General features: G+C 68.9%; 41 protein-coding genes and 7 pseudogenes. 32 read left to right on the plus strand and 16 right to left on the minus strand.

Annotated elements, in window-relative coordinates:
* Positions 1 to 412 precede the first annotated feature (412 nt).
* The 3 genes from ACIHCL_RS33045 (at position 413) to ACIHCL_RS33055 (ending at position 2,918) form a co-directional block, all read left to right on the plus strand.
* On the plus strand, positions 413 to 1,474 hold the full coding sequence (locus tag ACIHCL_RS33045) for a GNAT family N-acetyltransferase (protein WP_399867833.1): 1,062 nt from the start codon (positions 413 to 415) through the stop codon (positions 1,472 to 1,474).
* An 81-nt stretch (positions 1,475 to 1,555) separates the two neighbouring features.
* Positions 1,556 to 2,269 carry a GNAT family N-acetyltransferase gene (locus tag ACIHCL_RS33050; RefSeq protein ID WP_399867834.1) on the plus strand — a complete coding sequence of 238 codons (714 nt, stop codon included), beginning with the start codon at positions 1,556 to 1,558 and terminating at the stop codon, positions 2,267 to 2,269.
* A 190-nt stretch (positions 2,270 to 2,459) separates the two neighbouring features.
* A complete protein-coding gene (locus ACIHCL_RS33055) occupies positions 2,460 to 2,918 on the plus strand; it encodes a GNAT family N-acetyltransferase (protein ID WP_399867836.1) in 459 nt (152 codons plus the stop codon).
* Here the strand turns inward: ACIHCL_RS33055 and ACIHCL_RS33060 are convergent.
* Positions 2,903 to 3,072 (minus strand): annotated as a pseudogene (locus ACIHCL_RS33060) (IS5/IS1182 family transposase); the annotation flags it as partial. The gene ACIHCL_RS33055 and the pseudogene ACIHCL_RS33060 sit on opposite strands and share 16 nt — an antisense overlap.
* Before the next feature lie 159 nt (positions 3,073 to 3,231).
* On the opposite strand from ACIHCL_RS33060, the gene ACIHCL_RS33065 reads away from it, so the two are divergent.
* Positions 3,232 to 3,810, plus strand: a complete 579-nt coding sequence (locus tag ACIHCL_RS33065) for a TetR/AcrR family transcriptional regulator (protein WP_399867838.1) — start codon at positions 3,232 to 3,234, stop codon at positions 3,808 to 3,810.
* A gap of 144 nt (positions 3,811 to 3,954) precedes the next feature.
* On the opposite strand, the gene ACIHCL_RS33070 is transcribed toward ACIHCL_RS33065, so the two are convergent.
* Positions 3,955 to 4,563: a TetR/AcrR family transcriptional regulator gene (locus ACIHCL_RS33070; protein ID WP_399867839.1), complete on the minus strand. Its 609-nt coding sequence runs from the start codon at positions 4,561 to 4,563 to the stop codon at positions 3,955 to 3,957.
* Positions 4,564 to 4,935: 372 nt separating this feature from the next.
* Here ACIHCL_RS33070 and ACIHCL_RS33075 point away from each other — a divergent pair, with 372 nt between their 5' ends.
* From ACIHCL_RS33075 to ACIHCL_RS33130, 12 genes are all read left to right on the plus strand, one after another.
* Positions 4,936 to 5,946 (plus strand): agmatine/peptidylarginine deiminase, encoded by a 1,011-nt coding sequence (locus ACIHCL_RS33075; RefSeq protein WP_399867841.1) that lies wholly within the window; start codon positions 4,936 to 4,938, stop codon positions 5,944 to 5,946.
* Positions 5,947 to 6,026: 80 nt separating this feature from the next.
* Positions 6,027 to 7,694, plus strand: a complete 1,668-nt coding sequence (locus tag ACIHCL_RS33080; protein ID WP_399867842.1) for an ABC transporter substrate-binding protein — start codon at positions 6,027 to 6,029, stop codon at positions 7,692 to 7,694.
* Positions 7,691 to 8,650 (plus strand): ABC transporter permease, encoded by a 960-nt coding sequence (locus tag ACIHCL_RS33085; RefSeq protein WP_399867843.1) that lies wholly within the window; start codon positions 7,691 to 7,693, stop codon positions 8,648 to 8,650. The genes ACIHCL_RS33080 and ACIHCL_RS33085 overlap by 4 nt, the downstream gene beginning before the upstream one ends.
* Complete coding sequence (locus ACIHCL_RS33090) at positions 8,647 to 9,504, plus strand: ABC transporter permease (protein ID WP_399867845.1); 858 nt, start codon at positions 8,647 to 8,649, stop codon at positions 9,502 to 9,504. Before ACIHCL_RS33085 ends, ACIHCL_RS33090 begins: the two co-directional genes overlap by 4 nt.
* Positions 9,501 to 10,475: an ABC transporter ATP-binding protein gene (locus tag ACIHCL_RS33095; protein ID WP_399867846.1), complete on the plus strand. Its 975-nt coding sequence runs from the start codon at positions 9,501 to 9,503 to the stop codon at positions 10,473 to 10,475. The genes ACIHCL_RS33090 and ACIHCL_RS33095 overlap by 4 nt, the downstream gene beginning before the upstream one ends.
* Positions 10,468 to 11,328: an ABC transporter ATP-binding protein gene (locus tag ACIHCL_RS33100; protein WP_399867848.1), complete on the plus strand. Its 861-nt coding sequence runs from the start codon at positions 10,468 to 10,470 to the stop codon at positions 11,326 to 11,328. The genes ACIHCL_RS33095 and ACIHCL_RS33100 overlap by 8 nt, the downstream gene beginning before the upstream one ends.
* A gap of 541 nt (positions 11,329 to 11,869) precedes the next feature.
* Positions 11,870 to 13,603 (plus strand): amidase, encoded by a 1,734-nt coding sequence (locus tag ACIHCL_RS33105; protein ID WP_399867850.1) that lies wholly within the window; start codon positions 11,870 to 11,872, stop codon positions 13,601 to 13,603.
* Positions 13,604 to 13,776: 173 nt separating this feature from the next.
* On the plus strand, positions 13,777 to 14,190 hold the full coding sequence (locus tag ACIHCL_RS33110) for a hypothetical protein (RefSeq protein ID WP_399867852.1): 414 nt from the start codon (positions 13,777 to 13,779) through the stop codon (positions 14,188 to 14,190).
* Positions 14,191 to 14,587: 397 nt separating this feature from the next.
* Entirely contained in the window at positions 14,588 to 15,316 is a 729-nt protein-coding gene (locus tag ACIHCL_RS33115; protein WP_399867854.1) for a transporter substrate-binding domain-containing protein, read from the plus strand.
* Between the two features lie 13 nt (positions 15,317 to 15,329).
* Positions 15,330 to 16,055 (plus strand): amino acid ABC transporter permease, encoded by a 726-nt coding sequence (locus ACIHCL_RS33120; protein ID WP_399867856.1) that lies wholly within the window; start codon positions 15,330 to 15,332, stop codon positions 16,053 to 16,055.
* Positions 15,995 to 16,867 carry an amino acid ABC transporter ATP-binding protein gene (locus ACIHCL_RS33125; protein WP_399867858.1) on the plus strand — a complete coding sequence of 291 codons (873 nt, stop codon included), beginning with the start codon at positions 15,995 to 15,997 and terminating at the stop codon, positions 16,865 to 16,867. The genes ACIHCL_RS33120 and ACIHCL_RS33125 overlap by 61 nt, the downstream gene beginning before the upstream one ends.
* Before the next feature lie 16 nt (positions 16,868 to 16,883).
* On the plus strand, positions 16,884 to 18,548 hold the full coding sequence (locus ACIHCL_RS33130) for a thiamine pyrophosphate-binding protein (RefSeq protein ID WP_399867860.1): 1,665 nt from the start codon (positions 16,884 to 16,886) through the stop codon (positions 18,546 to 18,548).
* Positions 18,549 to 18,742: 194 nt separating this feature from the next.
* Here ACIHCL_RS33130 and ACIHCL_RS33135 read toward each other — a convergent pair.
* A pseudogene (locus ACIHCL_RS33135) lies at positions 18,743 to 19,217 on the minus strand (integrase core domain-containing protein); the annotation flags it as partial.
* Complete coding sequence (locus tag ACIHCL_RS33140) at positions 19,214 to 20,440, minus strand: helix-turn-helix domain-containing protein (protein ID WP_399867861.1); 1,227 nt, start codon at positions 20,438 to 20,440, stop codon at positions 19,214 to 19,216. The gene ACIHCL_RS33140 and the pseudogene ACIHCL_RS33135, both read right to left, overlap by 4 nt.
* A 92-nt stretch (positions 20,441 to 20,532) precedes the next feature.
* Between ACIHCL_RS33140 and ACIHCL_RS33145 the strand changes: the two genes are divergently transcribed.
* The 3 genes and pseudogenes from ACIHCL_RS33145 to ACIHCL_RS33155 form a co-directional block, all read left to right on the plus strand.
* Complete coding sequence (locus tag ACIHCL_RS33145) at positions 20,533 to 21,525, plus strand: arginine deiminase family protein (protein WP_399867862.1); 993 nt, start codon at positions 20,533 to 20,535, stop codon at positions 21,523 to 21,525.
* Between the two features lie 68 nt (positions 21,526 to 21,593).
* Positions 21,594 to 22,847 carry a M20 family metallo-hydrolase gene (locus ACIHCL_RS33150; RefSeq protein ID WP_399867863.1) on the plus strand — a complete coding sequence of 418 codons (1,254 nt, stop codon included), beginning with the start codon at positions 21,594 to 21,596 and terminating at the stop codon, positions 22,845 to 22,847.
* Between the two features lie 366 nt (positions 22,848 to 23,213).
* Positions 23,214 to 23,678 (plus strand): annotated as a pseudogene (locus ACIHCL_RS33155) (IS3 family transposase); the annotation flags it as partial.
* A gap of 378 nt (positions 23,679 to 24,056) precedes the next feature.
* Here ACIHCL_RS33155 and ACIHCL_RS33160 read toward each other — a convergent pair.
* The 3 genes and pseudogenes from ACIHCL_RS33160 to ACIHCL_RS33170 form a co-directional block, all read right to left on the minus strand.
* Positions 24,057 to 24,989, minus strand: a complete 933-nt coding sequence (locus tag ACIHCL_RS33160) for a transposase (RefSeq protein WP_399867864.1) — start codon at positions 24,987 to 24,989, stop codon at positions 24,057 to 24,059.
* Positions 24,986 to 25,354: a winged helix-turn-helix domain-containing protein gene (locus ACIHCL_RS33165; protein ID WP_399867866.1), complete on the minus strand. Its 369-nt coding sequence runs from the start codon at positions 25,352 to 25,354 to the stop codon at positions 24,986 to 24,988. Before ACIHCL_RS33165 ends, ACIHCL_RS33160 begins: the two co-directional genes overlap by 4 nt.
* A pseudogene (locus ACIHCL_RS33170) lies at positions 25,320 to 25,589 on the minus strand (helix-turn-helix domain-containing protein); the annotation flags it as partial. The pseudogene ACIHCL_RS33170 and the gene ACIHCL_RS33165, both read right to left, overlap by 35 nt.
* A gap of 382 nt (positions 25,590 to 25,971) precedes the next feature.
* Here ACIHCL_RS33170 and ACIHCL_RS33175 point away from each other — a divergent pair.
* A complete protein-coding gene (locus tag ACIHCL_RS33175; protein WP_399867868.1) occupies positions 25,972 to 26,217 on the plus strand; it encodes a hypothetical protein in 246 nt (81 codons plus the stop codon).
* Between the two features lie 910 nt (positions 26,218 to 27,127).
* Here the strand turns inward: ACIHCL_RS33175 and ACIHCL_RS33180 are convergent.
* Positions 27,128 to 27,460 carry an NUDIX domain-containing protein gene (locus ACIHCL_RS33180; protein ID WP_399867889.1) on the minus strand — a complete coding sequence of 111 codons (333 nt, stop codon included), beginning with the start codon at positions 27,458 to 27,460 and terminating at the stop codon, positions 27,128 to 27,130.
* Between ACIHCL_RS33180 and ACIHCL_RS33185 the strand changes: the two genes are divergently transcribed.
* Positions 27,341 to 27,700, plus strand: a complete 360-nt coding sequence (locus ACIHCL_RS33185) for a hypothetical protein (RefSeq protein WP_399867895.1) — start codon at positions 27,341 to 27,343, stop codon at positions 27,698 to 27,700. The two genes, ACIHCL_RS33180 and ACIHCL_RS33185, sit on opposite strands and share 120 nt — an antisense overlap.
* 560 nt (positions 27,701 to 28,260) lie before the next feature.
* Here ACIHCL_RS33185 and ACIHCL_RS33190 read toward each other — a convergent pair.
* Positions 28,261 to 35,187, minus strand: a complete 6,927-nt coding sequence (locus tag ACIHCL_RS33190) for a hypothetical protein (protein WP_399867870.1) — start codon at positions 35,185 to 35,187, stop codon at positions 28,261 to 28,263.
* A 697-nt stretch (positions 35,188 to 35,884) separates the two neighbouring features.
* On the opposite strand from ACIHCL_RS33190, the gene ACIHCL_RS33195 reads away from it, so the two are divergent.
* Positions 35,885 to 37,282 carry a hypothetical protein gene (locus ACIHCL_RS33195; RefSeq protein WP_399867872.1) on the plus strand — a complete coding sequence of 466 codons (1,398 nt, stop codon included), beginning with the start codon at positions 35,885 to 35,887 and terminating at the stop codon, positions 37,280 to 37,282.
* Between the two features lie 477 nt (positions 37,283 to 37,759).
* On the opposite strand, the gene ACIHCL_RS33200 is transcribed toward ACIHCL_RS33195, so the two are convergent.
* The 4 genes from ACIHCL_RS33200 to ACIHCL_RS33215 all read right to left on the minus strand — a co-directional run bounded on the left by ACIHCL_RS33200 (position 37,760) and on the right by ACIHCL_RS33215 (position 41,338).
* Positions 37,760 to 38,326 carry a hypothetical protein gene (locus ACIHCL_RS33200; protein WP_399867873.1) on the minus strand — a complete coding sequence of 189 codons (567 nt, stop codon included), beginning with the start codon at positions 38,324 to 38,326 and terminating at the stop codon, positions 37,760 to 37,762.
* 626 nt (positions 38,327 to 38,952) lie between these two features.
* Entirely contained in the window at positions 38,953 to 39,666 is a 714-nt protein-coding gene (locus tag ACIHCL_RS33205; RefSeq protein ID WP_399867875.1) for a VOC family protein, read from the minus strand.
* 112 nt (positions 39,667 to 39,778) lie between these two features.
* Positions 39,779 to 40,498 carry a transposase gene (locus ACIHCL_RS33210; protein WP_399867877.1) on the minus strand — a complete coding sequence of 240 codons (720 nt, stop codon included), beginning with the start codon at positions 40,496 to 40,498 and terminating at the stop codon, positions 39,779 to 39,781.
* 126 nt (positions 40,499 to 40,624) lie between these two features.
* Complete coding sequence (locus tag ACIHCL_RS33215) at positions 40,625 to 41,338, minus strand: hypothetical protein (RefSeq protein WP_399867891.1); 714 nt, start codon at positions 41,336 to 41,338, stop codon at positions 40,625 to 40,627.
* Between the two features lie 221 nt (positions 41,339 to 41,559).
* On the opposite strand from ACIHCL_RS33215, the gene ACIHCL_RS33220 reads away from it, so the two are divergent.
* The 3 genes and pseudogenes from ACIHCL_RS33220 to mobF all read left to right on the plus strand — a co-directional run.
* On the plus strand, positions 41,560 to 44,073 hold the full coding sequence (locus ACIHCL_RS33220; RefSeq protein ID WP_399867879.1) for an SdrD B-like domain-containing protein: 2,514 nt from the start codon (positions 41,560 to 41,562) through the stop codon (positions 44,071 to 44,073).
* A 494-nt stretch (positions 44,074 to 44,567) separates the two neighbouring features.
* Positions 44,568 to 45,104, plus strand: coding sequence for a class I SAM-dependent methyltransferase (locus ACIHCL_RS33225; protein ID WP_399867893.1), 537 nt, complete (start codon positions 44,568 to 44,570; stop codon positions 45,102 to 45,104).
* Positions 45,046 to 45,585, plus strand: a pseudogene (gene mobF, locus ACIHCL_RS33230) (MobF family relaxase); the annotation flags it as partial. The gene ACIHCL_RS33225 and the pseudogene mobF, both read left to right, overlap by 59 nt.
* On the opposite strand, the gene ACIHCL_RS33235 reads toward mobF, so the two are convergent.
* Positions 45,549 to 45,782: a hypothetical protein gene (locus ACIHCL_RS33235; protein WP_399867896.1), complete on the minus strand. Its 234-nt coding sequence runs from the start codon at positions 45,780 to 45,782 to the stop codon at positions 45,549 to 45,551. The pseudogene mobF and the gene ACIHCL_RS33235 overlap by 37 nt on opposite strands.
* 182 nt (positions 45,783 to 45,964) lie before the next feature.
* Here ACIHCL_RS33235 and ACIHCL_RS33240 point away from each other — a divergent pair, with 182 nt between their 5' ends.
* The 3 genes from ACIHCL_RS33240 to ACIHCL_RS33250 all read left to right on the plus strand — a co-directional run bounded on the left by ACIHCL_RS33240 (position 45,965) and on the right by ACIHCL_RS33250 (position 47,862).
* On the plus strand, positions 45,965 to 46,384 hold the full coding sequence (locus ACIHCL_RS33240) for a hypothetical protein (protein ID WP_399867898.1): 420 nt from the start codon (positions 45,965 to 45,967) through the stop codon (positions 46,382 to 46,384).
* Positions 46,385 to 46,488: 104 nt separating this feature from the next.
* Positions 46,489 to 47,073 carry a hypothetical protein gene (locus tag ACIHCL_RS33245; RefSeq protein ID WP_399867881.1) on the plus strand — a complete coding sequence of 195 codons (585 nt, stop codon included), beginning with the start codon at positions 46,489 to 46,491 and terminating at the stop codon, positions 47,071 to 47,073.
* 57 nt (positions 47,074 to 47,130) lie between these two features.
* Positions 47,131 to 47,862: a hypothetical protein gene (locus ACIHCL_RS33250; RefSeq protein WP_399867882.1), complete on the plus strand. Its 732-nt coding sequence runs from the start codon at positions 47,131 to 47,133 to the stop codon at positions 47,860 to 47,862.
* Positions 47,863 to 48,268: 406 nt separating this feature from the next.
* Here ACIHCL_RS33250 and ACIHCL_RS33255 read toward each other — a convergent pair.
* Positions 48,269 to 48,970: pseudogene (locus ACIHCL_RS33255) on the minus strand (Tn3 family transposase); the annotation flags it as partial.
* Positions 48,971 to 49,268: 298 nt separating this feature from the next.
* On the opposite strand from ACIHCL_RS33255, the gene ACIHCL_RS33260 reads away from it, so the two are divergent.
* The 4 genes and pseudogenes from ACIHCL_RS33260 to ACIHCL_RS33275 all read left to right on the plus strand — a co-directional run bounded on the left by ACIHCL_RS33260 (position 49,269) and on the right by ACIHCL_RS33275 (position 54,027).
* Positions 49,269 to 49,619: a hypothetical protein gene (locus tag ACIHCL_RS33260; RefSeq protein ID WP_399867883.1), complete on the plus strand. Its 351-nt coding sequence runs from the start codon at positions 49,269 to 49,271 to the stop codon at positions 49,617 to 49,619.
* A gap of 11 nt (positions 49,620 to 49,630) precedes the next feature.
* Complete coding sequence (locus ACIHCL_RS33265) at positions 49,631 to 53,221, plus strand: NACHT domain-containing protein (protein WP_399867884.1); 3,591 nt, start codon at positions 49,631 to 49,633, stop codon at positions 53,219 to 53,221.
* 55 nt (positions 53,222 to 53,276) lie between these two features.
* A pseudogene (locus ACIHCL_RS33270) lies at positions 53,277 to 53,402 on the plus strand (IS5/IS1182 family transposase); the annotation flags it as partial.
* A 112-nt stretch (positions 53,403 to 53,514) separates the two neighbouring features.
* Positions 53,515 to 54,027, plus strand: coding sequence for a hypothetical protein (locus ACIHCL_RS33275; protein ID WP_399867886.1), 513 nt, complete (start codon positions 53,515 to 53,517; stop codon positions 54,025 to 54,027).
* A gap of 432 nt (positions 54,028 to 54,459) precedes the next feature.
* Here the strand turns inward: ACIHCL_RS33275 and ACIHCL_RS33280 are convergent, their stop codons facing one another.
* Positions 54,460 to 55,200 carry an HNH endonuclease family protein gene (locus tag ACIHCL_RS33280; protein WP_399867888.1) on the minus strand — a complete coding sequence of 247 codons (741 nt, stop codon included), beginning with the start codon at positions 55,198 to 55,200 and terminating at the stop codon, positions 54,460 to 54,462.
* Positions 55,201 to 55,537 lie beyond the last annotated feature (337 nt).

A 55,537-nucleotide genomic window follows, 5' to 3' on the forward strand; every position in this document is an offset into this window, starting at 1 on the left:
CGTCGTCTACGCGGGCGGTCGGCCCGCGGGCTCGTGGGTCGGTGCGGCGCCCAAGCACGTCCTGGAGAAAAAGCTCACCTCGATCCTGCGGGCCGGCGGATGAGCGCCGAGACCGAGCCGGAAGCGGCCACCGCTCGCAGAACCGCGCGATGGCCGTGAGCCGATGACCGCACACCGGGTCCACAGCACCGCTCCCAGTGTGCTGGATTAATCAGTTCTTCTAGTGATTTTCGGTCGATACGATCGTTGTCGCTGACGCGCGGGGGCCGAACAGCCCGAGCGTCTTCGGGACGAAGACGCAGACCGCACGATGCGGCTCTTCGTGGAACGCGGGTCCGCACGCCTGTTTTCCTGTTGGCCCGCCGCCACAGTATTTCCCCAGTACACAGCCGACGCCGAGAGAGGATCCTCCGTGAGCAGGACGGCACACCACAGTCCTGGACTCCGCCCATTGCGTGACCGGGTGACCGCGCCGTCGTCCATCGCGCTGCCCACCATCGGTGACGGACTTGTCTGGAGACCTGTCACCGCCGACGACATCGGGCTGATTCTCGACCTGAGGCATGCCGCGGGAAGGATCGACCACCCGCACTCGCTGGTCATGAGAGACGAGCTGGAAGAGGAGTTTGCAAGCGCGGCGTTCACCCCCGGGAACGACGCGGTGATCGCTGTCGATTCCGCCGGGCGGGCCGTCGCCTACGGCTCGGCCGTGGCCCCGGCGAGCCAGGAGACGATCGTCTGGGTGGAACTCGACGGAACCGTGATCCCGGACCGCCGTGGCGAAGGCATCGGCAGGGCGCTGCTGGCATGGCAGGAGGCCCGCGCACTCCAGCATCTCGCGGCCTGCGACGCCGCCCTGCCCGGATGGCTCGCCTCGAGCGCCCACGACCATGCCACCCCTGCGATCCGGCTCCTGGAGACACACGGCTACGAACGAGCCCGGTGGTGGATGGAGCTGGAACGCGACCTCGCCGCACCGGTCGCCGAGCCGCCGCCTCTCTCCGGAGTGCGGTTCGTGCCCTATGCCGAGGCATGGCAGGAACGAGCCAGGTCCGCGTTGAACGACGCGTTCCGCGACCACTGGGGCACTCAGCCGGTCACCGCCGCCGAATGGGCCGCAGGCGACCGCCTGAGCGCGTTCCGCCCGGATCTGTCCGTACTCGCCGTCACCCCCGGAACACACGAGGGCGAGCGCGTCGTCGGTTTCGTCTTCGTCGACGTGGCCCAGGAAGAATGGCCGCTGCGGGGCGGCCCGTTCGGATATGTGACGGCTGTCGGCGTACGGCGGGAGGCGCGAGGAAACGGGCTGGCCCGTGCGATGCTGGCCCACGTGCTGGGGGCCTTGCGGGCCGACGGCCTGAACCACGCCGTGCTCGATGTCGATGCCGAGAACCCCACCGGCGCCCTCGGCCTGTATCAGAGCCTTGGTTTCACCGTCACCGACCGCTCGGTCAGCCTCGTCAAGCGCTTCTGAACCCCGGGCGCGTCCGGCCGTACGACCATTCACGGCATCGCCCAGCTACCACCCGACCACGACGAGCAGAAAGCCCTGGACATGTTCCCTTCCGCCATCACCGACTTCTGGCTGAGCCCGTCCCCGACAAGCCGACTCCTCTACGGCGACGACGATTTCAGCGTCACCGCCGATGCCGCCCTGGAGGAGGATGAACGACTCACCATTCTCACGACGACTGACGGAAAGACACGCGTACTGCTCACGCCGGCCATCGCTGTGACCATGGCACTGGAAGAAGGACGGCCGGTCGACGAGGCGGGCTTCCGGCGACGCCTGGAGGAGTCCGGCATCTCGCTGCACGGAGCCGACAACCTGTTCTACTTCACCGAGAAGGACCGGGAAACACTGCTCGGCGAACCGGACGCCCCCTCGATCCGCGCGCTCACCGAGGCCGATGCGCGGGCGTTCGAGCAGTTCGAGGAAGCCGCGTCGGAACAGGACCTCGACGACGCATCGGTCGAACTGGATCACTGGGCCGTATACGGCGCCTTCGACGACGGACGGCTGGTGTGCGTGGCGAGCATGTACCCGTGGAACGATGCTCCGCTGGCCGACCTCGGCGTCCTGACCCTCCCGTCCTACCGCGGTAAGGGGCACGCCCGGCGTCTCGTACGGGCGATCTCCCGGCACGCCCTCGCACGGAAACACGAACCTCAGTACCGCTGCCAGCTCGACAACCATGCCTCAGTGGCAGCGGCCGGATCAGCCGGCCTGACGCGATTCGGCACATGGGACGTCGTCTCGCCGGATTGAAACTCTCCACGACGCCGGAGGGAGCGTTGGTCGGGGTGCGGGGCGGCAATGTGAGCCGGGATGTCGAAGGTTGGTCGAGAGCGGGGGTGGCTGAGTTTCGGGGTGCGGGACGCAGCTTGGCCTGGTGGGCATCGGCCCAAGCCGAGCGGACGGATGAATGTCGCCGTCATGTGCTGCCACGATGTATTCCATGAGCATCCAGAACTCCAGCAGCTTTCTGGTGCGTGCTGCGGGTACTTCGGACTGGGCCGCACTCGCCGGCATTGACTCGATCGTGGCAGCCGGCGACTCCGCGCGACGCACGAACATCCGACGATGGTGCGAGCAGAGCTCAGTTGTCATGGCTGAAGACTCGTCCGGTCCTCTGGGTTACAGCGTGCTGGAGTACACCTTCTTCGAGCAGGGCTTCGTCACCATGCTGATGGTCGCGCCCGGCACCCGCCGACGAGGTGTCGGGGCACGTCTGCTCGACGCTGTCGAGGCAAGCTGTACCAGCCCGAAGTTGTTCACCTCGACGAACGTCTCCAACCAGCCCATGCAGCGCTTGCTGCAACGCGCTGGCTGGAGCCCGATCGGTCTGCTCCATGGCCTGGACGAGGGGGATCCCGAACTGTTCTTCCTCTGCCCGCAGAGGTTGACTCGGCGGTAGCCGGACAGCCACGGCATGGTGCGCTCGATGGCCATCGGCGGTGCCCCGAGCGTGCACTGGAGCCGATGCCTTTGCGTGCGATGCACACGCCGATCCGCTTCCGTCGAAGCCATCTGGGCAGGTCCGCCCGGTCGTGGGCTTTGTCCGCATGGAGGCACCGGACTGGCCCGGCAGCGGGCGTCGTCGGTTACGAGCCGATCGGCCGGGTAATCCGGAGCTCGGCAAACCATAGGGGAGCCCGGCCCACGCTCACCCGGGGCCCTGCTCAACTGGAGTTTCAGTCAGTGCTCGGCCCCGTATAAGCTGCGGGCTTATGGCCGACCGTAGAACGATGATCCTGGAAGCCGCAGCTCGGGTGATCGCGCGGCGGGGTGTCCGCGGTCTGAGGGTCGAGGAGCTCGCGGAGGAAGCCGACGTCTCCACAGCCCTGATCTACTACCACTTCAAGCACCGCACGGGGATACTCCGGGCCACGCTCGAGTTCATCAACGATCGAGCCGAGCGGTATACCCGTCAGCGCGATCCCGGCGCCCCAGCCGTGGACGCGCGCGGCGAACTGGAGCAGACGCTGCTGCTCGAACTGCAGGACACGCCGGAGGTCCGTGAGAACAGCACGGCCTGGGGCGAGCTGCGTGCCAGTGCGGTCTTCGAGCCGGAGCTGCGTGAAGATCTGGCGCGAGCCACGTTGATGTGGGTGCAGGAAGTCGCGGAGCTGCTGGGGAAGGTGCATCCCATGGCCGGAGCAGCCGCGCTGGCTCAGGCGGCAGAGCGCCTTACCGCGCTCCTGGAAGGCTTGAGCGTCCGATGGCTCAGCGGGAGCTTGCCACTCGTGCATGCCCGCCACCTGATGGCCGAGGCCATCGACGCGGAGTTGGCTCGCCTGGCCGGGTGACATCCGAAAGGTGCGGGGCGCGATCGTGCGCCCCAGGTACCTGACCACAGGAAACGGAGACGCGGGGGTAGGCAGACGGTCGCTGTGTCTTGACTGATATCCCAGTCAGGTTTTGCTCTGCGGCAGGAGCGGTGCACGGTCAGGTCAGAGGGTGCCACCGCTGGCTGTGCCGGAGCCGCGGGTGGCGTCCGCGAGTTCGACGGCTATCGCCTCCTTGAGCAGCCGCCGGGCGTGGTCGAGAGGGAGCGAGCCGCTCAGCCAGCGCACGCTCAGCCCCTCCAGTAGGGACGTCAGGCGCTCGGCGGCGGCCGCGTTGGCCGATGCGGTGTTCTGCGGGCGGGCGCGGGCGATGAGTTCAGCCGTCTCGTTGACCCAGGCGAGTGAGGCGCGGGCGAGGTCCTCTCGTAGGTCCGGGCGGAAGACCGCGCTGGCGCGCAACTCTCCCCAGGCGGTGCTGTTCTCGCGCACTTCCGGGGTGTCCTGCAGTTCGAGCAGAAGTGCGTGCTCCAGGTCGGTGCGCGGATCGAGTGGCTGGACGGCGGGATCCCGCACGGCGGTGTATCGGTCCGCGCGCTCGTTGATGAACTCCAGGGTGCGGCGCAGGAGTTCAGCGCGGTCGGTGAAGTGGTAGTAGATCAAGGCGGTCGACACGCCGGCCTCTTCGGCCAGTTCGCCGATGCGCAACCCGCGTACTCCGCGTCGCGCGATCAGCCGTGCTGCTGCTCTCAGGATCTGTGTTCGACGGTCTGGCACGAGCGTAGAGGCTATAACGTCCGGGGAAAAAACTGATCGAAATTTCAGGAACCCCCGGAGTGCGGCGCTGGGCTGGGGGATTTCGGGGTGGAGCTGCAGCCATCCAGGTTGACCGGCGGTGTATCAGAGGGTGCTCATATCGCTCTAAATCCCCACATTTCAGAGGGAATTTATCCGCCCGAGGGGGATTGACTGAATTTTCAGGTGGATGGAAGATGCGGGGCACGGCTTCCCGGATCCCGGGGGCAGCTCCGGGGAGGGGCTGTCAGTCATGGACGGCCCCGCTCCTGACGGGCTCGTCCCGGACCTGTCCTCCGTGATGGGTCCGATCGCCGAACGACTAGCTACGCAGATGCACCAGAGGAGATCCCTATGTCCTTCCGAATGCCGGCCGAGTGGACCGAGCACGAGCGCTGCCTGATGGCCTGGCCGACACGCCCGGACCTGTGGGGGGAGGTGCTGGACGAGGTCCGGTGCGAGTACGCGGCCGTCGCCCGTGCGATCGCCGAGTTCGAGCCGGTCACCATGGTCGCCTGCCCTGGGCAGGGAGATCAGGCCCGCGCACTGTGCGGGGACAGCGTCGAAGTGGTGGAGCTGCCCATCGACGACTCGTGGTTCCGCGACTCCGGACCGATCTTCGTTCTTGGCCGGGACGGCGAACGCGCCGGCGTCGACTTCCGCTTCAACGCCTGGGGCGGAAAGCACCATCCGTGGGATGCCGACGACAAGATCTCGGCCTTGCTGCTGGAGCGGTTCGACGTCCCGCGTATCGGCTCCTCGATGATCCTCGAAGGCGGCGCAATCACGGTGGACGGCGAGGGCACACTCATCACCACCGAACAGTGCCTGCTCCACCCCAACCGCAACCCGGGAATGACTCGGCAGCAGATCGAGGACGAACTCAAGTCCCGTCTCGGCGTGACCACCGTGATCTGGCTTCCCTACGGCGGCCTGGAAGACACCGAGACCGACGGGCACGTCGACGGAGTCTGCGCGTTCGTCGCACCCGGCAAGGTGCTGGTCCAGCTCCCCAGCAACCCGGACCACCCCGACTTCGCGCGGATGCGGGCCAACCGCGCCGTGCTCGAGGCCTCGGTCGATGCCCGGGGGCGCACGCTGGAGATCATCGACCTGCCGCAGAGCGCCTTCGTGGAGGTCGACGGTGAGCGAACCGAGGTCGGCTACCTCAACTTCTACGTCGCCAACGGCGGGGTCGTCGTGCCCGTCGCCGACATCCCGCAGGACGATGGTGCGCTGGCCGTGATCGCCTCGGCGTTCCCGGGCCGCAAGGTCGTCGGCGTGCGCAGCCGCGTCGTCGCCTACGGCGGTGGCGGTGTCCACTGCATCACGCAGCAGGTGCCTGCAGCAGGCACCCTCGCCTGAGACTCGGCGCCGTAGCCCCGCCCAGCCCGCCACAGCCGAGAGCGTCCCCTCGCCCGCCAAGCCAGTGAAGAGAGAGCGCCATGCCAGAACTGCTGCCCAGATCACACATCCGCAGAGCAGGCCGGCGCACCGCCGCCGCGCTCGCCGGCGCCGTCTCCCTCGCCCTGGTGGTGTCCTGTTCCGGGCCGCCCGACACCGGCCAGTCGGGGCACGGGAACGAGAACACGACGTTCCGGCTGTCGGCGGGCACGCCGACAGCGAAGGGCGGCATCGCCTCCTTCACCTGGGGCCTGTACGCCGAACCGCCGACCCTGGACTACATCTACTCGTTCGACTACAACCAGAACCTGATCCTCTCGAACGTCTGCGAGAGCCTGATGCGGTGGACGCCGCAGCTCAAGGAGGAGCCAGGGCTCGCGGAGAGGCTCGAGACTCCGAACCCGACCACCTTCGTCTTCGACCTGCGGCCCGACGTCCGTTTCCACGACGGCGGTGTGATGACGGCGGACGACGTCGTCCACAGCCTCAAGCGGCACCTGGACCCGAGCCTCGGCTCCTACTGGATCCAGACGTTCCAGAACGTCGCTTCCATTGGTAAGACCGGGCCCTTGCAGGTCACCGTCAAGCTCAAGCGGCCCGACTCGCAGTTCCCGCAGTACATGGCCACCGCCGCCGGCGCCGTGGCCAGCACCAAGAGGATCAAGGCAGCCGGCCAGGACTACGGCACCACGGGCAGCCTGGACTGCACCGGCCCCTACCGGCTCGGCACCTGGACCAAGGGCCAGTCCGTCACACTCGACCGCTTCGACGACTACTGGGGCGCGAAGGCCAAATCCGGCAAGGTCGTCTTCAACATCCTCACCGACCCCTCCGCACAGACCAACGCCCTGCTCAGCGGCGAGGTCGACGGCAGCTACCTCATCCCCACCGAGAGCTACGCCCGTCTGAGGAACAGCGGGCAGGGCACTCTCTTCTTCGGCGAGGGCCTGACGACGATCAACGTCAACGTCACCAACATGAAAGGCCCCCTCGGCGACGTCCGGGTGCGCCGCGCGCTGTCGATGGCGCTGGACCGCAAAGGCTTCGTGAAGGCCGCCCTCGCCGGGGCCGCGAACATCTCCACCTCCCTCACCCCGCACGCCGCCTGGGACGCCGCCGAACCCCAGGTCAAGAAGGCCGCCTTCGACGACCTCCCCTCCGCGACGCGGGACCTCGACAAGGCCAGAGCCCTGATCAAGGACGCCGGAGCCACCGGCAGCACGGTCACCATCGCCACCAGCCCCATCGGCCAGGACGTCTCCCTGCTCGCCACCGCGGTGCAGGCGGCCGGCACCGAGATCGGCCTGAACGTGCGGCTGAAGACCATCGCGCCGAACGCCTACACCGCGCTGTTCTCCGACCCCGAGGCACGGGCCGGCCTGGACATGTTCCCCGAGACTTACTACCTCTCCGTCACCGACCCGTTGGACCTCCTGTCCAGCTTCGAGACCGGCGCGTTCGAGAACCACGCCGACTACAGCAACCCGGACTACGACAAGCTTGTGCAGCAGGCCGTCAACACCTACGAACCAGCCCGGCGGCTCGCGATCGAGGCCGAGATCCAGAAGATCGCGGCGGACGACGTGCTGTGGATCCCCGTCGCGGAGTGGCCGACCAGCGTCTTCCTCAACAAACGCATCACGGGCGCCCCGACCACCATCTCCTACCTCTACTACCCCTGGGCCGCCGATGTCGGGGCCGCGCAATGAGGTTCGCGCGCTTCGCCGCCAGGCGCCTGACGGAGATGGCCCTCACGCTCCTGGGCGCTTCACTCGTGATCTTCGGGGCGATGTACCTCGCTCCGGGCAACCCCGCGAGCTTCCTGCTCTCCGGACGCTCCGCATCCCCGGAAGCGATCAAGGCGATCAACGAGCAGTATCACCTGGACGACCCCTTCGCGGTGCAGTACCTGCACTGGCTCGGCCAAATTCTGCAGGGCGACTTCGGCCGTTCCGTCGAGTACCGCACCAGCGTCTCGAGTCTGCTGGCCGCCCGGCTGCCCGCCACGCTGCTCCTGGTCGCGATGGCGCTCGTACTGGTCGTGGTGGTGGGCCTGGCGCTCGGCTGGATCGGCTCGGTCCGCGGCGGCCGGACGGACTCTGCGATCCTGGTCGCCACCACCTTCGCCGTCGGAATCCCGTCGTTCGTGGCCGCCGTCCTCCTGCAAGGATTGTTCGCGGTCAAACTGCACTGGTTCCCCAGCAGCGGAACCGGCAGCGGCATTTGGCAGATGATCTGGCATCTGACCCTGCCCGCCGTCGCTCTGGCTCTCTACCTGATCGGCATGCTCGCCCGCGTCACCCGTAGCACCATGCTCGAAGCCCTCGGCCACGAGCACGTCACCGTCGCCCGCAGCCGAGGCGTGACAGAACGCAAACTGGTCTGGCGTCACGTCTTCCGCAACTCGCTCGGCACCGTGCTCACCATGAGCGGGCTGATCGTCTCCACCCTGCTGATCTGCACCGTGCTGGTCGAATCCGCCTTCAGCGTCAACGGCATCGGACAGCTGCTCGACCTGGCCGCGACCACCAAGGACTTTCCCGTGGTCCAGGCCGTCTCCCTGATCATCGTGGGGCTCTTCATGACCGTGAACCTCGTCGTCGACCTTCTCCACCCGCTGGTCGACCCACGGGTCGTCCTCGGCGAGCGGGGACCATCCTCATGACCACCGCCACACTGGCGCGCCGTCCGGTGCTGTCCCGGCTCCGCACCACCCGCGCTCCGCTCTACCGGCTCTGCCTCGGCTTCGTCGGACTGCTCGTGCTGCTGGCGATCGCCGCGCCCTGGATCGCCCCGCACGCCCCCAACGCCGTCGAACTCGGCGACGCGCTGGCCGGGCCCTCCGCCGCGCATCCGCTCGGCGTGGACGCCTCCGGACGGGACACCCTGTCCCGCCTTCTGGTCGGCGCCCGCACCTCACTGCTCGGCCCGCTCGGCGTCGTCTTCTTCTCCACCGTGATCGGCGTTGCGGTGGGAATCAGCGCAGGCTGGCGCGGCGGCTGGCTCGACTCCGTACTCTCCCGCACCACCGAACTCGTCTTCGCCTTCCCTGGCCTGCTGCTGGCCATCCTCATCACCGCAGTCAACGGTCCCGGCCTGGCCGCACCAGTCCTCGCCCTCGGGGTCGCCTACGTGCCCTACGTCAGCAGGCTCACCCGCTCCCTCGTCCTGGCGGAGCGCCAACGCCCCTACATCGAGGCCTACTACGTCCAGGGCCACTCAGGCACGCAGACCTGCCTGCGGCACGTTCTCCCCAACATCGCGCCCGTCGTACTCGCCCAGTCCACTGTCAACTTCGGATACGCACTGATCGACCTGGCCGGCCTCTCCTTCCTCGGCCTCGGCGTCCCACCGCTCACACCCGACTGGGGCCGCATGGTCTTCGACGGCGAGACCGCCATCCAGTCCGGCTACCCCCTGTCCGCGATCCTGCCCTGCGTGGCGATCGTGCTGACCGTCGTCGCCTTCAACGTCGTCGGCGAACGCTGGGCCGACCAGGTCGCAAGGAGGAACCGGTGAACACCCTCGACATCCGGGGCCTGCGCCTGCGCCTGCCCAACACTGCGCGACCAGTCCTCGACGGCATCGACCTGACCGTCGCCCGCAAGGAGACCGTCGCCCTGGTCGGCGAGTCGGGCTCCGGCAAAACCCTCACCTCCCGCAGCGTGCTGCGACTGCTGCCGCCAGGAGCCGCCACCGAGGGCAGCATCCTCGTCGACGGCCAGGACACCCTGGCCATGCCCCCCGCCGAACTCCGGCGGCTGCGCACCCACACCGCAGCGATGATCTTCCAGGACCCGCGGGCCGCCATCAACCCGCTGCGCCGCATCGGCGACTTCCTCACCGAGAGCCTCCGCCTGAACGCCGGCACCCCGGCGGCCGAGGCCACCGCACGGGCCGCACGGATGCTGGAATCCGTCGGCCTCAGCCACACGGTGCTCGGCCAGTACCCGGGCCGGCTCTCCGGCGGGATGCTCCAACGCGTCATGATCGCCGCCGCGCTGATGGGAGACCCAGCCCTGGTCCTGGCCGACGAGCCCACCACCGCCCTCGACGTGACCACCCAGGCCGAGGTGGTCGGTCTCCTCGACGACCTGCGCGAGCAATTCGGCACCGGACTCCTCTTCGTCACCCACGACCTGGGACTGGCCGCCGCCATCAGCGACCGCGTCTACGTCATGTACGCGGGCCGGATCGCCGAGACAGGCCCGGCCGAGTCGCTGTTCCGGCGACCTCACCACCCCTACACAACCGCTCTGCTCAGCTCCACCCCACGCCTGGATGCCCCACGCGGCCGACTCACCGCCATCGACGGCCAACCCCCGAGCCTGCAGCAGAAACTGACAGGCTGCCCATTCGCACCCCGATGCCGATTCACCACCGCGGTCTGCACCGAACGGGCCCCCGCGCTGCACCCCATTGCCGACCCATCCCGCCAGGTGGCCTGCCACCACAGCGACCAGCTCGAAAAGATGACCGCCGATGCGTAGAACCGTCCGACCGGCCAACGCCGCCCTGCGCTGCGGCACCTCCAGTCCATCGGGCAGCGCGACCGTCCTGGAGGTCACCGGCCTGCGTCGCTGCTTCGGCAACGTGCAGGCCGTGGACGACGTCTCCTTCATCGTCCGCCAAGGCGGATCGCTGGGCATCGTGGGGGAGTCCGGCTCCGGCAAGACCACCACCGCACGCATCGTCGCGGGTCTTGAACGCAGCGACGCCGGACACGTCCTGGTCCACGGCCGTGACCGCGCCGACCGCCGTGAGCGCCGACGCGACGCCCGGCTTGCCCGAGCCCGCGAGGTGCAGATGGTTTTCCAGGACCCCTTCCTCTCCCTTGACCCACGCATCACCGTCGGGAAGGTTCTGCGCGAGACCCTGCGTCTCCACTTCCCCGGCACCGACCACACCTCCCGGATCGCGGAACTACTCGCCCAGGTCGGCCTCGGAACGCGCGAGGAAAGCGCCCTGCCGCGCCAACTCTCCGGTGGCCAGCGTCAACGCGCCGCTATCGCCCGCGCCTTGGCCGTAGAACCTGCGGCCCTGGTCCTCGACGAGGCCGTCGCGGCACTCGACGTCTCCGTCCAGGCCCAGATCCTCAATCTGCTCGCCGACATCCGCGAACGGACCGGCATTGCCTACCTGTTCATCACCCACGACCTCGGCGTCGTCCGCTGCGTCACCGACGACGTCCTCGTCATGCGCCACGGCCGCATTGTCGAGTCGGGCCGCACCGAGCAGGTTCTCGCCGACCCCCGACACCCATATACCCGCCTGCTGATGGACTCGGTTCCCCGGCCAGGCTGGGACCCGAGGCGTATCTCCGCGGCACGCCGAGCACTTTGAAGCGCTCGCCGGCCCCGGCGGACCGAGGGCCAGTGCCGCTGAGCGGGACCTGCCATCGTGCAGACCGGCGTGGTCGTTCTTCGGACGGCCGGTGCCGAGCCCGGTGGGTGAGCGTCCGCAGCTGCACTGAGCACCGCAGCCATGCTGCCCGTTCCTCCACCAGGCCTCTCCGATGCCCAGACAGCGCGTCGTTCATCGTCACGAGGTGGTGGCATCGGGCCCGCGTAGCCGCCGCCATGGAGAACCCGGGCGCCATCCGCAGGCTACAGGCACGCAGTGGGCCAACGATGTCATCCCCGCCGGCCGACCCGGGCGGGTGGAGGCCGTCAGCGGCGCCAATGCGGCCGGCTCCGCGGTCACGGGCGTTCCTGCCCTGCCCGCGCCGGCCACCGCGAACGTCACCAGCGGCACCCTCACGCCTGCACTCGTTCCCCTACCCGCGGGCGCGCATCGACGCGCTCGTCAGGAGCCGGGACATCCCCGCGCCGTCGTCAGCGGCCGGGCCACCCCAACCCCTTCCGCCCCCTACGGAGGCCAACACATGAACACCCCCGAACGCTTCGACGTGGTCGAGGCATCGATCGCCCAGCTCCGGGCAGCACTGGAGGAGCAGCGCACCACCGCCGTCGAGCTGGTGCGCGCCTGCCAGGAGCGCATCGCAGCCTACGACGCGCCGGGCACGCCCACAGCCCTGAACGCCGTAGTGGTCCACAACCCCGGGGCACTGACGGAGGCGGAGGCATCCGATGCGCGCCGCGCGGCCGGGCAGACGCTCGGTCCACTGGACGGGATCCCCTACACCGCCAAGAACAGCTACCTGGTGCGCGGGCTCACCGTCGCGGCCGGATCCCCGGCGTTCGCGCAGCTGGTGGCGCAGCGCGACGCGTTCACCATCGAGCGCCTGCGTGCCGCCGGCGCCGTCTGCCTGGGGCTGACGAACATGCCACCCATGGCCAACGGCGGAATGCAGCGCGGTCTCTACGGGCGTGCGGAGAGCCCCTACAACGCCGACTACCTCACGGCCCCCTTCGGCTCCGGCTCCTCCAACGGCTCGGGCACCGCAACTGCTGCGAGCTTCGGCGCGTTCGGCCTGGGCGAGGAAACCTGGTCCAGCGGGCGCGGCCCGGCCTCCAACAACGCCCTCTGTGCCTACACCCCCTCGCGCGGCGTCATCTCGGTGCGCGGGAACTGGCCGCTCGTGCCCACCATGGACGTGGTGGTACCCCACACCCGCACCATGGCCGACCTTCTTGAGGTCCTCGACGTCGTCGTGGCCGACGACACCGAGATACGCGGGGACTTTTGGCGTACCCAGCCTTGGGTGGACATCCCGAAGGCCGGCGACGTGCGCCCCGAGTCCTACCTGGGGCTGGCGCCGTCCGGCCCCGATGAGGCGCGGGCGACCCTGCGTGGCGTCACGCTGGGTGTGCCGCGCATGTACATCAACGCCGACCCCCAGGCAGGTACGGGCAAGGGGCCCGGGATCGGCGGCGCCATGGGACGCCGCATTCACACACGCGCATCCGTGATCGACCTGTGGGCCGCGGCCCGCGCTGACCTGGAGGCCGCCGGTGCCACCGTGATCGAGGTCGACTTCCCGACGGTGACCAACTACGAGGGCGACCGCCCCGGAGCCCCCACCATCGCCGACCGAGGCCTGGTACCTCCCGAGTACCTGCACACCGAGCTCGTGGAGCTCTCCGCCTGGGCGTGGGAGGACTTCGTCGCAGCCAACGGTGACCCGGGCCTGAGCACCATCGCCGGTGTGGACGGCAGCCAGATCTTCCCGGAGCCCGAGGGCGCACTGCCCGACCGCTACGACGGCATGGAAGAACACATCTCGCACTACCCGCAGTCGGTGCGCGAAATGGCCGGGGCCCCGTTCACACAGCTTCCGTTCGTGGCGGAGGGGCTCAAGGGGTTGGAGCTCACGCGCCGCGTAGACCTGGAGGAATGGATGGAACGGGTGGGCCTGGACGCGGTCGTGTTCCCGGCGGTGGCCGACGTCGGTGCCGCCGACATGGACATCAACCCGGACACCGCGGCGCACGGCTGGGCCAACGGCGTGTGGGTGGCCAACGGCAACCTGGCGCCCCGCCACCTGGGGATCCCCACGGTGACCGTGCCCATGGGCACCATGGCAGACACGGAGATGCCCGTCGGGCTCACCTTCGCCGGGCCCGCCTACTCCGACACCTCCTTGCTGCACTTGGCAGCAGCCTTCGAAGCTACCGGGAAGCGGCGTACCGAGCCCCTGCGCACTCCGCGGCTGTAGGACGTCCCGGCGCCGCCCGGCCGGGACAACGCCCTGGCCGGGCTGTGGTGGGCGGACCCGGCGGCGTCTGAGATTCCGACGGGGCAGGCACCTGAGAACTTGCAGGCGGCGAGGAAACCGCCCTCCGTACGGCACGGATATCCGACCGTAGGGCGGTCGCGGTCCTCCGCATCGTGTCCGCAGTGCCGCCGGTGGCCGGCTTTGGCGCGGCAGCCGAGCCTGGTTTCGCCCCGCATGGGCTGCGGATCGCTCGCCAAGGCCGCAGGCGGGCGGCCGGTAGCCCTCTGGGGTCACAAGGCCCACAATGTCGTGAACTATCTGCTGAATTCGGCGCAGCCGGGAGCGGCAAGGCGATACAGGAGATCTGCGATGCCGAGGACTGCACCCACGCTGAGAAGGCGATCGATGCGGCCGCCCGTGCCTACGGCGCCAGGACCGGCGTGGAGATCACCGCCTTTTGGCGCTGTATCAAGCAGGGCTGGAACGCGCCCTGCCTGCCCGGAGCACATCGACAGAACCGGGTGGTCCTGCAGGTACTGGTCTCGGCAGCGTTCGACCACGCCGACGACGGCTGCCAGGCCATCTGAGACGGCATCGTCAGGCCCTGGTTCGACTCGATCCACAACTCTTGACAACGGCTCGTTCCGAGGTTCACAAGCCGCTCCCGGGGTTCGGTATCCCTACCAGCAGGATCAGCACGCCGCTCGCATGGTCACCATCCGAATGTGCACGTGCACACTCCCGGTCGCTCATTGCACTGCCCTCCCCCCATTGAGGTAGATGCTCACAGCTTTGTACTTTAAAGCGCCCGGCTGCAGCACAGTACCCGGGCGCAGGAATTCTCGAGCAAAGGAAGAAGCGATGCAAAGACGCAGCGTGAGGGCAAGTATATGTCTGGGAGCGGTATTGCCGGTCCTGCTCGTGGCAGGGTGCACAGCGCAAAGCTCCACCACCGAGACGGGTAATTCGAAAGGGCCTGAGGGCTTGGCAACCCCGGGTACGCTCACCGCATGCATCGATTCCGCATATCCACCGCTCGAGTACTACAAAAATGGTGTTGACGGCGAGATCGTCGGTATCGACGCAGACGGGATCCGAGCGCTCGGAAAACTCTGGGACGTAAACGTTAAGCTGGAGAACCAGGCATTCGAAGGTTTGGTTCCCGCGCTTCAAACAGGTCGCTGTGATCTGCTCTGGTCAGGGCTCTACATGAATGAAGAGCGCGAGCAAACACTCGACGGAGTCGCCTACATGGTCACCGGCCCGGCGCTCGCGGTCCGTCCTGCGAACGAGGGCAAGTACACGGAGAAACTCGACTTGTGCGGTGGCCACTTCGGCGTTCAGAGCGGCGGCGCGATCGCCGGCATGCTCAAGAAGCTCAGCGACAACTGCACGGCCAAGGACAAGGCTCCGGTCAAGGTGTCGCAGTATCCGCAGCCGAACGACATCATCGCGTCGGTGGTCAACGGCAAGCTCGACGGCATCGTCGAGACCGACATCGCCCTGCAGCTGATGGTGGAGAAGACCAAGGGTCTTGCGTATATCGAGGGGATCTTCCCCGCGGAGACCAAGTTCGGCGTTTTCACCAACAAGGGGTCGAAGCTGTCGCAGCCCGTCTCCGAGGGTGTGAAGAAGCTCATCGAGAACGGCGAGATGGGCAAGATCCTCGAGAACTACAAGATCCCGGCGTCGCGTCTCGCGACCTCGGACTGAGCGGGTGACACCGATGGATTTCGATTTCGAAGTCTTCTGGCAGCAGCTGCTCTCACCAACCTTCGCGTTCGGCGCCCTGCTCGCCCTCTCCGTCGCGACCGTCGCACTCGTGCTCTCGCTCGCCCTCGGCTACCTGCTGGCGCTGGGGCGGGCGAGCAAGTACACCGCGGCCCGCGGCGTGAGCGCCGTCTACATCTGGCTGTTCCGGGCACTGCCTGCACTGCTGGTGCTCGTGGTGGTGTGGAACGCGCTGCCTCAGCTGATCCCGGCGCTGCGCCAGGACTGGTACAGCCCGTTCTGGGCAGCAGTGCTCGGGCTCACCCTGGTCGAGGCCGCCTACATGGCCGAGATCGTACGCGCCGCGCTGCTCTCGGTGGACGAGGGGCAGCCGCTCGCCGGCCGGGCGCTCGGGATGAAGCCGGTGCAGGTCACCACAAAGATCGTGTTCCCTCAGGCATTCCGTGTGGCCCTGCCGCCGCTGTCGAACGAGTTCATCGGCCTGATCAAGTTCACCTCGCTCGCGAGCGTGATCTCGTTGCGCGAGCTGATGACGCTGGCCTCGGCCGGTGTTGCCAACACCTTCCGCTACACCGAGTTCTACAGCGTGGCCGCGGTCTACTACCTGGTGATTGTCTCGCTGCTGATGATGCTGCAGCGGTGGCTGGAGAAGAAGGTGGCATGGACGAACGTCGACCGGAAGCGGTCGTCGTTCTTGCGGATGGGGAGTGGATCCAAATGAACGACGGCTTGGTCACTCGCAGCGCGCTGCTGCCTGACGGCAGCAACTATGCCGGGCCAGCGCTGTTCGTGCGCGGCCTGCACAAGAGCTACGGCGGCAACGAAGTGCTGCGCGGGGTCGACTTCTCGGTGCGTAAGGGCGAGGTGAAGGCCGTGCTCGGTCCCTCGGGCTCGGGCAAGTCGACCATGCTACGCCTGATGGCGCTGCTCGAACCGGCGGATCGGGGTGAGATCCTGCTGCACGGCGAGCGGATCGGCGCGATCCAGCACGCCAACCGGTTGAAGTACCACCCCGAACGCAAACTCGCGGTCGAACGCCGCGAGATTGGCATGGTGTTCCAGAAGTTCAACCTCTTCCCGCACCTGACCGCCCTCGACAACGTGAAGCTCGCGATGACGACGGTGCAGAAGGTCGCGAAGCGCGAGGCCGAGGAAACCGCGGCCGAAATGCTGAAGCGGGTCGGCCTCGCCGATCGCACGGGGCACTACCCCTCGCAGCTCTCGGGCGGCCAGCAGCAGCGCGTCGCGATCGCACGTGCGCTCGTGCTCGAACCCTCGGTGCTGCTCTTCGACGAGCCCACCTCGGCGCTCGACCCCGAGCTCGTCGGCGAGGTCCTCGAGGTGATGGAGCAGCTGGCTGAGAACGGCATGACCATGATCGTGGTCACCCACGAGGTCCGCTTCGCCCGGCGGGTGGCCGACGAGGTCACACTCTTCGACAGCGGCGTGATCGTCGAGGCCGCGCCACCGGAGGAGTTCTTCGAGAACCCCCAGCACGAACGGACCCGGAAGTTCCTTAGCCATGTCACATAAGTTCACTGCCGCCCGCGTGCCCGAGGCCGAGGCCGAACGGGCGCGCGGGGCCGGCGTAGACCCCGACAACACCGGTCTGGCCGTCCTGAGCCTGATCCGGGCCTACGGCGTCGACACGGTGTTCGGGATCCCGGGCACCCACAACGTGGAGTTCTACCGCCACCTGCGACGACTGGGCATGCGCGCCGTGACCACGCGCCACGAACAAGGCGCCGGCTACGCCGCCGACGGCTGGTCGCAACGCACCCGCCTGCCCGGCGTGGTGATCACCACCTCGGGCCCCGGACTACTGAACGCCCTCTCAGCCGCAGGCACGGCCTACTGCGAGTCGCGGCCGCTGATCATCCTCGCCCCAGGCGTGCCGCTCGGACAGGAGTTCGCCGACATCGGCACGTTGCACGAGACAAAGGATCAACTCGGCGCCGCCTCGGCGATCGTGGAGTGGGGCCGGCGGGTGAGGAGCGCCGAAGAAGCCGTGGCGGCCGTGCACGACGCCTTCAAGCTCTTCCGCACCTCGCGGCCGCGCCCGGTCTACATCGAGGTGCCCCTCGACGTCCTCGAGGGGCCGGCCGACATCGATCTTGCGAGCCTCACGCCGCGACCACTTCCCCCGTCCGCAATCGCGGGGCCGGCGGAGGTACACGCGGCAGCGTCGGCCCTGCGCACGGCCCGACAGCCGGTCATCCTCGCCGGCGGCGGCTCGGTGGGCGCAGGCGACGAGCTCCAGACGCTCGCCGAGTACCTGGGCGTGCCTGTGGTGACCACGCTCAACGGCAAGGGCGTGCTGCCCGAGAGCCATGCGCTCTCCCTCGGATCGGGGCTGCGCCTCGACGCGGTGCGCCGCGTGGTGAACGGCTCCGATGCGCTGCTCGTCGTCGGCTCGAAGCTCGGCGAGACCGAACTCTGGGACGGGGAACTCGCCCCGCAGGGCACCGTGATCCGCGTCGACATCCTCGCCTCGCAGGCACACAAGAACCTCGCTGCAACGCACGCGCTGATCGGCGACGCGAGCGCCGTGCTCGCACAGCTCTCCGCCGTACTCGGTGCGGAGCCCGGCGGTCCGGCATCGGGCGCCACCCCCTGGTGCGATCTCGCCGAAGTACGCGAGGCGACCGCTCGCGATGCAGCCGAGTTTGCCGAGCTCGAGGATCGCGTGGCCGGGCGCATCGCCTCCACGCTGCCGCCCGATGCCGTCGTCACGGGCGACTCCTCGCAGATCACCTACTACGGGATGGCGAGCCGCGTGCGGCCCGACGAGCCCGGAGCTTTCATGTACATGGCGACCTACGCCACGCTCGGCTACGGCCTGCCCGCAGCCATCGGCGCGAAGATCGCCTCACCGGAGCGGCCGGTGGTCGGAGTGATCGGCGACGGCGCACTCATGTTCTCGATCCAGGAGCTCCAGACCGCCGTCGAACAGCGTCTCGACCTCACGATCGTGTGCATTGACAACGGCGGCTACGGCGAGATCGAGCAGAACCAGGCGGACCGCGGCATCGACCCGATCGGCGTGCGGTTGGCCCAGCCGAACTGGCCGGCCCTCGTCGAGGCCTTCGGCGGCCACGGCTACGCGGTCAGCGATCCGGATACCCTTGAGGCTGTGATCGCCACAGCGCTGGCTGCGTCCGGCGTGACGCTGGTGCACGTCGACCTTGGCATGTTCGAGACCGCGTCGGACTAGGCCGATTATTCAAACTGTCATCTGCTGTGCGCTGTCTGGCACTTCTCCGAACTTTCGGCTTCGCTGGAGCAGGGGAGGCCCCATGGTTCGCGGCGTTGTGCGAGTCGTCCTCATACGTCCAGTACGAGGACGCTCCTCCGCCTTGCGATCGCACGCACCAGACACCGCACAGCCCGACCTCCGGCCGAACGGTGTCAGTTTGGAGGCACGACCCAGGTGTATTGCTGTGTGCGGTTGGGAACGCGGCTGGCGGGCGGTCTCTCTGCGAGCGAGGTGTTTGTGTCCGCAGTGGTGATTGCAGGTGTGCAGCCATAGCGGGAACGCTTCGCGTCGTTCGGCTTCTGAAGCGGTAGGGGCGAGCGTAGGCCCTTTCGTCGAGCAGGGTGCGGTTGAGCCGTTCGACCTCGCCGTTGGTCTGGGGCCGGTGGGGCCGGGTTCGTTCGTGAGCGCTCCCGGCCGCTGCCAAGGCGTTGCGCCAGGCATGGGACTTGTAGAAGGCCCCGGACCGGATCTTGCTGACTGCTCGGAGGCCCAGTGCTCTGTGGCCGCCGGCGTCGGGGTGTTGCCGAGTTTCTTGATGTCCACGCGGACGAGTTCGCCGGGCCTGCCGCGTTCGTAGCGGCGTATGACACGGCCGGTGGCCCGGTCGAGATGGTTCAGCCGAGCTAAGGGGTCTGCCCGCGCTCGGTGGCGTGCCCGGCCTGCGCCTCGGCACGCAGTGCGCACACGGCGAGTTCCACGCGCGTCGTGTGCCGGGCATCGGTGACGTCGAAGCCGGTCAGCTCGGCGAAGCGGGTGAGGTGGTTGGTGATCGTGTTGCGGTGGTAGAAGAGCCGATCGGCGGTCTGCTGGATTCCAGCGGTCTCGAGGTACACCTCGACCGTGCGGATCAGCCGCTCCCGCTCGACGGCGTCGATCGCCCACAGCCCGCTCAGCACCTCGCGGATCAGATCCGGCATGAATTCCCCGATCCTGGCCACGGCTAGTCGCGGCCACAGCTCGGCGGTCCCGAGGCAGCTCTGCGGCGTGCCCACCGCATCGAGCCCGGCGAGGCCCAGCTGCACGGCGTGCGGCACCCCGCGCAGGCCCTCGACCGGGCCGATCCGAATGCCGCGGACACCCTCCGCCTCGGGCAACTCGCGCTTGGGGCCCATCTGGCAGAGCAGGATCTCGAACTCGCCGAAGTCGTGCAGGTAACCCTGACCCCCGGCCGCGCGCAGGCGGTCGCGGTACGCGCCGAGGCCGCTCTCAGGGCGCACTCCCACGTAGACCGTGCACTCGCGATCGGCCTGGATGCGCAGCAACTGGCTCGTACGCGCCACGAGGTCGGATCGGGCACCGCCGCTCTGCAGCAGCCGGTCGAACCAGCGCCGCTGCTCGACCTCGAGCTCCCGGGCGCTTTCGGTGATCCGCTGCTGGTAGGCCAGCAGCACCCGCTCGGAGTAGCTCTCGACCGCGTCCCACACCTCGGTGCCGCCGAGCAGCAGAGCCGAGGCCTCGCCGTCGTCGTCGAGCCGTTGCACGAGCGATGACCAGATGACGCGGAAGTCGAGGCGCACGGCCTTGAGCAGGTCACCGAGCGGCACTCCTTGGTCGGCACGGCTGCGGCCCAGCTCGAGCGCGAGCTGCTCGAGCGCCTCGCGGGCGCCGGGCTCGCGGGTGATGGTCTGCAGCAGCAGGCCGATGCTGAGCTCCGCCATTTCGCGCAGTGACTCCTCGGGGACCGCCCCGTCGGAGTAGGGCGGAATCTCGCGGATCTGCGCCAAGAAGTCGCCGACGAGCGTATCGATCTCGTTGCCCGCTCGCAGGGCCGCGTGCTGGATCACGGCGTGTGGATCGGGGAGCGCGGCGTCGCTCGTGCGGCGTCTGTGCATGTGCCCAATGTAGGGCATGGATCGCGTGGCCTGGCCCCCCTGGCGTCGCTCGCCGCAGAAGCCATAGCTTGCGGATCACGGCGAAGAAACCGGCACAGAAGGAGACCGACATGGAGTACCCGATCGAGGCATCCGAGAGCTTCCACGGGCTGCTCGGCCCCGAGGCCGAGCCCGCTTTCCTCGCGCCCGAGGAGCTGACCGCGAGCTGGGGGCGGAAGTGGGGAGCGGCAGATGAGTTCAGCACCCTGCGCAGCGTTCTGATGCGCAGCCCCGGCGATGGCCTGCGCGGACTGACGTCCGAACGCTGGTCCGAGAAGCACGGTGCGCTCGTCGACCTCCCGGGCCAGCGCTACTGGATCGATCGCACAGCGCCGGACGTCGACCTCTTCAAGGAACAGCACGCCGGCTTCGTCCAGACGCTTCGGGACCACGGCGTCGAGGTGGTACTCGCGCCGACCTTCGAGCAGGGCTTCACCAAGTCGATCTACACCCGCGACCCGCTGATCACGCTGCCCGGGGGCGCCATCATCCTGCGCCTCGCACCGCGGATGCGGCGCGGCGAGGAGCAAAGCATCACTGCGACCGTCGCGGGCGCCGGGATGCCGATCCTCGGCACGATGACCGGCACCGGTCTCGCCGAGGGCGGCAGCTTCGTGAAGCTGCGCCGAGATCTCGCGGCCTTCGGCACCTCGGTGCGCTGCAACGTCGAGGGCCATCGTCAGTTGCACGGCATGCTCGCCGAGCAGGGCGTCGAGCTGATCGAGGTGCCGTTGCCCGGCTACTGGATCCACCTCGACGGTTCGCTGCTGATGCTCGACGAGGATCTCGCGCTGATCATGGCCGGCGAACTGCCCTACACCTTCATCGAGCAGCTGCACGCACTCGGCATCGAGACGGTGGAGGTGCACCCGGAGGAGGACTGGGCGGTCAACTCCTTCGTGATCGGGCCGCGCAAGGTCATCATGTCCGACGACCACGTGCGCACCGCCGAGTACCTCAACTCGAAGTACGGCGTCGAGCCGATCCTGATCCCCTACTCCGAGATCCGCAAGAACGGCGGCAGCCTGCACTGCTCGACCATGGAGCTGCAGCGCGACTGGTAACGCGCCTGCCCGACTCCCCGTGTTCAACCGCCGATCACACCCAGCCTTCGAGGAAGGACCCAACCCGCATGCAGACACCAGAAGACGCCTTTCTCTCCGACTGGAGCATCCACTCGCGCTTCGGCGCGGTAGAGGACACCGGCGGCGTCGACCGGCAGGCGGCGAGCGAGCCCGACGGTGAACAGCGCAAGTGGTTTGCCCAGCTGCTCGAGTCGCACGGGTTCGAAGTGCAACACGACGCGATCGGCAACCAGTTCGGGCTGCTCGAGCTCGTGCCGGGGGCGCCGTACGTGCTCACCGGTTCACACATGGATTCGCAGCCGACGGCAGGCCGTTTCGACGGTGCCTACGGGGTGATGGCCTCGGCGCACGCCTGCTTCCGCGTCGCCGAGGAGCTGCGGGCCGACCCCTCGCGGGCGCGGTACAACCTCGCTGTCGTGAACTGGTTCAACGAGGAGGGCTCGCGTTTCAAGCCCTCGATGATGGGCAGCTCGGTGTTCACCGGCAAGCTGGCGCTCACGGAGGCGCTCGCGACTGTCGACTGCGGGGGTGTCTCGGTGGCGGGCGCGCTGGATGCCATCGGCGAGCGCGGCGATTTCAGCGGTCTCGACGTGGCCTCCTATGCCGAGATCCATGTGCAGCAGGGGCGCAGCATGGAGGAGGAGGGCGTGACCATCGGCCTGGTGGGCGCGACCTGGGCGGCGCACAAGTTCGAGTTCCGGGTCACCGGCGAGCAGGCGCACAGCGGCGCGACGCTGATGGCGGATCGCCGAGACGCGCTGCTCGGCGCGGCCAGGTTGGTCGTTGCCGCGCGCGAGCTGGTCGACCGCTTCGAACCAGGCATGCTGCACACCGCCTGCGGCGAGCTGAACGTCTACCCGAACTCGCCCGTCGTCGTCGCCAGCGAGGTGCAGCTGCTGCTCGACCTGCGCTCGCCCAGTGCCGAAGTGATTCGTGAGGCGCACACCTCGCTGATGGACACGATCGAGCGGATGCGCCACGAAGACCGCGTCGAGGTCGAGGTCATCGCCGAGCACAGCTGGGACCAGAACCCCTACCCCGAGGCGGGCGTCGAGCTGGCACGCGAGATTGCGGAGGACCTGGGGCTCACCCACGCCCGTGTGCTCACGGTCGCCGGTCACGACTCGACGAACATGAAGGACGAGGTGCCCACGGTGATGCTCTTCGTGCCGAGCGTCGACGGCGTCTCACACAACCTCGCCGAGTTCACGCGCGACGAGGATCTGCTCGCCGGCCTCGCCCACCTCACCGGAGTGGTGCGCTGCCTCGCTGCCGGGGCGCTTGTACAGACCGATGAGTAGTACTGCGCCATCCGCAAACATGTCGACGACGCTGTTCAGAGATGCATGCTGCCCTCTCGTGGACAGCAAGAGGCAGCGGCGCCCGCCGACAAGACCAGGCCGGCTGCCCTTGCCGGGAGCCGCGCCAATCCTCGAACAACATGGCGAGTTCTCCCCACTGGAAGCATGAAGTTCCCGGCGAGGCGGCACCAGGACGAGGGCCCAGCGGGCGGCCCAAGACCAGTAGACCCCGCAAGGTCGAACCCTGTGCGAGTCTACGACCTTCGCAGCGGGTACATGTAACGGTATGGCACGGTATCGGACCCGGTCGCCGACTGTCGTGGACCGGGCACGGCAGGTCGTGGAGAGCTACGACGGCGGCGTCACACTGCGCAGGTGATGTACCGGCTGGTCTCCGAGGGTGTGCTGCCGCACTTCACAGCTTCGGACCCGGACCAGCTGTGGGTCGCGGATATGACCTACGTCCGCACCTGGTCGGGCTGGGCGTACGTGGCGTTCGTCCTGGACGTGTACTCACGAATGATCGTCGGCTGGCAGGTCGCCGACCATATACGGACCGAACTCCCGCTGGATGCACTGGAGATGACACTGTGGAGACGGAGGATCAAGAAAGACTCCGGCCTCATCCATCATTCGGATCGCGGCAGTCAATATGTGTCCATCCGTTACACCGAGCGGCTGGCAGATGTCGGTGCTTCCGCCTCGGTCGGCTCTGTCGCGGACTCGTATGACAATGCCATGGCCGAGGCCCTCAACGGCAGCTTCAAGGCCGAGCTGATCGAAATGCAGGGCCCCTGGCGAGACTTCGAGCAGGTCGAACGGGCGATCTTGCCTGCCCCATGTGCCCCTGGAAGGGAAGCAGTGCGCCAATCACCGTGCACCGCCCGTCGGCCTCTAGTGGTCGGCGGGTGAGCGTGCACCGGGGGCACGTGACGTCGTCGGCGTGCAGGGTGTCGACGAGTATCCGGCCGAGGGCCAGGGCGGAGGAGTCCGCGCGCGGTTCCTTGTTCTGGTTGTCCAGAGAGGTGACCGGGAGGATGACGCGTTCGGCGACGTCCAGAAGTAGCCCGGCCCGGATGTAGGCGAACGCGGCGCAGATGTTGTCCGGGGGCATCGCGGCCCGGACAGAATGACGGACACGCACCGCCTGGCACGGTACCGAGGCGGCGCGTGTCCCTCACAACAGGGCAAACATGGCCTGATGCGGCATTAAGCCCAAGGGATCCACCCTGACGACGTCCACGTTGCCGCTGCGGCCCCGCACAGAATGCACAGCGCCTTGTCCGCCCAACGGGGCGCGCCGAGCTTCACCGTCGCGTCTGCCGCTTCGACTGTGATCAGCAGGCCGCTGAGGAGGACAAGAGGACCGTTGCTCCAGGTGATCTCTGGGCGGCCGATGGCCATCCAGCCGACCGCAATGCCGAACAGGCACAAGCAGGTGTAGAACGCGCGCGGGTTGGGCCTGGAGTGGGGTTTGTTCTTCGATCGGTGGATGAAGATGACCGTGAGCTGCGCCAACAGCGCTATCAGCGCGAACATTGTGCACGGCTCCCACTGATCTTTTCGTAAGTTCGGTGGGTGTGGTGGGTGGATGGTCAGGCCGGTATGGGCGAGGAATGACCATGGAAGTCGGGGGTTGGTGTTGATGCGGTGGATGCCTTGTTCGGTGGCGTCGGCGACGTCGGCGAGGTGGTCGCCGGCGAGGTTGGCGAGTTCCCGCTTCTTGAGTGAGGACCACAGGAGTTCCACCGGGTTCAGCTCGGGAGCGTAGGCCGGTAATCGCTCGAGGGTGAGCCAGTCCTGTTCGGCGACCCAGGCCCGCATCGCCCGGCTCCAGTGGGCGGACAGCCCGTCCCGGACCAACACCACCCGGTCGCCGCCGTAGAACACCTTGACTTGCTCCAGGACCTCGATCAGTGCGGTGGTGTCGTAGCTGCCGGGCTTGAGGTGGAAGCACAGGCGCGGACCGCGATCGGGGTCGGTGGCGTGATAGCCGAGGGCCGCGGCCATCGACGCCCGTTTCCAGTTCAGCCGGTTCTGCAGGAGCGGGGTCCGGCCCCGGGGTGCGTAGGTGCGGCGGATCTGAGGCAGCAGCGAGACGCCTGATTCGTCGAGGAACACGATCCAGGCACGTGTGTTCACCGCCCCTTTTTGATGCGGGGCCACTCATGCGCGATCCAGCGGGCGATCTCGGAGTCGTCCCGCTCCACCGCCCGACGCTCCGGCCGCTGCAGACTCCACCCCAGCCGACCGGTCAGCAGTCGCCACACCGTCGCCCGCGACAAGGACACCTCCGTCACGCGCTCCACGACCAGACCAACCCGCTCCAGCGTCCACAGATCAGCCTCGAACCATTGCGCCTGAGCACCCCGCTCCAAAGCCGCCCGCACCTCCTCGACCTGGGCATCGTCCAACTTCGGCCGGCGACCGGGCGCAGGACGCCGCCGCAGCGCTTGGGCTCCGCCGTTCTTCCCACGCGCGTCTCCACCGCCGCACACTCTCCGCATGGACCCCCACCATCCCCGCGATCTCGGCGTTCGAGCGGCCTTGCCCGAACAACTCGACCGCACGAACACGCCGGGCCTCCGCCAACTGCGGCCGTGACAAAGGAGGAACAGACGAACCGGAGACAACGGAAGAAGGCTGGTACAACACGTCAACAGAGTCCCACCCGCAGACCCACCACACCCACAGAACCAACGAAAAGATCAGTAGAGGCCGAGCGTCACATCTGACACTCATACCCCGATAGTAAGGGTTTCCGGAAAGAGCATAGGTCACTACCCCATGGCATTAAATGTCCGACCTGACCGATAATCTGACTTCTGCTCACCTCCATCCGGAGATGGGCGTAGAGCAGCCCCCGCGCGGATGGCGGCCCGCCGGGGGCTGTAAGGCCAAAGGAGAGAGCCTTGAGTTCCACGTCGAAATCGATCGTGCCCGCTGCTGCTGGCGGCAGCGGCGTGCCCAGCCCGTCGACGCGATCTGCCGAGAAGACAACCCGGTATGGCACGTACATGGTGATAGACGGTGACTTGAGGAAGCCAGAGGCTGCGGCAGCGCAGATTTTCTCGCCTGGCCCCCGTGCGTGCGGGGCTGTTCCATCCGACGCGCAGGAGGACGCGTGAGTGACATGTCCGAGATCGATGACGGCAGCGTAAGCGCCTCCTTCAGTACACCGATGAAGGTGCGGTACGCGGTAGGGAATCAGGATCGCGAGGCGCTGGTGATCACGGGGGGAATGTCCCTGGCAGACCACGTCGAGCGGCTTGAGTCAGGGGGCTCCGCCTGGGTCAGCTTCATTCTTGCGAGAGGTGGCAGGATCAGCCTGCGCCTCGATTCTGTCGTGGCCTTGGAACTGTCGCGCTGACTCACATGACCAAGGTTGCGTTCACGGTCAGGCCGCCGGCGGCTTGTCGTACGCATATTGGCCGAGCCCGGTGTGCTCCCTCAGTACGGTCTTGTGACTACTTCCTGGTGCCGGGAAGATTCCGGGGTGCGGCTTCACAGCGTTTCTGTCAGAATTGTCCCGGCTCCGCCGCCCCCGTCGGCGGGGCCACCTCCGTGCTGAGGGGTAGCTCAACAGGCGCAGAGCGGCCGATTCATCCCTGGTGCCGACACCGGTTCGAATCCAGCCCTTGCAGCACTGCGCCCCTCGCTGCCGACACCGGCAGCGAGGGGCGGTTTCGTGCGTCTAGTAGTGCTTGGTCAGGTCGGTATTGGGGTGGGTGTGTCGCGGTGGCAGGTGGGGCAGGCGCCGGTCCAGACTGCGAGCAGGGTCTGCAGTTCACGGACGACCTGGTAGAGGCTCAGGCTGGCGCCGTGGCTGTGGTCGCGGTTCTACCCGGCGACCGGCCGGGAGGGGTACGTGCCCCTTGCGTTCGTGTTCACGGGGAAGACGGCCGCGCAGCGGGAGAGTCGGATGCTGCGGCTGGAGCAGGCCGCCCGCCGTTACTTCGCCGGGGAGCCGTACCCGGGCCGGGGCGCGGGCATCACCGCCGTCGACTACCACCAGGCGGTGCCCGTGGTCGTCACCGAGCTGGAACGGATCACCGCCGCCCCGGCCGGGGCTGCCGGCGCGGTGTGGCGTCGGCTGGGGCGGGATGAGTGGCAGACGCTGGGCGAGGCGCTGAACAACCCGGACGGGGAGCGGCTGTACGTGGTCCAGCTCCGGGAGGCCCGCCAGTGGCAGGCGGAGCGCGAGGCAGCTCACCGGGAGGCGCAGCGACCGGTGTGCACGCAGTGCGGCACCAAGTTCACCGACGAAGGCTGGCAGGAGATCAGGCGGTCCTCGTGGCCCGGTGAGTGGGACCGGCTGTGCGGGCCGTGCGCGACGGAGGCCGCCGGCCGTGCGGAGGCTGACCGCGTCGCGCGCCGCCAGGCGGAGGAAGCCGACCGCGCGGCCGCCGAAGCGCTGGCCGTGAGGCCCCGCAGCCGGTTCGGCATCGGGCGCCGCCGGTAGCGGACGGGCTCGGAGGCCGGGGTGGGTGTCGGTGGCGGCTGCGAGGCTGGTCGCCGACCAGCAGTCCGGCCTCCTCCTGCAGCTCGCGCCGGAGGGCTTCGTGCAGGAGCTCGCCGTCCTTGACCCCGCCGCCGGGCAGCGACCAGCGCATCTCGCCGGCTGGCTGGCCGAGTACGGCATCCTGGCCCTGGTCGTCCACGACTTCGCCTCCCAGTCCTACGCCGACGTCGTACACCGCCGCACCACCGGGCACGGCCCCGCCACCCTGCTCTGGTGCGGCGACTTCGACGCGAGCCGCGCGGACATCGCACGAGACTGGGTCCGGCGCAACGAAGACTGCTGGGGCGAGGCCTGCCGGGTGCTCCTGACTCCTGAGCAGATCGTCGAGTAGGAGCTGCCCTCGGCCGAGGGCAGGCACGGCGACCCGAGATGGCCGACCTTCGCCGACCGCTACGGGCTCGACCCCACCCACCCCGTGCAGTGGGAGCTTGAAGCACTGGAACCGGCCGAACTCCAGCGCCTGGTCCTCGCCGCCGTCGACCCGTAGATCGACCACGCCGTCCTCGCCCGCCAGATCACCCGCGAGGAAGAACAACGCCGCGCACTGGCCGCCTTTGTGAACGGCTGCGACGCGGCGGGCGAGGGAAGAGGGCCGTCGTAGCGCTACGGGGTCAGCAGGTTCAGGCGGGCGCCGGCGCCGGGCGCAGCGACGCGAGCGGGGAGCGCCGGCCCTTCTGTGCCGCGCGCAGTTGCCTCCGGTCGACTTCGGGGTGGGCGGGGATGGCCGTGTCGCTTGGCAATGCTGGTCAAGGTGCGCGTACGGGCTGTGTGCAAGGCGGGCCGGGTTCTGGGTGTGCCGGGCCGTGCTACGGAGTGTGGGGAAACGTTGAAGGGGTGTCCGTGACTGGCTGTCACGGACACCCCTTTCAGGTCCGGTTAGGTCCGGTTACCTCAGTTGTTGTGGCGTTGGCGCCTCCTGAGGGCGACGGCGAGGGAGAGGCCGCCGAGGATCAGCAGTGTGCCGAGCGCGGCCGCGGAGAGCACGGTGGTGCCGGTGCGGGCGAGGATCCCGGACGATTGCGGGGCGGGCTGGGGGTTGTTGGGTGGCGGGACGATACCGGACGGCGGGATGTTGCCGGACGGCGGGACGTTGGTGGACGGCGGAGGAGTCTTCCCCGGCGGCACCGTGTGGTCGGTTTCGCAGCCCTTCTCGGTGTCGCAGGTGCCGCGCTTGTTGTCGGGGGTGGTGACGACGTTGTGCAGCAGGCCGTCGCCGCTACCGGTGACGGTCACGGAGTAGGTGATGGTGGCCTTGCCGTCGACGGGGAGGTTGCCCTTCCAGACGAGCTTGCCGTCGGACACCGTGACATCGCCCGACGACGCCTTGGCATCGTCGTTGTAGGCGGCGTCGTCCAGGACCTTGGACAGGTCGTCGGTGATGGTGGCGTCCTTGACGTCACCGGCACCCTTCTGGACGACGGTGACGGTGTAGGTGACCTTGTCGCCCTTCTTCACCGCCGTACCCGTCTTCGGGTCGGAGGACTTGGAGAAGATGTACGAGCCGTAGACGTGATCGGTCTCGCAGCCCTTCTCGGTCTCGCAGGTGCCGCGCTTGTCGTCAGGAGTGGTGACGACGTTGTGCAGCTTGGAGTCACCACCGCCGGTCACGGTCACGGAGTAGGTGATCGTGGCCTTGCCGCCGACGGGGAGGTCGCCCTTCCAGACGAGCTTGCCGTCGGACACCGAGACGTCGCCCGCCGATGCCTTGGCATCGTCGTTGTAGGCGGCGTCGTCCAGGACCTTGGACAGGTCGTCAGTGATGGTGGCGTCCTTGATGGCGGCCTTGCCGTGCTGGTTCACCGTGACTGTGTAGGTGATCTTGTCACCGACCTGCACGGTGGAGCCGGACTTCGGGTCGGAGGACTTGGAGAAGGTGTAGGCGCCGTAGGCGTGGTCGGTCTCGCAGCCGTTCTCCTTCTCGCAGGTGCCGCGCTTGTCGTCGGGGGTGGTGACGACATTGTGCAGCTGGCCGTCGCCGTTGGCGTTGACGGTCACGGAATACGTGATCGTGACCTTGCCGCCCACCGGGAGGTCGCCCTTCCAGACGAGCTTGCCGTCGGACACCGAGACGTCGCCCGACGACGCCTTGGCATCGTCGTTGTAGGCGGCGTCGTCCAGGACCTTGGACAGATCGTCGGTAACCGTGGCGCCCTTGACGCCACCGGCGCCCTTCTGGGCGACGGTGACGGTGTACGTGACCTCGTCGCCCTTCTTCACCGCCGTACCCGTCTTCGGGTCGGAGGACTTGGAGAAGACGTACGAGCCGTAGACGTGATCGGTCTCGCAGCCCTTCTCGGTCTCGCAGTGGCCGCGCTTGTCGTCGGTGGTGACGGCGTTGTGCAGCTTGGAGTCACCACCGCCGGTCACGGTCACGGAGTACGTGATCGTGACCTTCCCGTCGACCGGCAGGTTGCCCTTCCAGACGAGCTTGCCGTCCTTGACCTCCGCGGTACCCGACGAGGCCTTGACGTCACTGTTGTAGGTGGCGTCGTCGAGGACCTTGGACAGGTCGTCGACCACGGTCGCGTTCTTGACGTCGCCGGCACCCTTCTGGGCGACGGTGACGGTGTACGTCACCTTGTCGCCGACCTGCACGGTGGAGCCGGACTTCGGGTCGGAGGACTTGGAGAAGATGTACGAGCCGTAGACGTGATCGGTCTCGCATGCCTTCTCGGTCTCGCAGGTGCCGCGCTTGTCGTCGGTGGTGACGACGTTGTGCAGCTTGGAGTCACCACCGCCGGTCACGGTCACGGAGTACGTGATCGTGACCTTCCCGCCGACCGGAAGGTCGCCCTTCCAGACCAGCTTGCCGTCCTTGACCTCCGCGGTACCCGACGAGGCCTTGACGTCACTGTTGTAGGTGGCGTCGTCGAGGACCTTGGACAGGTCGTCGACCACGGTCGCGTCCTTGATGCCGGCCTTGCCGTGCTGGTTCACCGTGACGGTGTAGGTGACCTTGTCACCGACCTGCACAGTCGAGCCGGTCTTCGGGTCGGAGGACTTGGAGAAGGTGTAGGCGCCGTAGGCGTGGTCGGTCTCGCAGCCGTTCTCCTTCTCGCAGGTGCCGCGCTTGTTGTCGGGGGTGGTGACGACATTGTGCAGCTGGCCGTCGCCGCTACCGGTCACGGTCACGGAGTACGTGATCGTGACCTTCCCGTCGACCGGCAGGTCGCCCTTCCAGACGAGCTTGCCGTCCTTGACCTCAGCCGACCCGGCCGAGGCCTTGACATCGTCGTTGTAGGTGGCGTCGTCGAGGACCTTCGACAGGTCATCGGTGATGGTCGCGTCCTTGACCTCGCCCGCGCCCTTCTGGGCGACGGCGACGGTGTAGGTGACGTTGTCGCCCTTCTTCACTGCCGTACCCGACTTCGGGTCGGAGGACTTGGAGAAGACGTACGAGCCGTAGACGTGGTCCGTCTCGCAGCCCTTCTCCGCGTCGCAGGTGCCGCGCTCGTCGGGGGTGGTGACGACGTTGTGCAGCTTGGTGTCGCCGCCGCCGGTGACGGTCACGGAGTAGGTGATGGTGGCCTTGGCGCCGACGGGGAGGTTGCCCTTCCAGACGAGCTTGCCGTCCTTGACCTCAGCGGAACCGGCCGAGGCCTTGACGTCGTCGTTGTAGGTGGCGTCGTCGAGGACCTTGGACAGGTCGTCGACCACGGTCGCGTTCTTGACGTCGCCGGCACCCTTCTGGGCGACGGTGACGGTGTACGTGACCTTGTCGCCGACCTGCACGGTGGAGCCGGACTTCGGGTCGGAGGACTTGGAGAAGACGTACGAGCCGTAGACGTGGTCCGTCTCGCAGCCGTCCTCCTGCTCGCAGTGGCCGCGCTTGTCGTCGGTGGTGACGACGTTGTGCAGCTTGGTGTCGCCGCCGCCGGTGACGGTCACGGAGTAGGTGATGGTGGCCTTGGCGCCGACGGGGAGGTTGCCCTTCCAGACGAGCTTGCCGTCCTTGACCTCAGCCGAACCGGCCGAGGCCTTGACGTCGTCGTTGTAGGTGGCGTCGTCGAGGACCTTGGACAGGTCGTCGACCACGGTCGCGTTCTTGACGTCGCCGGCACCCTTCTGGGCGACGGTGACGGTGTACGTGACCTTGTCGCCGACCTGCACGGTGGAGCCGGACTTCGGGTCGGAGGACTTGGAGAAGACGTACGAGCCGTAGACGTGGTCGGTTTCGCAGCCCTTCTCCGCGTCGCAGTGGCCGCGCTTGTCGTCGGTGGTGACGACGTTGTGCAGCTTGGAGTCACCACCGCCGGTCACGGTCACGGAGTACGTGATCGTGACCTTCCCGCCGACCGGAAGGTCGCCCTTCCAGACCAGCTTGCCGTCCTTGACCTCCGCGGTACCCGACGAGGCCTTGACGTCACTGTTGTAGGTGGCGTCGTCGAGGACCTTGGACAGGTCGTCGGTGATGGTGGCGTCCTTGATGCCGGCCTTGCCGTGCTGGTTCACCGTGACGGTGTAGGTGATCTTGTCGCCGACCTGGACGGTGGAGCCGGACTTCGGGTCGGAGGACTTGGAGAAGGTGTACGAGCCCAATTCGTGGTGGGTGGTGCAGCTGGGGGTGCTGCCGTCCTCGTTGACCTCGCAGCCGGGTGACAGCACGGTGTTGACGAGTTGGGCGTCCCCGCCGGCCTTGACGGTCACGGAGTAGGTGATCGTGGCTTCGCCGCCGACCGGGACGGTGCCGTTCCACGTCAGCACGCCGTCCTTGATCTCAGCCGTGCCGGTCGACGCCTTCACGTCGTCGTTGTAGGTGGCGTCGTCCAGCACCTTCGACAGGTCGTCCGAGAACGACGCGTCGGCCGGAGCGGAACCCTGCTGGGTGACCTTGACCGTGTAGGTGACCTTGTCACCAGGGGCCACGGTCTGGCCGGAGGCCGGGTCGGCGGTCTTCTCGACCTTGTAGTTGGTCACCTCGATCCCGGCCGGGTCCGGTGGGATGGTCGGCGGGACCTCGGAGTCGGGCGGGGTGTCCGCCGTCGCGGAGGCGGTGTTGACGAACGTGCCCGACACGGACTTGTCCAGCACGGTGCTGAACTCGTGCGACTGGCTCTTGCCCGGTTCCAGGGAATCGATCGTGAACGCGCCGAGCTCGGGGAACTTGTCGTCCGAGACCTTCACGTTCTTGAGCGTGCCCTGGCCGGTGTTGGTGACCACGATCCGGTACTTGACTGTGTCGCCGTACTTGAAGGCCGGGTAGTCGGCCGCTTCGTTGGCGTCGTGCCACTGCCCGTCCTTGTCCTGGACGAACTTCTTCAGCGAGGCGGAGTAGTAGTTCGCCACGGTGATCGGCGCCGACGTGCGCATCACCAGCTCGGTGTGCCCGTCACGCGCCTGCGCGCGGTTCACCAGCTTGTCGCCGCCCTTGGCGCCGTCGGTGGCCACGGCGACCTTGAACTGCTGGCGCGCGCCCGGGTCCAGCGAAGGCCCGATGACACGCACGGCCGTCGCGTCCGGCGTGAACGTCTGCGTCCACCCCACCGTGTTCCCGGTGACGTCGCCGGCCTTGCCGTTCGACTTGTCGTCCGGGTCGTCCGACAGCGACCCCGGAGCGGCGGTGGTGTAGTACACCTTCGCACCCGCCTCAGGGGTCACCGACTCCAGCTTGTAGGAGCCGGAGTACGACGTCCCACGGCCGTCGCCCTTGTAGGGCAGGATGTCGATCGTGTCCGTGAACTCCTGTGGCACCGGGTCGTACGACCTCAGCGTCACCGTCCACGAACCCGAACCCTTCCCATCACCCTTCACGTTCGGGATGAACGCGGCATCCGCGCTCTTCCCGATCGTCGTCAGACCATTGACGGGCACCGTCACGGTGGCGGTCGCCGCACGCGAGTTCTGCCCGTTCACCGAGGTGACAGCGGAGTTGACGAGCGTTTTTCCGGGAGTGGCCTTGTCGGTGGCCGAGGCCTGGTAGGTGAGCGTGTGCTGCGTGTTCGTGGTGACGCCGTTCAGAGCCCATGTCAGGACCTGCTGCCCGTTTCCGTCCGTCGTGACGGCCGGTTCGGGGTCGGCCGAGCCGCTGACGTAGAGCATCCCGACCGGCAGCGTGTCCACGATCTTGTAGCCGTCCACCGTCGGCGGAGCGACGCCCTGGCCGTTGGCGGAGTAGGTCAGCGTGTACGTCGCCGCGTCACCAGGCCTCAGCACCGACCGGTCCGCGGACTTCTCCACGAACGGGCCCACGCCGATGACGCGCAGGATGTCACGCGAGGGGGTCGTGGCGGCATAGCGGGCACCAGGTGTCGCGGTGACGTTCCCGTTGATCGGCGCCCAGGTAGCGTTGGGCTGCCGGTACTGCTTGAACGTCCAGACGTCCGTGCCCACCGGGGTGCCGGGCTTGATCTGCTGGATGGCTCCAAGGGCGATGTTGGTGCCGATGTGCCTGATGTCGGAGTGCAGATAGTTGGACCGTATCGCCTTCACCGTGCTCAGATCGGCCGGCACGGTGGTCACCCAGCCCGCAGCCCCGAGGTCGTCGCCGCCCGTCCCACAGCTGAACGCTTCCGGGTTGTAGCTGCCGGAGTTGGGGTTCAGGCTGGGTGAGTCGCCGACGTAGTACTCGGTCGGTATCCCTGCGAGGCTCGGATCGGTCCATTCGGCGGACTCGAAGGTCGTGTACTTGGTGTCGAGCACGACGCACATGCCGAGCTTTGTGTTCGGATCCATGGAGAAGGTGGCCAGTCCGGACACCGCGTGGGCGTTGACCCGGGTACCCGGCGACACCCGGTACGTGTCGTCCATCGAGGTTCCGCCGGAGCCGGTGTACCACCGGCTCCACTGGCCGACGTATGCCCCGGCCCTCATGACGACCTTGCTGGAGGTGTTGTTCGACGGGTCGTCCTGGGCGGTCTGGCCGGAGACCGAGGTATAGGTCGGCGCGGAGGACTCCAGCTTGGTCGCACCAACCTGGGTGGTCATGAGGCGGAACCACACGGAACCGCTGGCCACGACGACCCGGTCGGTGGGCAGCGGCTCGCCCGCGGAGTCCTTGGTGGGCACCTTCGCCTGCGAGTAGTCGATGCCGGTCAGGGTCAGCTTGAACTCGTTGGCGTTACCCGTCGGGGTGACCGTGCAGGACTTCACGAACGGGGCCATCTGACCGGCAGGGTGTGAGCCCCCCGACCACGGGTGGCCGTCGGCTGCGCCAGCTGAGAAGGCCTCGCAGGCGCGCGGGCCGACCTGGACGGAACCGGCGGGCGGCGTCACCTTCAGGATGTAGCTGACCGAGTCCGGCCCGGCCTCGCTGCCCTTCTTCAGGTTCAGCGTCCACTCGAAGTCGACGTCGAAGTAGGTGTCGCCGTTCTCGAAGGCGTTGGTCGGCGTGCCCCAGACCATGTCCATCCCGAAGGCGTTGCGGATCGGGATGGGCGGCACCTGGGCGCTCTCGCCGCCGATGGTGCCCGTGGCGGAGACCTCGTCGCCGTTCTCGCCGTCCGCCACGATGGGAGTCTGGACGACGACGGCGGTGCCCTGCTGCTGGGTGCCCAGGTTGCAGGTCAGGGTGGCCTTGTCGGCCGACAGCGACGACGCCGGCGTCACGTCCTTGGTCAGGCAGGCGTCGGGTATGGCGTCGAAGGTGCCGTGTTGCAGGGTCACCTTGAAGGTGACGTTGTCCACCAGCTCGTTGGACGGGGCTGCTTCGTCGTCGTTGATGTTCACCCGCCACTCGGCGGTGACCACCTCACCAGCAGCCAACTGGGCCGGCACCTTGCCGGCCCACCTGCCAGTGATCTGGTGCACCGGCTTCGCCCACGCAACGGTCACCTGGCTGAACATCGGAAGAATCAGCGCCAGTGCCAGGGAAAGTGACAACCAGCCAGCCCATCTGGAGCGGGATATCAGCAACCCGCGCCCCCCTCCGCCGTACGCGGAACCGGCGGCCTGCGGCCGCCCTCTCTGCGAACTCACCTCGGATCACCCCTCAAGTTCTCGTGGCACGGGCACGCACGCCAGGCAGCCACGAGCGGTGACCTGCAACCGCAGATGACACGACGCCGAGCCCGCATGCGCGCCTGGTCGGTGGGCGCATGCCAACACTCAGACCAGAGTTAAGCACTCATAAGGGTGATTTAAAGGAATTTCCGTTAATGAGGGCTTCGTGTCTCACTAGCCCCACAGGGCTGCCCCGCCCGTTCCCCATGCCGGTGCGGACACGGACGTGCGGCGCCCGTCGGTCGTCGGCCTGGCCGACGCGGGCGCGTGTGAGGCCGCCACCTGGTTCGCCTTCGATTGCACCGAGGGCCAGCGGCCGGTGTATGTCGCGGTGGAGGAGGACAGCAGTGGACAGGCTTTATCCGGCCGGGTGTACAACGCGGTGTTCTTGTACGGGCGGTCTGGCCGCCGTCTTGAAGTTGGCTGCGTGGAGCGGTTGTTGGCGGGCCGTGCTCTGTTTGTCCCTTGTCGTAGCCCGGGCGGATCAATGGGGTGGTGGTGGCTGGATTCCCTGGTGGGTGCGGCATGGATCACTAGGCTTCTGTTCGTTCATGTCACGAATGAGGGGGGAGTTCTTATGGCGACGACGGGGCCCGAGCGCGGCCCGGCAGGAGTCATCACCACCGTGGCGGGCACGGGGAGGCCGGGATTCAGCGGGGACGGCGGCCCTGCGGTCAAGGCCCAGTTGAATTCCCCGGACGGGGTGGCGGTCAGCCCGCAGGGCGATCTCTACATCGCCGACGGAAACAACGACCGCGTGCGCAAGGTGTCGGCGAGCGACCAGACCATCACCACCGTCGCGGGCAGGGACGAGCAAGGACACGGTGGTGACGGCGGCCCCGCGACCCAGGCGGAACTGTGCGTACCGGACGGCGTGGCGCTGGACGCGCAGGGCAACCTCTACATCGCCGACTCGACCAACCTCACGGTGCGCAAGGTGTCGGCGAGCGACCAGACCATCACCACCGTCTCGGACGGGCTGCGCAGCTACAGCTCATCGGTCCAGCCGCACGCGGTGACGGTGGGGCCGCAGGGGGACATCTACTTCGCCGACTACCGAACCCACCGGGTGCGCAAGCTGTCGGCTGCCGACCGGACCGTCACCACCATCGCGGGCACCGGAGAGTACGGTTACAGCGGTGACGGAGGCCCTGCGGCCAACGCCCAGCTCTGCTCGCCGTACGGCGTGGCGCTGGACGCGCAGGGCAATCTCTACATCGCCGACACGGGCAACCACCGGGTGCGGAGGGTGTCGGCGAGCGACGGCACCATCACCACTGTCGTCGGCACCGGAGAGTGGGGCTTCAGCGGTGACGGCGGTCCCGCGACACAGGCCCGCATCTCCGCGCCGTCCATTTTGGCGCTGGACGGGCAGGGCAACCTCTACATCAGCGACGACTGCCGGGTGCGGAGGGTGTCGGCGAGCGACGGCACCATCACCACCGTCGCCGGCACCGGCAAGCGGGGCTACAGCGGTGACGGAGGCCCCGCGGTCCAGGCGGAACTGGACGGGGTGTACGGGATGGCGCTGGACAAGCAGGGCAGCCTCTACATCTCCGGGCGCGACATCGTGCGGAAGGTGACGTTCACCGCCTCGGAGCCGAAGCCGAAGCCTCCGGCCCCCGTCCCGGCTGTGAAGGCCCGCGCGAACCTCTCGGGGGTGGGTGCCTGCAACGGGCAGAAGGCCGCGGCGGGCTCCGCCTTCGCCAACCGGCTCACGGTCACCGCGCGCGATGCTGACAACGGTTCACCGCTCGCGGGTCTGCATGTGCTGTTCACCGTTTCCGGTGCCACCGGATCCCGTTTCTCCGGCCATGACGAAAGCGTGGAGGTCGTCACCGACGCCCAGGGCACGGCCACCGCCCCCGAGCTCATCGCGGGCCCGACCCCGGGCCCGGTGACCATCGCCGTGGAAGCCCCCTACAACCCCGGCAGCAACCCGGCCAGCTACCAGGCCGAAGTCACCCCCGCCTGACCCAGCAGGCCCCTCACTCCGGACACGGCTCCGCACTCCCTGCCACGCACACAGGGGTGCGGAGCCGCCCGCGTCACCCCCGCGGAAAGAAGCCGTGAAAAAGGGGACCGGGCCGTCAAGCCTCTTCGCGGGCCGCCGGGCCCGCATGTCCTTCTCGGCCTGGAGGCGCGCGAGAACTTCTCCACCCTGGTCCTGGGGCGGGTCACCACCCGCGCCTGGGACCGGCTGGTCCCGTACCTCGACACCGTCCCGAAGGGCACCACGCACCCCGGCCGCGTCCACGTCGTCCAGGGCCTCACCGCCCACCCGACTCAGGTACTGCTCATGACCGACGCCGAAGCCGTCGCCTGGGTCACCGCCACGGCGGACGAAGAGAACTGACCGACGAGAACACACCACGGCCCCCGGGGGGTCAGCCATGACATCCCCGGGGCCCGGCTCCGGGGCGCACCGTCCAACGACGCCGCGGCCCCGCCATCACGCGGTGGCCGGCTGCGGTACCTCGAGCACCCCGGCGATCTTCCGGGCCAGCTCTGCGACGTGAGGCGGCAGGTAGCCGCCCAGTGCATCGACGTCATCACACAGCCGGGCCCGCAGCCCGTGCAGACACGCCTCGGTGAACAGCCGCTGCTCGTCAGGCTCGGACATCAGCCCGCCTTCCGCGTACCCCTGGCCCATCGAGAACCGCAACTGCGCGCCCTTGTCGCCCTCGGGGGGAAGCGGCGTGCCGAGCATCCCGGCGACTTCGTGCCGGTCCGACTTCCGGGAGCCGGCCGCCCGGCTGCGCTGCTGTCGGGTCTGGAGGTAGGACGACAGCGTGTCCATCGAGATGTCGGTGTGCTCCCGGCAGTACGCGGCGATCAGCATGGACGCCATGTCCATCGTGTCGGAGGCGTCCGTGGCACGGATCAGCGTCATCCGCTTCCAGTCGCGTGCGATATCCGGCTCGGTGTAGCGCAGCACCTCCTGGCAGTTCATGACTACTTCGGAGACGAGCTGGTGAACCGCTCGCCGCAGCGGTTCGGGCATCTGAGTGGGTTCCATGGCCGCACGCTAAAGCGGGCACGACTCCAGAAACCGGAACCACAGCACCCTGCTCCCTCGGACGGGCTAGGCTCGCCCCGGCCCGTACCGGAATGGGGTGTGCGGGCAAGGCCCCGGTCCCCGTGACGGGACGCAGTACGGCCGGGGCCGCCCCAGGGCTTCGGCGTAGTTCGATGTCGTCCGTTTTGATCATGTGAGGCCGAGGAGGGTGAGGGGCCTGGTTTGGTCCCGGGCTGTCCGTCGGAGTCCGGAGGCGATGTTGCGGACGCCGGCCAGGCGAAAAGCTCCGATCGCAAGGTTCCTGCAGGTGGCCATTGCTCGGGGTGCGTTCCCGGTCTCGCCGACCTCATTCTCGAAGACACCGAACGCCGCCTCACCGCTCCACTGCGCGGTACTGTCCGGTGCGTCCAGGGCCGGGCCCTCCTCGTCCGCACTCTGTACGAGCGCCTGGACCGCCTCACCGAAGCAACAACCGGCCGTGAGGGGCGACGGCCTCGCCGAACGAACCAGGTGAAGGCCAACCTCAGTAGCAGAGCGCCCAGTTGAGCTCGTCGCTGACGGCGGCCCGCGTCTTTGGGGTGTGCGCGGACTCTGCTGCGCGATTTGGCTGGGTGTCGGTTCCGGCTTCACCGGCGCGTGAGCACGCGGAACTCGTTGCCGTCGGGGTCGGCCAGCAGCACCGCGTCGTCTCCGCCGCGGGCGGAGTCGAGACGCTTCGCCCCGAGGGAGAGCAGGCGCTCGACCTCCGTTTGCTGATCGTCGTCCGGTGCGAGGTCCAAGTGCAGGTCCTTGCCGGGGTCCGGCATTAGTGGTGGACCGCCCCACGTGATCTTCGTACCGCCGTTCGGTGACTGGATGGCGGTCTCCTCGTCCTGGTCCCAGACCAGCGGCCAGCCCAGCGCCTCGCTCCAGAAGTAGCCCACGGCCTGCGAACCATCGCAGGCGAGCGCTCCGATGAAGCCGCAGCCGGCGAGGAAGTTGTTGCCCGGCTCGAGGACACAGAACTCGTTGCCCTCGGGGTCGGCGAGCACCACATGGGACGCGTCCGGTCCCTGGCCGACGTCGGCATGCTGCGCCCCGAGGTCGAGCGCCCTGGCCACGGTCTCCTGCTGGTCCTCCAGGGAGGAGCTGGTCAGGTCGAAGTGCATCCGGTTCTGGGCGATTTTCTGCGCCTGGGAGGGACGGAAGCCGAGGCGGTAACCGGCGTCGTTCCCGGACAGCAGGGCGACACCGTCGTAAGAATCGTCGGCTCTCTCCAAGCCCAGGACGTGGGACCAGAAATGCGCTAGGCGCTCGGGCTGGTGCGCGTCGAAGGAGATTGCGAAGAGTCGGCTGCTCATTGCGCCACGCATCCTCGGTCCGTTGAGTGCCCACTGTCGGCAGGGCGCCATGTCAGCGCCTCGAACGAGGATCCTATGGGCGGGCCGGCCTTCCGCGGCCCCGGAGCCGGAGCTACACCCTTCGGGGTTCGGGCTGTGAGTTGGTGACTGAGGCGGGTGAGTCTGCTGGTCCGGGGCGTGAAGGACGGTTGGCGGGGGTTCCAGTGGGCGTCGAGGCGGATGACGTTGACAGCGGTGGCGGAGAAGGCATGTTGGAGGCGGACCTTGGACAGGCCGCGGTAGCGGGCCGGCGGAGGCCGGTGACGTCGAGGGCCTGGTTGATGGTGCCCTCGATCCCGGCGCGGAGGGCGTACTTGGTCTTCCAGGTCTTGCTGGCCTGCTCGGCCCGGGCACCGGTCAGGGTCTCGTGGAGTTCCCTGGGGCGGAGGCTGAGGATGCGGGTTCCTCGCGCCGAGGTGGTGCACTTGTCCTGGGCAGGGCAGGCGTGGCAGTCGGCCCGGGCGAACTGGACGACGATGGCGTCGCGGCCGTGCTGCCGAGCGGGGAACCAGCCGGTGCTGGTGCGGCCCTGCGGGCAGCGGACCTGGCGGGCCTTCCAGTCGATGCGGAAGGCGCTCTTCTGGAACCCGGCGTCGGCCTTGGCCTGCGGTGAGTGGTCGCGGAGGGCCAGGGTGACCATGGTGATGCCCCGGGCGGCGGCGTCATGGATGAGGTCGGCGGACGGGTAGCCGGCGTCGAGGTAGTGCTCACCGGGGGTGAGGCCGCGGTCGGCCCGAGCAACCGCCACGGTCTGTGCCGGGATCTCCGGCAGGCCCTTCGGCTGCAACGACATGTGCTCCACCCCCTGCGGCCCACGACGCGACCAGGGCCACAGAGGCGATCATGCCGCACCCGCGACGCTCACCCAGCCGAATTGCGCAGCAGAGTCACCGTTGCAGTACTAGTGCCGGGGCCGGGGTCACCGCGTAGGCGTCGCCTTCGGCGCCGGGCGGACGGGGACGTACTTCTGGGTGTCGAATTCGATGACCACCGGCCGCGGTTCGGAGGCCACGTCGGCCTGCACCCGGTACATGGTGCCGTCCTCGCCGACCCAGTAGCGCACGCTGTCCGCCGTACCCGCCTTGCCGCGGGCGCCCGGGCCGGTCATGACGTCCGTCCGCCGGCCGCGCGCCTGGCCGGACCCGACCCACGCGGCACCGTTCTGCGGCAGCAGCTGGGCGTTGTCCGGGCGGTCGCTGCCCAGGCCGAGGGCGATGGCCAGCGAACTGTCCAGGGTGTTGCCGGCCGTCCGCAGCGGACGGTCGTACCAGCCGGTCGCGGGCGGCGACGCCGGCGCGGTCGCCGGGGCGTTCGCCAGAGGGTGGAACCGGACGGTGGCGGCCGTCCACTCGATCAGGCCGTCGCCGGACGCGTCGCGTCCGGTTCCGCGCACCACCCCGTACCCCCTCTTCGCGCGGTAGTCGACGGATCCGGTGACGACCAGCCCGCCGGCCGCGCCCGGCACGGTGATCGTCACCGCGCGGCCTTCCGCTTCGTAGTTACGGAACCGCGCGACCGCCAGCCGGTTGGCCTCGTCCGAGGTCAGCGCACGACGGACGGCGGGCTCGCCGCCGCCGACGAGGGCCAACGTGAGGGCCGCGGCAGCCGCGACGCCGATGCCGGCGGCCGCCATCCAGCGCGCCCGGGGCCACTTCCTGCCGCGCCGGTCCGCCGCGCCCCGCGGGAGACCTCGCCTGATTCTGATGCTCCGCACGCGGCGGGATGCTAACAGTCCCCCGGCGGGCCCAACCCGTAAATTCCGCTTTCCGACCTGATCACGCGTCAAGTTATGGGATATTGCGGTCGGTTGCTGTGTCCGTAGGGACATAGGACGACAAAGAGGAGTGCCCGTACATGGCGATTCCAAGACTGGCACGCGTGGGGCTGTCCGGTCTGTTACTGATCGGTGGGGCCACCGGCACCATCGCGACAGGCGCCGGGCAGGCCGGCGCCGCCACCTCCGACGGCACACTGACGGTCCAGGTGCTGCGGGACTTCTTCGGCACCGGCGTGATCAACACGACCATGGACGTGCCGCAGCGGGGCATGAAGGTCGACGTCTTTGACCCGGCCGGCCATCACGTCACCGGCACCACGGACGCCACCGGCAAGGTCGTGGTGCCCCCGTCGGCCGAACTGACCGGTGGCCGGTACCGCGTCGACGTCAGCGTCCCGGCGCCGTACGACCGCTATCTGCGGGCGGCGCCCGCCTCCACCGAGGAGAACCACTTCGACAGCTTCACGTCGTTCGTGGACGTCTCCGAGGGCAAGGACGACTCGGTGATCACCGGGGTCTGGGACGCGGCCGACTACGCGTTGCCGGACACCCGTTACTTCGTACCGGTGCAGACCGGTCCCGGCGCGAGCGACACCCGGGCGCTGGTGGCGTTCGGGACGGACGCCCGCGGCACCTGTCCCGCAGACAAGGCCTGCCCGACCGTGCTCGCCACGCAGGAGCAGGTGGGGACGACCACGGGCCTGGCCTATGACAAGTACCGCAAGCGGCTGTTCCAGGCCGCGTTCGCCCGGCGGTTCGCCGCGTACGGGCCGGAGGGCGGCAACGCGATCTACGCCGTGCCGGCCGACGGCGGCGGCGCCCCGACGCTGTTCGCGAAGGTGCCGGGCGCCACGGCGACGGCGCACGACAGCGCCAACATGCTCAAGGACGCCGGGTTCACCGACGCGCCGGGCAAGGAGAGCATCGGCGGCCTGGCCCTGTCGGAGGACGGCTCGACGCTGTACGCGGTGAATATGCTCACCCGCAGCCTGGTCAGCTTCGACGCCACCGGGGCGCGCGCCTCGGCGCCGAAGGCCACGGTGCCGATCCCCGACCCGGGCTGCGCCTCGGCCGGCGACTGGCGGCCGACCGGTCTGGCCGTCCGCGACAACACCCTGTACGTCGGCGGCGTGTGCAGCGCGGAGAGCACGCAGAAGCGCGCGGACCTGAAGGCCGTCGTCTCCACGTACGACGGCAAGCAGTTCACCCCCGTGCTGAACCATCCGCTGACCGCCGAGCGCGGGGACGTGTACGTCGGCTTCCCGAACCACGAGGCGTCCCGCTTCTGGAACCCGTGGGACACCCGCCTGGAGACCTGGGACAGCCGCGTGGTGGGCACCACGATGGTCGGTCCGCAGCCGGAGCTGGCCAGTATGGCCTTCGCCCGCGACGGTTCGATGATCCTCGGCTTCCGCGACCGGCTCATGGACGTCGCCGGCGGGCTCGACCCGAGGCCCGACAAGAACACCCCGCAGGGCGGCATGGCCGGCGGTGACATCACCATGGCCTGCGCCAAGCCCACCGGCGGGTACGCCTGGGAGGGCACCGAGGACTGCCCGAACCACGCGACTCCCGCCAACGACGGCATGGAGGCGGAAGGCGTCGTCGAGTACTTCCCCGGCGACTTCTTCTCCGGCGCGGCCACCCCGGCCCCGAACCAGCGCGGACTGCACCAGGAGACCTCGCTCGGCTCGGTCGCCTACATCCCGCAGCAGCAGTGGGTCATCAGCACCCAGATGGACCCGACCGTCCACGTCAGCACCGCCGGTGCCGGCTTCTACGACGTCACCACCGGGGCCGGCCCGGGCAACAACCCGAACGGCAACGCGTACCAGTTCGTCGACGGAAACGGGTTCGGCAAGGCCGGCGGCCTCGGCGACATCGCGTACGCCGCGGCGAACGCGCCGATCCAGATCGGCAACGTGGTCTGGTTCGACGGTGACCACAACGGCATCCAGGACCCCGGGCACGTCCTGCTGCCGGGCGCCACGATCGACCTGCTGGACGCCGACGGCAAGCAGGTCGCCACGACCAAGACCGACGCCGCGGGCGAGTACTACTTCGGCGGAGTCGGCGCGGCATACGAGCTCACGCCGGGTGCCGACTACACCGTGCGGTTCAACGTGTGCACGGCGGACACCAGCCAGGTGCCCGGCCAGCCGGCGGCCACCGATCTGCGCTTCACGCTCCCGCGGGCCGGTGACGACCGGGCGCACGACTCCAACGTGACGCCGCCGACCACCGGGCAGCTGTGCAACGGATCCGTGCCGGTCACGGCGCCCGCGAAGGCGGGAGAGGTCGACCACACGATCGACGCCGGCGTGTACATCCCCGAGAAGACCCCGCCGACGCCCACCCCAACCCCGACGGCCTCGGCGCCGCCGACCAGCACCCCGCCGACGCCGGCACCGTCGGCGCCGCCGGCCTCCACGGCGCCCGCCGGCCCGGTCCCGAACGGCGGCGGCTCGGGCTCCCTCGCCCACACGGGCACGTCCCGTACGGGCCTGTACCTCGCCCTCACCACCCTGCTGGTCGGGGCGGGCGCGGCCGTCGTCCTCGTGACCCGCAGGCGCCGATCCAGGCTCCACTGACCACCCACGATTCCTAATCTTCTTGTCAAACCGTTCTGGCTGGGGCGCTGGCCGTCAGTCGGCCGCCGGCTCAACGGTCGCTGCGACTGAGCGACGGCGGAGCCCAGCGGCCACAAGCTCCATTTCGACCAGCGTGCCCACCAGACCGGTCGTCTTCAGCTCGTCGGCCACTGACGGATAGCTGCGGACAGCCGCGGACATCACTGCGACGGGCCGGTGCGACGCACCGGCCCGTCGTCATGACCGCCGCTCGGTGACTCGGTGACTCCGTGACTCGGTGCGGCGGAGTACCTCTCCTCACGCGCGTACGCCCTCCTGACCGAAAACGGGTCATCGCCTCGAGATCTCAGCCTGGCCGTTACTCGTCTGTCGCGCGGGGAGTTCTTGCGGTGCGGTGGATCGCGTACGGACGGGTCGGCTCGGGTCGGGTTCTCTGGAGGTACGGCACGGTGACGGACGACGACATGCGGCAGGCTGTGCCCGCCATGGGGCCCATGGTGGAGCAGACGTACGGTCCGGTCGATCTGAGCCGGGAGCCGATCTTCGCCGGGGGATTCATCAACTTCGGGTACTGGCGGGACATCGACCTGGACCGTCCGGTCGGCGAGCCCGAGCGGGTCCGCAGCCAGGAGGATCTCTACCGGCACGTCCTCGACTCCCTGGCCGCGGCCGAGCTGCCGGAACACCCGAGGATCCTCGACGTGGGCTGCGGCCTGGGCATGGGGTGCGCGGTCGCCCTGCGCGAGTACGGGCCCGCGGCGGTCACCGGCATGGACATCCACCCGGACCAACTGGAGCGGGCGCGCGATGCCCAGGCCGGTCTGCTCGCGACGGACGGGGAGCGGCCGCGGTTCGTCCGGAGGGCGGCGGAACGCATGCCCATGGCGGACGGCGAGTTCGACGCGCTCATCAGCGTCGAGGCCGCTCAGCACTTCCCGGACCTGGAGGCCTTCGCGGCAGAGGCGGCGCGGGTGCTGCGGCCGGGCCCACGAGCGGGCCGTCGCCACGGCGGTGCGCTGGCTGGAGGATGAGGTTGCCGAGACGCGGTGGGCGTCAGGCCGCGGCCGTGCGAAGACGCCCGCGCTCGTGGTCGCCGCCTTCCGGCACATCGACAACCGCGACGGACTGCCGCTCCTGCACGAGCACTGCCTGATCCTCAACCGCGTCCAGCGCCTGGGCGCCGACGGTGAACCGGTGTGGGGCGCTCTGGACACCTACCGCCTCTACCAGAACGTGGTGGCCGCCGGGACGCTCTACACCCTGGCGATGACGACCGAGGTGTGCGAGACCCTGGGGCTGGCGACCGTGCCGCGCGAGGTCACGCCGGGCCTGCGTCCGGTCATGGAGATCGCCGGAGTGCCCGAGGACCTCATCAACTGGTCGGCGTCCCGCCGCCAGCGCATCGAGGACGCCCTGGAGGTGCTCACCGACCAGTACGTGAAGGACCACGGGCACCTGCCCTCAGAGCGCGGCCGTCACGGACTGGGCTGGTGGGCGGCGCAGGGGACCCGGCCCGCGAAGAAGAAGCCGAAGCCGCTCGCGCAGCTGCTCGCGTGGTGGCGCGCCTCCGCGATCCTCCGCTTCGGCCAGCAGCTCATCGATAGCCTCCTGGACAGGTGCCGGGCCGCGGGGGCGGCGATCCGGGCGCGGGTGGATCCCACCGTGGACGTGGCGCTCGCCGCCGTCGACGTCGCCGCGGTCGTCTTCACCGTGCGAGAGAAGTTCTCCCGGCGCCACATCCTGGCCGAAGCGCGCCGATACCTGCTGGAGACGCTGCGCGGCCGCGAGTTCACCCGCGGTCTGGACGACTATCGCCCACCGGGCCCTGCTCCGGTACTCCCGCCGTCACACGGTCACGAAGCCCGGCCGGGAAGCGCCGGCGGCGGACCGGATGACCTACACCGCCGACTTCCCGGTGCCCAACCGGTGGTGGATCGCCCCCGCCGAAGGCACGCCGCCGCAGGAGTCCAGCCGCTACGAGCGGGCCCGGGCCGCGAGCCTCGCCGTGCAGAACGCGATCCGCGACGCCCGCATCCGAGCCGACACCGCCACCGCCACCGAGGCGACGACTTCGGCCTCCTCCGCACCCGCCGATCACCGCGACCTCGAGGGCGAGACGGCGTCCGCTCCCCACGCCGTCGACCACCCCGGCCGGGACGCCGCCCTGACCCCGGCGCAGCGGGCCGCCGCCGTCCAGGCCCACCAGCAGGCCGCGAAGCCCGAGCAGCCGGCTGACGCGGTCAAGCCCACCGGCCAGCAGCACCACGCGAACCGTCCCGACCAGGGCAGGGGAGCAGGCCGCAACCAGTGAGGGACGGCAACCGGCCAGCGGGTGGCCGATTGGCGACTTCACCCGCGAGTCCCGGTGGGCCGGACTGAGAATCGGGGCGTTGGCACCCGGCACGGGAGGAACCCTTGACCGACCTGCACGAACCGCTGGACCCGCTGGAGAGCTACCCCGACGAACTGCCCCCGCCCCGCCAGCGCGGCGATGTGAACGTGGCGGGCCTGCTCAGCATGGCTGACGACCTCGCCAAGACCGTGTCGGCGCTTGTCATTCGGGCGAGGTCTTCGGGCTCGGACGTCCAGATCATGCCCAGGGAGATGATCCAGAAGAATCTGGAGAAGCACGCTGAGGAAGTCCTGGGGAAGGTCGTCTACCTCCAGCGCCACGCCCACGCCGCGCTGCTCGGACGGTGCGTGCTTGGCGCGGACTCCAAGGAGGACTGTTCCACCGAGGGCGCCAACCTCCAGCTCAACGTCTGGGATGAGCGCACCCGCCGGGACATCGTGGAAGACGGCACCACCGGCTGCGTCACCCACACCATCGAAGCCGCCCGCCGGTCTATGGCCGACCCCGGCAGCCGCAAGATCGTGCTCGCCTTCGTCCGCGACGCCGAAGGACTCGCCGTCTGCCGCGCCCTCGGACTCGGACCGGACGATGCCGAGCAGTTCTTGTACGGCGGCCTCACCCTGCGCCCCGAGCACCGCGTCGGCTGACCCTCCCGTCTCCCGCGGCCACACCCCGGCCGCCCGTCCCCGCATTGGAGCGCCACGTTGCCCTACGAGGCCCGCGATCTGAACCTGACCGATCCGACGAAGGGCTACCTGAACTTCGTCCTCTACACCGAGCCCCAGCGCGGCGCCGCCACGTCGTCGCTGAACGCAGTGCTGGACATCGAGGCGCAGCAGACCGTGACACCGCACTTCCAGGAGTGGCTGGGCAGGCTGGTGCGGTGCGAACCGAACGCGATGCACTGCACCCTCGTGGGGTCGAAGGACATCCCGGCCCTGTTCCACCCGTGCGTCACGGAGGACCCCAGCAGCCCGTCGGCGATCAGCGGCTCGGGCTGCATGTGCCGCCGGACCTTCTACGACCCCGAGTACGGGCTGCCCGTCGTCGGCAAGCACTTCAAGCACGCGGGCGCAGGCGGCGCGGACCAGTGGAGCTACACGACGTACGCGCCGCTCGAACTGCGCCCGGACGACGTCTTCAGCCGCTTCCACACCGGTCGCGGTCTGTTCTGGGCCCGGACGGACAAGGGCGTTCTGCCGTTCCTTCCGCAGAGGAACGCCCTGGGCTACGAGATCGGGTACAACGGCGGCGGCCCGCACGCCCTGGCCGCCTACCTCACCCAGGTCGCCGCCACCGGCGGGCAGCACACGACCGTCGGCGCCCAGTACGAGGATGCGCACCCGGCGATCGTCGCCTGGACGCAGAGCAAGGCGGCGGACCGTGGCACGAACGAGCTGTCGCTCAGCGACCTCAAGGCCATGATGCAGAGCTGACCGCCGCCACATCCAGACGCCCCACGGACCAGCCGTCCGTGGGGCGTCCGCGCGTCCGCCGGTACGCCGGACCGGCCGCGCTCCGCCTCGCGGGACACACGGCGAAGTCGCCGGCGCACCTGCCGGGACGCGGTCAGCACGCACGTCCTGGAGGTGACGGTCAGGGGCGAGGGTGCAAGACCACACCCGACTACGGAGGCCCGCATGGTTGAACCGGTCCGCTTGTCCCTCTCGCCGGAGCAGCGTGAGCGCCTGGAGCAGCTCGCTGACGCGGCCCGGCTGCGCGTCGCGGAGCTGTGCCCGTCACCGAAGCCGCCACCCCTCCGGCGCCGCTCCCGCTCACCATCCGGTGCGCTCCACCCGGTGGGGGGAGTGCGGAACATCCCGGCATCCGGTGCGCTCGGTGCGGTGCATCACCGGCGCACCTTCCCGGCCCCCGTCCCGTGATGTGCCGGTCCTTGAGCGGGGAGAGCCGCGCGACGTCCTCATCCTTGATGTCGTGGCCCTCGGCGCGGAGTTGGGCGACGGCGGCGTCGAGGTAGCGGGTGTTCCACAGGACGACGGCGTTGAGGACCAGGCCGAGGGCGGCGAGCTGGTCCTCCTGGCCCTCGCGGTACGCCTGGCGGATCTGGCCCCGGCCGCCGTGGCAGATCGCGCGGGCCAGGCGGTGGCGGGACTCCTGCACGGTGAGCTGCCGGTTCATCAGTCGCCGGTAGGTGTCGTCGACCGGGTCGACCATGGCGAGCAGGTGCATGGTCTTGTCGATCCGGCCGTACTCGGCGAACGCGGCGCCGAGCGGGGTGGGGTGGCCCTCGCGGCCGAACATGCGGAGCAGGTCGTACGCGCGGACCTGGTTGGTGATGAGCGATCCGGCGACGCGGAGCATGTCTGGCCAGTGGGCGGCGATCTTCTTCAGGTTGACCTTGTTGCAGGCGACCGCGTCCAGCGGTCCGTACCCCGACGGCTCGTCGCCGTCGGGCAGGTCGGCTCGCCAGAAGCGTTGGTCGTTCAGGTCGCGGAAGCGCGGGGCGAAGCGGAAGCCGAGCATCTTGTAGAGGCCGAAGGCCATGTCGGAGTAGGAGTCGTTGTCGGTGGCGATCATCTCCGGCTATTAGAGGAGCGGGAAGTCGCGGAAACCACGCGGCCCCGCAGATAAAACCCCAGGTCAGTCAGACTGCTCCCCGTACGCACGGGGATGGCCCCGCGGGCGTCGATGCTGTGGGCCGCGCCGACATCCGATCCCTCTCAATGACCGACTGTCCCGCCCAGGGAGACTCGGCGGCGGTGTGAGAGCCACCGGGATTCGTTTTCTGTGGACAGGGTGGGTACGTCTCCGGTGGTATGGGCTAGTCGGGTGGTCGTGTCGAGGGGGAGTGTCCGTGGAACCGGTAGCAGCAGAACTTCTCATGGCTCTGGCGAGTGGGACCGCCGGAGCCGCGGGGCAGAGCCTGTGGGAACGGCTCCGTGCACTTGTACGGGGAGAGGCCGCGGAGGCCGTTGGTGAAGGGGAGCTGGTCGCCTTCGACGAGGACACCGGTAACGGCGCCCGCGCCCGTGAACTGGCCGACGCCCTCGTGCTGCGGGCGGACCAGGATCCCGCCTTCGCGCAGGCGCTGACGCTCTGGCGCCGGGAGGCGGAGCGGGTTCACGGCGGCGACGGCCGAGGCGGCGGGGACACGCACCAGGAGATATCCGGCGGCACTCAGCACAACGTCGTCTTCACCCGGGACGTCCACGGACCGATCAACCTGAGCTGAGGTGTGCCGCGGTGAAGTATGAGGGCGCCGAGGGCCCTCACCAGGAGATCACGGGCGGCACTCAGCGCAACGTCGTCTTCGCACGCGACATCCAGACCGTGGAGATCCACGGGGAGTACGAGATCCATTCCGCTGCTGGTGACGGACGCGGTGCCCCGCGATACCGCAGCCTCGACCAGGCCGGCCGCCTCGCCGTCGGTCTCGTCGGGGCACTGCTCCTCCTCACCCGCCCCGCACTGCCCCTGCCGGAACGGATCGGCCTCGGGCCGGTCGCCTGCGGGTGGCTCCTGGTCGTGGGTGCGATCGCGCTTGAGGCGGGCACGAGGGCGAGGCGGGTGGCGGCCAGGCGCCGGCGCGCGGCCTGGCGTTCCGAGAAGTCCCTCGCCCGCACGGCCGAGGCCCTCGCGGAGAGCCTCGCCTCCCGCTACGACCAGGACGAGCGCCTGGCGAGGATCAATGATCCGCATCCGCTTGCGGTGAGCTGGACAACCGAGCCGGGAGGCACGCCGGCCGACGGGGACGGCCTCGTTCGCCAAGCCGAAGGCGACGACCCGCCTCGCGGTGCCGGACCCACCGACGGGGAGGCGGCCATCGTGGGCCTCTTCACCTCCACGCCCTCCAGGCGCCTGGTCGTCCTCGGTGGCGCTGGAGCCGGCAAGTCCGTCCTCGTCCTGCGCCTCGCCCACGCACTCCTGCGCGAGCGCACCCGCGGCTCCGGGGTGCCCGTACCCGCCGTCGTGTCGCTGGCATCCTGGGACCCCGGACACGGTCTGCTGGGGTGGCTGGCCGAGCGTCTCGTGGAAGAGCACCCGAACGCGTTCGCGCCGATCGCGGGCGCCCCGCCGGCCGACGTCGCCTTCCATCTGCTGCTGACCCGCAGGGTCCTGCCGGTACTCGACGGGTTCGACGAACTCCCCGAGCACCGGCGTGCCGAGGCCCTCCGCCAGATCACCGCGACGATGCGCGGGCGCCGCCCGTTCGTGCTGACGAGCCGCGAGCCGGAATACCGCGAACACGCCCCGGAAGAAGGCCTGTTCGAGCGTACGGAGATCCGCCTCAGCCCGCTGAACGACGAAGCCGTACGGTCGTACCTCGCTCCGGCCCGGACCCGGAACGGATGGACACCCGTACTCGACCGGCTCGACGAGCGTGCCGGCCCCGCGGATGCCCCACCGGAAGTGCGGTGGCTGCGCGAGGTGCTCAGCGTGCCGCTGATGGTGGGCCTCGCCCGGGTCGCGTACGCGCACAGGGACTCCGACCCCCAGGAGTTGCTGGAGCCGGGGAGGTTCGACGACAGACAGGACATCGAACGGCATCTGTACGACGCGTTCCTCGACGTCGTCTACAGCGCCTCGCACGACATACAGGCCGCGCGCGGCGGATGGGCGCCGGAGCGGGCGCGCGCGTGGGCGGGGTTCCTGGCCGCCCGCATGAAGGAGACGAACGAGCAAGACTTCGCCTGGTGGCGGCTGGACGAGACGGTGCCGCGGGCCGTGCGGGTGCTCGCGCTGGCGCCGGCGTGCGCCCTGGGCGCCGTGCTCGTCGCGGGGACCGACTTCGGGCCGCCTTTGTGGCATCGCTGGTTGCCCCTGGGGATACCGGGCGCCTTCGTCCTGCTGTGCGGGCTGGTGCTCACGGCCCTCTTGTTCACCAGCCCGGCCGTATGGCAGCTCCCGCCGCGCCGTCCGGCGCGGCCCGGCGGCACCGAGATCCGCGCCGAGATCCGTGCGGCCCGGTGGAAGGCCGGCTTCGCGACGCTCGGCCTGGCGGCCGGCTGGGCCGCCGCACTGACCGCCGACAGCAACGCCCCCCGCTGGGCGATGGGGCTTCCGACCGCGAGCGTCGTGTGGGCGTGCGCGACACGAGCCACCGCCCTCTTCTGGCGCCGGTCCGATCCGGCGAAGTCCGACAGCCCGGCCGGGCTGCTGCGCGCCGACCGGCGCGGTGTCCTGACCCTGGGCTGGTCGGCACCGGTCAGACGGGGGATGGTGGACACGCCGCTGGGCCTGCTCGTGCTGCCGGTCGTCATGCTGGCCGGCTGGCAGCAGTTCGGCGGCGTGGACACCGTCACCGACCGTGACTGGGTCCGCCTCAGCGTCGGGCTGCCGCTCGCCTGGACCCTGTACGCGTTCGGGGCGTCCGCGTGGGGCGGTTTCACGGTGGCACGCCTGTACCTCTGGGGGACGGGCAGGCTGCCCCGGCATCTCATGGCATTTCTGGAGGACGCCCACGCGCGCGGTGTGCTGCGCCAGTCCGGTGGCGTCTACCGCTTCCGGCACATCGAACTGCGCGACAGGCTGGCGCGGGACGCGGACGGCGGCATGTCCGCCCTTACCCGGTCAAGGCCACGACACGCCGTGCTGCGGCGAGTCTCAAGAGCCCTTCTGACGGGGACGGCCGGGCTGGCGGTCGTGGCCGTCTGGTGCGGAGGGTTCTCGGCGACACCGCTGCCGGGCCCGGTCCGTTCGCTGCCCGACGTCTGCGGACTGCTCGCCCGGCAGGACCTCGACCGGCTGATGGAGGATCCCGCGGTCGTCGCCGACGGAGACGGACGCACGTGCCGTGCGGGCGAACAGGCGCCGTTCGCCCGTGACACCCGGATCACCATCGGCGCCAGGCTCGTCACCGGGAAGGGCTACTGGGAGAGTGGCCCGCACAAGGCGCACACGGAGTACGTGAAGATGCGAAGCTACTCGAAGAGCTGGGCGGAGATCGACTGGTTCGGTGGCTTCCACCATGCGCTCTCCGGCCTCGGCGACGAGGCGTACATCTCGGCGAAGCCCAACAGGTACCGGGACACCAGCGAGGTCCAAGCGGCAAACGGGTTCGCGCTGGTCGGCATGCGCACCAGAAACGCGCTCCTGTACGTCTGGTACTACGAGGAGTTCGCCTCTCTCGACCGGGTAGCCGAGGCCGCGCAGATCCTGGCCAGGGAGGCCGCCCGCCGGGCCGGGCTCGCGGGCGGTGCATCCCATACCGAGGGCGCCACGTCTGACACCGCGGGTACGCCGGTCAGCGAGCGGTCCATGGCCAATCTGCCGTCCCGGACGAAGACCCCGGAGAGGGGCAGCCGGTTCGCGTACTACTCCCGTCGCCCGGCGCTGTCGGTGCGAGGCGCGACCTGGCATGGCGACGAACGATCCTATATCTGGTACCTCCGGGAGGCCCCGATCGTCTTCCGCGCCCCGAAGAACCTCGACTGCACACGCGCAAAGGACGTCGACGACCCGGTCACGTACACCTGCACGGCCCACCCCGAGCCGGTGAGGGCCGGCCTTCTCCCAGATATACGGCTCGACGTCCGGTTCCACTTCTGTGGAGAGTCATGCGATCAGAAGGAGACGGACGCGTTCCTGCGCGCGTCCCCCGACCATGCGCGGACCTCATGGACGAAGGTCGACCACTCCACGTACGTCGCGGCGGGGCCCGTCGACGGAGCGGACCGCTACCGGATCGCGATGAAGCAATATTGGGACTGGCGGGACGAAAAGACGAAGACCCTGCATGCCAACCTGCTTTGGGTCCGGGCCGAGGTCCCGCAGGAACACGCGGCGACGGCCCAGAAGATCGTGAACGACCTTTTCACGCAGACCGCCGACTGAGGTGGGACCAACCGCCTGCGGCGAGGCAAAGCCGACGGCAAACCGCCGGCCCGGCCGCGAGCTGTACAAAGCCCGCAACGTCGTCGAGCGCTGTTTCGGCCGTCTCAAGCAGTTCCGCGCGATCGCAACCCGCTTCGACAAGCTTGCCGACCGCTACCGGGCCGGAGTTTACCTGGCCAGCGCCTCCACGGTCGGCGGATCCGAGTACCTGTTCAAGGCGTACAAGGACAATAGGATCCTGAACGGTGACGCCTTCTGGGTCGCCATCTCCTGACACTGAGGAGGAACCTGGTATGCCGGAAGAACGCGGGGTCGCCCGTGTCTGGGTGTATGCCCGTCAGTTCTACGTCGTCGACCCCGAACTGGGCACCGATCAGGCACCGGACATCTCTGACGCGGGCAACGGGCTGATCGCCGTCGCGGAAGACGGGGCCGGCATCCTGACGGGGCTGACCGTCGGACCGGTCGAGGTCACCGTCACCACCCACCAGTCCGAACCACCGCTCGAGGGAAACTGGGACGAGGTGGTGGAGACATCCTTCACCTCCAGCACCGGCTCGGCCCTGGTCACCTCCTGGGAGGACGGCGAGGTGGAGGATCTGCCGGACCTCGCCACCGCCGGACCGGGCAACTACCGCATGCGTGTCCACGCCCGCGGCCGCGACACCGGACGCGCCGAGGACAGCCTCGGCCCGGACGACGACCCGGTCGAGGCATACCTGCTTCAAGCATGGCCTGCCCCGGCGGCCGACGAGCAAGCCATCCGCCAGACCGACCAGGTCGGCACCGAATGGCGTCAACTCTAGGAACCCAAAAGCAGCCGGGCCGCCGCCTGCGAGGCGGCGGCCCGAACTCGCCGAAGAGACCGCACTCGCCACCCCTGGCGAGCTCAACGTGCCCCCGGGGTGGTGGTCTGGACGGCAAAGGCCCGGCTGGAGCAGACCCGGGCCATCGCGGCCGCCAACGAGTCGGCCGGCCGCACGGTGGTGCGCGCCCTGAGAATCCGCGCGCTCGGCATACCGCCGATGACCGAGCCGGCCGACGCACCGGCCCGCAACCGCCTCCCCAGCCGCCGACGTCGCAGCCACCCAGGACAAAATCGGTGCCGTGCTGGCTGGGTCGGAGACGGTCGGGGACCAGTACGCGGAGGCCGGGGCGGGGCGGGGCGGCACGGAACGCTGACCGTGACCCGGATGCGGTGATCGGCCCGCCCCGACCATCGCATGACCGGCTGCCTGTTACGGGGCGACTTCGTACTTCACGACCGTGTCCGAGCAGTTCGTCGCGAGCTTCTCCAGAGCCGACCGCTCCCGGTCATCTGCGGTCAGCTTCCAGCGGAGCTTCGTGGCGGTCCAGTCGGCGAGGTAGGTGCACTTCGCGGACTCGGCCGGCGGCATCCAGTCCGCCGGGTCCTTGTCGCCCTTGGACCGGTTCGTCCTCGCGGTGACCGCGACAAGCGAGCGGTCGGCGCCGAGGTCGTTCGCGTAGCGCATGCGCCGGTCCGCGTCCCACGTGGATGCGCCGGAGTCCCACGCTTCGGCGAGCGGCACGACGTGGTCGATATCGAGCCCCTTCGGGTCGGTGACGGTGACCTCGTCGTAGTACGACAGCCATTCTCCGCCGGTCAGGGCGCACCGGGCGCCCTGCTCAGGTGCCTTGACCGCTTCGGCAAGCAGGACTTCCTGGCGGGTGTTGCAGCCGTCGCGGTCTTCGTCGATCCAGTGGCGGAAGGAGTCGCGCTTGTATCCGGTGCGGTTCTCGTCCGCTGCGGGGATTTCCGCGATCGCGTCGGCGAGCGACAGCCCGTCCGCTGGGGCGCCGGGGGCGGCCGAGGCGCTGGCGCCGGTCGACGGCTCGGCCGCGGCAGCAGGCGCGGACGCCTTCGAGTCAGACTCGATGCTCACGCCGCTGGGATTGCAGGCCGCAAGAGAAGCGGCGACGAGGACCGCGGCGATGGGGGCGAGACGGTAGGCCTTCACGGTGGACGTGCTCCGGGGGTTTGAGGGCTGATACGTCCTCATGGTCCCAGAAAACGAACATGGGTGACAGGTGGTCATTTGTGCCGCTTACGGTCCGTCAGGAATGGTGTTGAGCGGCGGTGTATCGCCGTATGGGCGGAGTTTGACCGTAACGTCGTCCCCGCGCTTCTCGGGGGCGCAGTGTGGGTGGTGCGGGGTGTGTCTCAGGTCCGGGGCCGGTGCTCGTGGCCGGCTGCCACGAGCACCGGGTCAAGGGTCAGGCCGGTCAGGAGGTGCGACGCCGGCGCTTGGTGAGGGCCAGGGCTGCGCCCACGAGCAGCAGGCCGGCGGCCACGAC

The sequence above is a fragment of the Streptomyces sp. NPDC052042 genome (genome assembly GCF_044548345.1).
Lineage (GTDB): Bacteria > Actinomycetota > Actinomycetes > Streptomycetales > Streptomycetaceae > Streptomyces.

Bases quoted from the DNA above. Each gene is read 5' to 3' on its own strand.
- ACIHCL_RS33080 (WP_399867842.1), top strand. From the start codon at position 6,027: ATGCCAGAACTGCTGCCCAGATCACACATCCGCAGAGCAGGCCGGCGC.
- ACIHCL_RS33210 (WP_399867877.1), bottom strand. From the start codon at position 40,498: ATGTCGTTGCAGCCGAAGGGCCTGCCGGAGATCCCGGCACAGACCGTG.
- ACIHCL_RS33090 (WP_399867845.1), top strand. From the start codon at position 8,647: ATGACCACCGCCACACTGGCGCGCCGTCCGGTGCTGTCCCGGCTCCGC.
- ACIHCL_RS33120 (WP_399867856.1), top strand. From the start codon at position 15,330: ATGGATTTCGATTTCGAAGTCTTCTGGCAGCAGCTGCTCTCACCAACC.
- ACIHCL_RS33200 (WP_399867873.1), bottom strand. From the start codon at position 38,326: ATGGAACCCACTCAGATGCCCGAACCGCTGCGGCGAGCGGTTCACCAG.
- ACIHCL_RS33275 (WP_399867886.1), top strand. From the start codon at position 53,515: ATGCCGGAAGAACGCGGGGTCGCCCGTGTCTGGGTGTATGCCCGTCAG.
- ACIHCL_RS33075 (WP_399867841.1), top strand. From the start codon at position 4,936: ATGTCCTTCCGAATGCCGGCCGAGTGGACCGAGCACGAGCGCTGCCTG.
- ACIHCL_RS33145 (WP_399867862.1), top strand. From the start codon at position 20,533: ATGGAGTACCCGATCGAGGCATCCGAGAGCTTCCACGGGCTGCTCGGC.
- ACIHCL_RS33240 (WP_399867898.1), top strand. From the start codon at position 45,965: ATGACCTACACCGCCGACTTCCCGGTGCCCAACCGGTGGTGGATCGCC.
- ACIHCL_RS33140 (WP_399867861.1), bottom strand. From the start codon at position 20,440: ATGCCCTACATTGGGCACATGCACAGACGCCGCACGAGCGACGCCGCG.
- ACIHCL_RS33225 (WP_399867893.1), top strand. From the start codon at position 44,568: ATGGTGGAGCAGACGTACGGTCCGGTCGATCTGAGCCGGGAGCCGATC.
- ACIHCL_RS33180 (WP_399867889.1), bottom strand. From the start codon at position 27,460: ATGCGCTGGTCGCTGCCCGGCGGCGGGGTCAAGGACGGCGAGCTCCTG.
- ACIHCL_RS33050 (WP_399867834.1), top strand. From the start codon at position 1,556: ATGTTCCCTTCCGCCATCACCGACTTCTGGCTGAGCCCGTCCCCGACA.
- ACIHCL_RS33105 (WP_399867850.1), top strand. From the start codon at position 11,870: ATGAACACCCCCGAACGCTTCGACGTGGTCGAGGCATCGATCGCCCAG.
- ACIHCL_RS33220 (WP_399867879.1), top strand. From the start codon at position 41,560: ATGGCGATTCCAAGACTGGCACGCGTGGGGCTGTCCGGTCTGTTACTG.
- ACIHCL_RS33260 (WP_399867883.1), top strand. From the start codon at position 49,269: ATGGCTCTGGCGAGTGGGACCGCCGGAGCCGCGGGGCAGAGCCTGTGG.
- ACIHCL_RS33150 (WP_399867863.1), top strand. From the start codon at position 21,594: ATGCAGACACCAGAAGACGCCTTTCTCTCCGACTGGAGCATCCACTCG.
- ACIHCL_RS33205 (WP_399867875.1), bottom strand. From the start codon at position 39,666: ATGAGCAGCCGACTCTTCGCAATCTCCTTCGACGCGCACCAGCCCGAG.
- ACIHCL_RS33195 (WP_399867872.1), top strand. From the start codon at position 35,885: ATGGCGACGACGGGGCCCGAGCGCGGCCCGGCAGGAGTCATCACCACC.
- ACIHCL_RS33100 (WP_399867848.1), top strand. From the start codon at position 10,468: ATGCGTAGAACCGTCCGACCGGCCAACGCCGCCCTGCGCTGCGGCACC.
- ACIHCL_RS33055 (WP_399867836.1), top strand. From the start codon at position 2,460: ATGAGCATCCAGAACTCCAGCAGCTTTCTGGTGCGTGCTGCGGGTACT.
- ACIHCL_RS33085 (WP_399867843.1), top strand. From the start codon at position 7,691: ATGAGGTTCGCGCGCTTCGCCGCCAGGCGCCTGACGGAGATGGCCCTC.
- ACIHCL_RS33125 (WP_399867858.1), top strand. From the start codon at position 15,995: ATGGACGAACGTCGACCGGAAGCGGTCGTCGTTCTTGCGGATGGGGAG.
- ACIHCL_RS33065 (WP_399867838.1), top strand. From the start codon at position 3,232: ATGGCCGACCGTAGAACGATGATCCTGGAAGCCGCAGCTCGGGTGATC.
- ACIHCL_RS33165 (WP_399867866.1), bottom strand. From the start codon at position 25,354: ATGCGGAGAGTGTGCGGCGGTGGAGACGCGCGTGGGAAGAACGGCGGA.
- ACIHCL_RS33215 (WP_399867891.1), bottom strand. From the start codon at position 41,338: ATGGCGGCCGCCGGCATCGGCGTCGCGGCTGCCGCGGCCCTCACGTTG.